This is a genomic window from Allobosea sp. 05T422_2 (assembly GCF_056396265.1).
Genome location: NZ_JBFTLD010000027.1, coordinates 1 through 42,299, shown reverse-complemented (window position 1 = coordinate 42,299; position 42,299 = coordinate 1). Strand labels below are relative to the sequence as shown.

Below are 42,299 nucleotides of genomic sequence, written 5' to 3'. Positions count from 1 at the left end.
GTCACCACCTCCAGCATCGGCAATATCGAGGGACTGTTCGAGAAGCTGACGCCCTCCGAAGTTCCGTCGCTGAACGAACTCCATCCGGAGGCCCGCGCGGCCGGAGGCGATTACGGCCCGGCCGTGACCTTCGACCATCTCGTGCTCGTCTATGACACGCAGAATCTGAAGCCGCCGATCGAGAAGCTCGCCGATCTCTGGCGGCCGGACCTCAAGGGGCAGGTCGCGCTTGCGGCGCCGCCGAACATCCAGGGGCTCGCGCTCACCGCAATGGTCGAGAAGATGGAGGGCGGCGACTACCGCAAGTCGATCGATGCGGCGATCAAGAAGCTGCGCGCTCTCGCCCCTTCGGTGAATACGTTCGAGCCCAATCCCGATGGCTATTCGCTGATCCTGAACGGAGTGGTGAAAGTCGCGACCGGCTGGAACGCCCGTGCGCAGCTCTATGGCGACCAGACCGGCGGCAAGATCGCCGCGTTGCTGCCGCCTGAAGGATCGGTCTTCCAGATCAACACCATCAACCTCACTGCCGGCTCGAAGAACAGGGCCGCCGCGGTTGCCTTCGTCAATTTTGCGCTGGCGCAAGCTGCGCAGAAGGCTTTCACCGAGCGGATGTTCTATGCGCCGACAAACGCCAAGGCAGCGATCGACGCCAAGGCGCTGGCGCGCACCGCTGCCGCCCCGGAAAGCCGGGGCCGGATGATCGGCGTCGACTGGAACGAGGTTCTGAAGATGCGCGACCAGTGGAACAATCGCTGGCGGCGCGAAGTCATCGCTGCGGCAGGTCGCTGAGCCGGGATCGCAGCCTGCCATGAGCTATCTCGAACTCGCCGGCCTGCAGAAGCGCTACCGCGATTCCGTCGCCGTCGATGACGTCGCGCTTTCGGTCGAGAAGGGCGAGGCCGTCGCTCTCCTCGGCCCCTCCGGCTGCGGCAAAACCACGACGCTGCGCATGCTTGCCGGCCTGATCGATCCCGACGCGGGCTCGATCCGCCTCGACGGTGCCGAGATCACGCGCCAGCCGGCTCATAAGCGCAACATGGGCTATGTCTTCCAGTCCTATGCGCTGTTTCCGCATCTGAGCGTTGCCCGCAATGTGGGCTTCGGTCTCGAGGAAAGGCGCGTGCCGCGCCCTGAGACGTCGCGGCGCGTCGAAGAGGCGCTCGGCATGGTGYGCCTTGCCGGCCTCGAGGGCAGGCGCCCCCGCGAATTGTCAGGCGGTCAACAGCAGCGCGTGGCGCTGGCGCGGGCGCTCGTCATTCGCCCGTCCGTGCTGCTGCTCGACGAATCCCTGTCCAATCTCGACGCCAAGCTGCGTGACGCGATGCGCCACGAGATTCGCGACATCCAGCGTTCGCTCGGCATCACCACGCTCTTCGTCACGCACGATCAGGTCGAGGCGCTGACGATGTGCGATCGGATCGCGGTGATGAAGCGCGGGCGGATCGAACAGATCGGCACGCCGGAGGATATCTACGAGCGGCCCGCGACCCGCTTCGTCGCCGACTTCGTCGGGCGCGCCAATGTGCTGCCGGCCTTGCGAAATGAGGCGGGCGCCATCAGCGTCTGGGGAGTGACCTTGCCGGCCACCGCTCCGGCCGGCGGCGAGATCGACGTCTTCGTGCGGCCGCAGCGCATCCGGCTCGCCTCAACCGGTGAACCGTCCGGCGAGGGCATGGTTCGGCTGACCGGCCGGGTTCTGCGCAGCGTCTTCGTCGGAGATCATGTCGAGGTCATCGTCGAGGGGGCAGGGGGGCAGCTCAGCGTCGAGATGCAATCCGGCACGAAGCCGCCAGCGGCCGGGACCGAGGTCGCCGTGCTCTGGCAGGCCGGAGACACGCTGCTCTTCCCGCGCGAGGCAACATGACCGCCGGCTCGCGCCTGCCTTGGCTGGTCGTCCCGGCGGCGCTCCTTCTTCTCGCCGTCTATGTCTGGCCGACCCTTGGCCTGTTTCGCACCGCCTTCAACGAGGTCGGGCCGACGGGGKCGATGATCGAGGCCTGGTCGCTCAAGACGACCAGCGAAGTCCTCGCTGATTCCTTCACGATCGAGCTGACGCTCAACTCGCTCTGGCTCTCTCTGAGCGCGACACTGATCGCGCTGTGCATGGCCTATCCGGTCTCGCTGTTCCTGTTCCGGACGCAGTCGCGCTTTCGTGGCCTGCTGGCCGTGATCGCGATCATGCCGATGCTGGTCTCCGGCGTGGTGCGTGTTTTCGGCTGGCTCGCCATCCTGGGCGATCGTGGGCTCGTCAATTCCCTTGCTCAGTGGCTTGGGCTGATCTCGACGCCGATGCGCCTCGTCTTCAACTGGACGGGCGTCACCATCGGMCTCGCCGAGAGCATCATGCCCTACATGATCCTCGCGCTGCTCGCYGGTTTCGGCCGGCTTGACCGCACGCTGGAGGAGGCGGCGCGCAGCCTGGGCTGCACGCCGCTGCGCACGTTCCTGCGGGTGACCTTGCCGCTGAGCCTGCCGGCGCTCGCGCTCGCGGCGGGCCTGGGCTTCGTGCTCTCGATGTCGGCCTATATCACGCCAAAACTGCTCGGCGGCGGTCGGGTCTTCGTGCTGGCGACGGAGATCTTCGAGCAAGCGACGACGAACACCAATTGGCCGGTCGCCGCCGTACTGGCGATCTATACGCTCGTGCTGCTGCTGGCGCTGCTGGTGCTCTCCAATGTCGCGGCGCGGAGGCTGCAACGATGAATGGCGCCGGACCCGTCCTCTCGACGCTCGCAGGTATCGTCTACGCCCTGATCCTGGCGCCCATCGTTGTCGTCGTGGCACTCGCCTTCTCGGCGGACAATTTCATCCTGTTCCCTCCGTCCGGCTATTCGCTGCGCTGGTTCCAGCAACTCGCCGGCAACACACCGCTGCTGAATGCCGTCGTCCTCAGCGCTCAGATCGCCTGCGTGGTCACGGCGCTGTCGCTGCTGCTTGGCGTGCCGGCGGCGCTGGCGCTCGACAAGGGGCGGTTTCGCGGCCAGGAGGCGCTGAAGAACTTCTTTCTCGCACCGTTGCTGCTGCCCACCTTGATTGTCGGCCTCGCGCTTCTGCTGTTCTTCACCCCGCTCAGGCTGACTGCGACCTTGCCCGGGCTTGTGCTCGGCCACATGACCGTGACCCTGCCTTTCGTGATCCGGATGATGACGACGGCGTTCTCGACGCTGCCGGATGATATCGAAGCGGCTGCCGCGACGCTGGGCGCGAAGCCCTGGCGGGTGATCTGGCGCGTGACGCTGCCGCTTGCCACGCCCGGCCTGATTGCCTGCGGTGCCCTGTCCTTCCTGCTGTCCTTCGACGAGACCGTGATCTCGCTCTTCCTCTCCGGTCCGCGCGCTTCGACGCTGCCGGTCGAGATGGTGCGCTATGTCGAAGGACGCACCGATCCGCTCGTCGCGGCCCTGTCGGTGATCCTGATCGTCGCGACCCTCATCATCGTCGTTCTGGTCGAACGTCTCGTCGGCGTCGCGCGCGCCGTCGGCCAATAGGAGAGAACCATGCCCGACTACCGCATCGAACCCATGCCGCAGCAGATCTCGCCGGCCCTTGCCGAGAAGCTCAGCCGCGTCGAAACCGCCACCATCGGCCATTCCCAGCACTGGGGATTCATGGACCGCGGCATCCAGCCCTTGCTGCGCAACAAGCGTATCGCCGGCGCAGCCGTGACGCTTGCCATTCCCGGGCAGGATTCGACGCTGCTGCACCACGCGCTCGGGCTTCTGCGCCCCGGCGACATCCTCGTGGTCGATCGACTCGGCGATGACAAGCATGCCTGCTGGGGCGGCGGCGTCACCGTGGCGGCCAAGGCGGCCGGCGCGATGGGCGGCATCGTCGATGGCCCCTGCACGGATCTGACCGAGATCGAAGACAGCGATTTCCCGATGTGGTGCCGCGGCATGTCGCCGATCACGACCCGGCTCTACAATCTCGGCGGCACGCTGAACCTGCCGATCTCCTGCGGCAATGTCGCGGTAAGGGCCGGGGACATCATCCTCGCGGACGAGTCCGGCGTGCTGGTGCTGCCGGCAGGAGAGGCCGAGGCGATTGCCGACGCGGCGCTGGCCCGGCAGGAGCGTGGCGAGCGCACTCAGGCGCGCGTCAAGGCCGGCGAGAAGCTTGGCGACATCTCCGGCGCCACCAAGATGGTGCTCGAGGCGCTGAAGCAGAACGGCTGAGGACAGACACGATGAACGCCCAGCTGCGCGGCCCGCGCGTCGCCAATTTCACCTGCGAGAAGCTGTCGGCCACCGGCTCGCGCGGCATGGTCGTCACCAATCATCCGCTCGCCTCGGCCGCGGGATCGCACATGCTGCTCGCGGGCGGCAATGCCATCGATGCGGCCATCGCCTCGCTGTTCGCGCTCACCGTCGTCGAACCGATGATGGTCGGCGTGCTCGGCGGCGGCGTTGCCCATATCCGGCTGGCTGACGGTCGTCATCTCGTGCTTGACGGTTTGTCGACCGCGCCGGGCAAGGCCAGTGCCGACATGTATGAGGCGCTGTCGCACGAGGTCGGCAAGGCGCGAGATACGCGTGACCGCGAGAACCTCGTCGGCCCCAAGGCCGTCGCGGTTCCCGGTGCGCTCGTCGGCTGGTGCGAGGCATTGGCGCGCTTCGGCACGCTGCCGCTCGCCGATGTGCTCCAACCTGCGATCCGGCTGGCCGAACGCGGGTTCGTGGTCAGCCCCTATCTCTCCGATTGCATCGCGGATTGCGCGCCGGATCTCGCACGCGATCCGGGCCTTGCAAAACTGTTCCTGCCCGGCGGAAAGGCGCTGCCGGCGGGGGAGCGGCTGGTTCAGGGCGATTATGCCGCGAGCCTGCGGCTGATCGCCGAAACCGGCCCCTCGGCGCTCTATGATGGCCCGCTCGGCGCGGCGCTAACCTCCTTCATGGCGGCCAATGGCGGGCTGATCKACCAGGCCGACCTCGCCGCCTTCAAGGTAATCGAGCGCGAGCCGGTTCGGGGTCGCTATCGCGGCTTCGAGATCCTCGGTCCGCCGCCGCCATCCTCGTCCGGCGTCCATATCGTGCAGATGCTGAACATCCTCGAGGGCTACGATATCGGTGCGCTCGGCTTCGGCTCGAGCGATGCCGTGCATCTCGTTGCCGAGGCCCTGAAGATCGCCTTCGCCGACCGGGCGGTGGCGACTGCGGACCCGGCCTTCGTCAAGGTGCCGATCGAGCGTCTGACGGCCAAGTCCTACGCCGATGAGCGCCGCGCCGATATCGACATGGCCCATACCAAGGCCTGGGCGGCCGGTCTCAGCGCCGGGGAATCCGCGAACACCACTCATGTCACCGTAGCGGATGCGGCTGGCAATGTGGTTGCGACCACCCAGACGATCAACGGCCTGTTCGGCGCCTGCACCCAGATCCCCGGCACCGGGATGCTGACCAACAACTATATGTATAATTTCGATCCACATCCCGGCCGCGCGCTCTCGATCGCGCCAGGCAAGCGGGTCTTCACTTCGATGGCGCCGATGATGGTCCTGCGCGATGGCAAGCTTGCCTTCGCGCTCGGCCTGCCCGGCGGCCTGCGCATCTTCCCCTCGGCACTGCAGGCGRTCGTCAACCTGATCGACCACGGCATGAGCCTGCAGGAGGCCGTCGAGGCGCCGCGTGTCTGGACGGAGGGTGGAGCCCTCGAACTCGAGAGCGCGATCCCGGATTCGGTCGCCAGCGAACTGACTGCGCGCGGCCATCAGATCGCACGCGTGCAGCGTGTCGCCGGCGGCATGAATGCCATCGGCTTCAATTCCGACGGAACGCTCACCGGCGCCGCCTGCTGGCGCGCCGATGGCACGCCCGTCGCGATCTCCGGCGGGCTGGCGCGCGCCGGCGTCCGCTTCACCATTGCCTGATTTCGTTCAAGCCAATCGGACCATCATCATGTCAGAAACCATCGTCGTCCTCGATCCCATGGCGCCTGAACGCGCCGACAAGCTCAGGGCGCTCCTGCCGCCGGGTTTCGTCCTCACGCATGGCACGGCGCGCGGCGACGACCACATGAAGGAAATCATCGCGGAGGCCGAATACGCGATCGCGGGACAGGTCGGCGTCAATGCCGAGGTGCTGAAGGCGGCGAAGAAGCTCAAGCTGCTCCACAAATGGGGCGTCGGGGTCGATAATCTCGACACCCAGACCGCCAAGCAGCTTGGCATCAAGGTTGCCCGCACCACGGGCAGCAATGCCGTGCCGGTCGCCGAGTTCACGCTCGGGCTGATGCTTTCGGCCCTGCGTCATATTTCCTTCGGCCATGCCGAGTTGAAGAAGGGGGACTGGCGTGGCGGGCGCTTGCCGGGCGACACCTTCACCCTGTCCGGCAAGACGGTTGGCATCGTCGGCTTTGGCGCCATCGGCCAGAATGTCGCGAAGCTGCTGAAGGGCTTTGGCTGTACGATCCTGTATTCGAAGCGCCAGCCGCTCTCCGCCGCAGAGGAAGTCGAGCTTGGCGCGAAGCACGCTTCGCTGGCAGAACTGCTGGCGAAGTCCGACGTCGTCTCGCTGCATTGCCCCCTGACGCCGGAGACGGCGAACATGATCGACAAGTCTGCCTTCGCTGCGATGAAGAAGACGGCGGTGCTTATCAACGTGGCGCGCGGCGGCGTCGTCGCCGAGAACGACCTGATCGAGGCCTTGCGCGCGAAGGAGATTGCCGGCGCCGCGATGGACGTCTTCGAGATCGAGCCGCTGCCGGCTGACAGCCCCCTGCTCGGGCTCGACAATCTGGTGGTGACGCCGCATCTGGCGGCGATCGCATCCGACAATTTCGCCCCGACGGTGAAGCGGATGTTCGACAACATCGCCCGTGTCTCGCGCGGCGAGCCCGTGCCCGAGCGCGACAGCGTCGTCTGAGCCCGCGCGGGGCTGGAACAGGGAAGGCGGACATGACGAAACGCCTCGGCATCGGCTTGATCGCCCATGACCGCAAGAAGCCCGATCTTGCGGCCTGGGTGACGCGAAACATCCAGGTTCTGAGCGCGCATCGGCTTGTGGCCACGGCGACGACGGGTTCTGTGCTGAAGCAGAGCCACCCCGATGTCAGTGTCGAGACAGTGAAGAGTGGCCCGCTCGGCGGCGATCAGCAGATCGGAGCGATGATCGCCGAGGGGAAGATCGACGTGCTGATCTTCTTCCCCGATCCGCTTGCCGCCATGCCCCATGACGTGGACGTCAAGGCGCTGCTTCGCCTCGTTCTGGTCTACGATATCCCGGCCGCGTTCAGCCCAAGCACGGCCGACGCATTGATCATGTCGGACGTGTTCTCTCCCGCACGGCGGCGGTAGTCGGCTTCGGGTTCGCCCATCTCGCGATGGTCAGCGCCTTCGACACGCGCTCCATGTAGAGAAACAGCACCGGCGTGATGAAGAGCGTCAGCACCTGCGAGATCAGCAGTCCGCCGACCACCGCGATGCCGAGAGGTTGACGCAGCTCGGCGCTGGCGCCGGCGCCGAGTGCGATCGGCAAGGTGCCCATCAGCGCCGCCAGCGTCGTCATCAGGATCGGGCGGAAGCGCATCAGACAGGCGCGGTGGATCGCATCCTGAGAGGGCACGCCCTCGCGTTGCAGCACGAGCGCGACATCGATCATCATGATCGCGTTCTTCTTGACGATGCCGATCAGCATCAGCATGCCGATGATCGCGATCACCGACAGGTCGAGGCCGAAGAGACGCAGCGCGGCCAGGGCGCCGATGGCCGCCGATGGCAGGCCGGTCAGGATCGTCAGCGGATGGATGAAGCTCTCATAGAGGATGCCGAGCACGATATAGATCGTCAGGATCGCGCCGGCGATCAGCAGGCCCTGGTTGGCGAGCGAATCCTGGAAGGTCTTGGCGGTGCCGGCAAGCGTCGTCGAGAGCGTCGTCGGTAACCCAAGCTCCGTCTTGATGGTGTTGATCCTGGTCACGCTGTCGCCGAGCGCGACGCCCGCAGGGAGGTTGTAGGAAATGGTCACCGCCGGAAGCTGGCCGAGCTGGTTCACCGTCAGCTGCCCCGCCGTGCGCTCGACGCGGGTGAAGGAGCCGAGCGGGACAAGCAGGCCATTGCTGGCGCGCACGCGGATCGCGTCGAGCTTGTCGGCCGTCCAGCCAAGAGCGGGGTCGAACTCGACAACCACCTCATAGCTGTCTCCGGTGGTGAAGATGGTCGAGACCTGACGAACGCCAAAGCCGGAATACAGCGTCGAGCGCAGGGTGTCGGCGCCGATCTGCAGTGAGTTTGCCTTGTCGCGGTCGATGACCAGGGTCGCTTGCAGGGCGTTGTTCTGGAGATCGGTGGTGACGTCGGTGAAGGTCGCGCGATCCTGGCTCATCGCATCGGCGAGCTTCAGCGCCCAATCGTTCATCTGCGTCTGGTCGAGGCCTTGCACCACGAGCTGATATTGGCTCTTGGAGGCGCGCGCGCCGATATTGAGGTTCTGAACCGGTGTCATGAAGGCGTTGATGCCGGCGACCTGTGCGAGCTGCCTGCGCAGGTCGGAGAGCACGGTCTGCAGCGCAGGACGTTCGGTTCTCGGCTTCAACTCGACGAAGAGGCGCCCGGCATTGAGCGCGCCGCTGCCGCCACCGCCGCCTCCGCCTCCGACTGAGGACGCGACATGGCTGACATAGGGCGAGTTGCGGAAGACGTCGGCAACCTCCTTCTGCAGCCTTTGCATCGCGGGGAATGAGATATCCTGCCTCGCTTCCGTCGCGACCTGGAGCTGACCTATATCCTCTTGCGGGAAGAAACCTTTGGGCGCGGTCTGGAAGAGCCAGACCGTGCCGATCACTGTTGCGAAGAAGGCAGCAAGCATCAGCGGCTGCACACGCAGACAGAGAGTCAGCGCGCGGTCATAGCCGCGGAGCACGCTCTCAAAKCCGCGTTCGAGCACATGGCCAAGGCCGTGCTCGGGAGCGTGCTGGTCGGCGTTGGTCAACAGCCGCGAGCAGAGCATCGGCGTCAGTGTCAGGGACACGAAGGCCGAGGCGAGGATCGCGACGGTGACGACCACCGCGAACTCGTTGAAGATCCGGCCAATGACACCACCCATCAACAGCACGGGGATGAAGACCGCGACAAGCGAGAGCGAGATCGAGATGATGGTGAAGCCGATTTCGCGCGAGCCCTTGAGAGCTGCGTCAAAGGCTGAGAGCCCATCCTCTTCCATGTGCCGCACGATGTTCTCGAGCATGACGATGGCGTCGTCGACGACGAGGCCGACCGAGAGCGTCAGGCCAAGCAGCGAGATGTTGTCGATGGAGAAKCCGAGCACATACATCGCCGCGAGCGTTGATATGATCGAGATCGGCACGGCAACTGCCGGGATCAGGGTCGCGGTGAGCCTTCTCAGGAAGACGAAGATCACCATGATGACCAGAACGATGGTCAGCCCCAGCGTGAACTGAACATCCTCGACCGCGGCGCGGATCGAGGTCGAGCGGTCATTGAGCTGCGCCAGTTGCGCTGCCGCCGGCAACTGCTCGCGGAACGCCGGCAGCATGGCCTTGACCCTGTCGACGACGTCGACGGTGTTGGCATCGGGCTGGCGCTGCACTGCGAGCACGACGGCCGGCATGCCGTCATAGGTGCTGGCTGTCTGCGTATTCTCGACCGAGTCGATCACCTTCGCGACATCGCCGAGGCGCACGGGCTTGCCGTTGCGCGTGGCGATGATGACATCGGCGAACTGGGCTGCATTTGCGAGCTGTGTGCTGGCCTGGATCGTCAGCTGCTGCCGGTCGTTCTGCACCGTGCCGACCGGAGAATTGTCGTTGGCGGAGGTGATCGCATTCTGCAAGGTGTCGACGCCGATGCCGCGAGCCGCCAGCGCGGTCGGGTCGATGCGGATGCGCACCGCATATTTCTGGCTGCCGAAGATCAGGACCTGCGCAACGCCGTCGACAGTCGACAGGGCAGGCGAGATCACCTGCTGTGCGAAAGCATCGAGTTGCGAGAGCGGGATGATATCGCTCTTCAGCGCGAGCAGGATGATCGGCGCGTCGGCCGGGTTCACCTTGCGATAGCTCGGCGGCGCGGTCATCTCGATCGGCAGCTGCTTCTGGGCGCGCGCAATCGCGGCCTGCACATCGGCGGCGGCGGCATCGATGTTGCGATTGAGTACGAACTGGATGGCAATCGAGGTTGCGCCCTGGGAATTTGTCGTCGCAATGCTGTCGATGCCGGCGATCGTGGCGAACTGTTTGATCAAGGGCGTCGCGACCGAGGTCGCCATGGTGTCGGGAGAGGCGCCGGGCAGTTGCGCCGAGACGTTCACCACCGGGAATTCGGCGCGGGGCAGGGCCGCGACCGGCAGGAAGCGATAGGCGAAGAGCCCTGCGAGGACCAGCGAGACCGACATCAGGATGGTCGCCACGGGGTGGCGGATGCAGAAGCCAGAGATGCTCATGACCGACCTCCGTCGGCGATGGTCTCCTTGCCTGCCGCGGGCTTGGTATCCGCTCCGGGGGGAGCGCGCTCGCGGACGCGGGTTCCGGGCTTGAGCCGCATCTGGCCGTCGACGACCACGCGCTCGCCTGCCGCAACACCGTCCGTGATCACCGTCCTGTCGCCATCGACGAKGGCGATGCYGACCTGCCTCAGGTCGGTCGTGTCGTCCGGCTTGATGACATAGACATAGGAGCCCTTCTGCCCCACCTGCACGGCGACCGTCGGAATGATCGTGGCATTGTCGAGCCTGTCGGCCTCGACTGCGACATCGACATACTGGCCTGGCCAGAGCGAGAGGTCGGCATTGGCGAAAGCAGCCTTGGCCGCGATGGTGCCGGAAGCGATGTCCACACTGGAATCGACGAAGGTGAGGGTTCCTTCTGCCGGCGGGCGCGGCGAGTCGGCGGGTTTCGCGGTGACCTTGAGAACCTTGCCGGCCGTGAGCGCCGCTTGCAGCATGGGTACCTCGCGTTCGGGCAAGGTGAAGGCGACGCGGATCGGCTTGACCTGCGTGATCGTGACGAGGCCCGGGCCCGCGCTGTTGGCGCTGACGAGATTGCCCGGCGTGACCAGCACGGCGCCCGCTCGTCCATCGATCGGTGAGGTGATCTTGCTATAGCTCAGCTTGAGCATGTCTGACTCAAGCGCTGCCTTGTCCGCCAGGATCGTCGCGGCTGCCGTCTTCTCATCGGCAATACCCTGGTCCACGGATTGCTGCGTGCCGGCGTTCTTCGCCAGCAATTGCTGGAAGCGGGCAAGGTCGGCCTGGGCACGGTCATGGGTCGCCTGGTCGCGGGCGAGAGCAGCCTGATCCCTGGCAATCTGAGTGCGCAGATCGCGGTCGTCGAGTGTGAAGAGCAGGTCGCCGGCCCTAACGAATTGCCCGTCCTTGACGTGCTGCTCCATGATCTGGCTGTCGAGCCGCGATTTGACGGTGACGATCGCAGGGGATTCGACGAAGCCGATAGCCCGCTTATGTACGGGGACGTCGTCCGTTGTCGCCTTGGCGGTCACGACCGAAACGGGTGCTTCGCTGCGCGTCGTGGTGGCGCGGGAGCCGCCGTCCTTGCCCTGGTTTGCGCTTGGGAGCTTCAGCCACAGGCCGGCGCCAACGGCGCCCATGGCCAGCATGGCGATCACCCAGAGTGATTTTGAGCCTTTCATCGAGCCTACTCCGCGCAACTCAAAGGGCGCCGCCAGCGGGCGCGCGACGCGCGGCCAGCTTCGCCTCGGCGCGCTCCGGGGCTCCGTGCCTCAGCCTGTCCCGGACAGATGCGAGTGTCGCCAGGGTCGTCGAGAGAGAAGGTTCGTCGATACTGTCGAGTACCTCGCCGGCGATCTCTGCGCGCAGCGCATCGAGATCGTCGACGAGCTTTCGACCCGCGGAGGTCAGGTGCAGGAGCCGTGCGCGCCGATCCTGGGGATCAAGGCGGCGCTCGACGAGTTCCTGGCTTTCCAGGCGGTCAAGCAGGCGTGTCAACGAGATCGGTTGCAGCTCGAGCATCTCGGCGAGCGTGGCCTGATTGAGACCTTCCGCGCGGCGCAGACGAGCCAGCACGCTCCATTGCGCGCGGGTCGTGCCATTTTCCCGTGCGCGCTGGTCGACATAGCTGCGCAGTTGCCGGGAGGTCTCGAGAAGCTGGAAAACGAGTTCGCGCTTGAGTGGGCGCCGCATGCTCAGGCCTCCATATCATAAGCTAGCTCATGGTATGGAGGCGATTGCGGCATTTCGGCGTTGCGGTGGTGGAGATTTGAAGTCGAACCCGATGTCAGGATGCAGGGGGAGGAGGTTGCGGCACCCGGGCCGGCTTCGACTGCCCGACATGACACGCCAGTTCCGAGAAGGAGAGCGGGGCGTCCCCGGTATTCCTCAAGGCGGCGCTCAGAAAGCGCACGGGGAATGTGACGGCGTCGGCATTGCTCTCCCGGAGTTGGCCCATGCGTCTGTGGTCGGAGCGGAGACTCGTTTCCGCACGGTCCAGGGCCCACTCGACCTCGGCTTCCTCGACAAGTCCCTTGCGAACCAGCAGGCGCGTGAGTTCGGCTACGGCGACAAGCAGGCCTTCTAGCTGCAGGTTGGCTGTATTCATCGCGAACTCCCATCTGGACCGTGGGCTGCGAGGCCGGCGGCGGCCGCCACCTCAAGTCTGGTCAAAACCCGCCTATGCCTGGTGGCAAGGCTCGGACAGCGCAGACGATCCTACGCTCAACTCAGGCCGGGGCGAAGCAGCAAGCAGGAAGCAGCGCGAGCCTTCGTAACGAAGGGCGCCTTTCACACCAAAGAGCAGACGAGAATTCARCTCGAGGCTTCGATGCCTGCGATGGTGATCAGCCCAGCCAAGGCTAGCCCTGACCAGACAAACTCAGCGAAAAATCCGTGGGTGGGAATACTCCCGGTGAGGACCGAAACGATGCCTCCGCAAAGGACGACTGCCGAGGCGAACACCACGCCATTCATGACCGCAACCTCCCGCATTTCGCCGCAAACGCCGCAGCGACGCAAAGGTTCCGCCTGCCGTCGGAATTTTTCTCGCGGCGGCCGGAAAAGAACCCGGGCGGAGCGTCAGAGGAGGGAAGGGCAAGTTCACGTTCGTTCGGCATGACGGATTCTTGTGCGGTGATCGTGCGGCAGATTTGGGTTTTTTGGCTGCATTCCCCGACGGCAAACGGCAATTGAGAATTGGTTGCTCGTATCTAGAGGCTGTTCGTAAAGAATCTTCCAAATCGATCGTTCGTTTAAACAGACAATTCTATTGACCGGAGCCGGTCCAAGCTCGATGCTTTCTGCACGATCTCAGGCGGTCTTCGTAAGCGGCGAAGGTTCGCTCGACCAGTCGTGAGAGCGTTATCGCGGACGTTCCCTGCCCGAACGTTCGCAATTCTGCGGCGAATCTGCCTCAGTGCTTTGGTGCCATACTTCTCAATACTGCCTCACGGACATCCGGATCATGCCGACGACTGCCAATGACCGCGCCGCTGACCATGCGATCGATCCACTCTTTCTCGAACGCTGGTCGCCTCGTGCATTCAGTGACGATGAGATCAGCGAAGCCGAGTTGCTCTCTCTGTTCGAAGCCGCGCGCTGGGCGCCATCCTCGTACAATTCCCAGCCCTGGCGTTTCATCTATGCCCGCCGTGCCTCCGCCCATTGGCATCGGCTGCTAGGCCTGCTGAATGCGTTCAATGCGTCATGGGCCAAGGACTCGGCGGCACTCGTCGTGATCGTCTCGAAGTCGACGCTTGCCGTTCCGGGCAAGGTCGAGGAAATCGCCTCCCACACTCATTCCTTCGATGCCGGTGCGGCCTGGGCCCATCTCGCATTGCAGGCGACCCGCTCGGGCTGGCAGGCGCATGGCATGGCGGGGCTCGATCTTGAGTGGGCTGCGGTGGAGTTGAATGTTCCCGGCGGCTATCGGGTCGAGGCGGCCGTCGCCATTGGCAAGGTGGGCGACAAGGCGCAATTGCCCGAGGCACTGCAGGCCCGCGAGGTTCCGAGCCAGCGCAATCCGCTTTCGACCAGTGTCTTCGAAGGCGCCTTCCCGGCTGGCTGAGGGGACGAGATGAGCGGTCTTCATTCGCCTGACCGCCTTCGCGTCGGGGTCCATGCCAACAACCTACATCTGCGCCTCGCGCGGCTGCTCGCGGAGAGGGAGGGCGATCAGCGCTGGGCGTTCGTCGACTATGCCGATGGCCGCGCGACCGGAGAACTGCTCGCCGGCGGCGAGATCGAACTCGGCGGCACCGGCTCGACGCCCCCGCTGACCGCGCAAGATCTGGGGCTCGAGGCGGTCTATCTCGCGGCAACCGCGCCCGGCCAATGGTGCCATCCTGAGGCGGAAGGACGAGGCTGAGGTCGCATTGGCAGGCCTCAAAGGCTGCCGGATCGCCCTCGTCGAGGGCTCGTTCCATACCTATCTGCTGGCGCATCTCGCCGAACGGGCTGGCCTGGGCCTTGCGGATTTCAACCGCATCGATCTTTCGCCAGTGGCTTCGGCAAGGGCTCTGCGGCAGGGCGAGGTCGCGGCCTGGATCGCGATGGATCCTCACCTGCCTGTGGAGCTGGATCGAGGCGGGCTTGTCGCCATGGCGGATACGCGAGGCGTCATCCCAAATCGCTCTCTGTTCTGGACGCATCGTCCGGTCCTCGATCGGCGGCCGAACCAGATCGCCGCCTTCCACAAGCACATCGCGCGCATCGCGCGCTTCGTTGAGGACCATGCAGAAGCGGCTGCTCGCCAGCTCTCGGCATCGGGGGATGTCGATGAAGCGCAATGGCTCGCCGTTCTGCGCTCGCGCGATTGGCGCACCTCTGCGATCGACGCCGCCGTTCTGGCCGAACAGGAGCAGGAGGCCGCCTGCCTCGTCCGCCATGGCATTCTTCGGCGAGCGCTCGGCCTCTCCCGGTTCGAAGACGCCGCCGCTTCGGCTTAGGCATCACTGCAAATCATGAGACAAAGCCTATGAATGTGCTCTGGTATCTGACCGCCCCTGACGGCCGCTATCCCTGGAAGAAGGACGGCGCCCGCAAGATGGATCATGCCTATCTGCAGCAATTGGCGCGGGCCTATGATCATCTCGGCTTCACTGGCGCGCTGCTGGCGACCGGTGCGCATGACGTCTGGGTTCTCGGCGCATCGCTGCTGCCCTTCACTGAGCGAATGCGCTTCCTGACGGCGATCCACCCCGGGCTGATCCCGCCGGTGCTGCTGGCCAAGATGGCCGCGACCTTCCAGGAATTCTCCAAGGGGCGGTTGCTGATCAACATCGTCTCGGGCGACGCCAAGATGCTCGGCGCCTATGGCATGATGCTGCCCCATGACGAGCGCTACGTGATGGCCGACGAATATCTCACTGTGTTCCGGCGCATCCTCGCCGGCGAAACGGTGACCTTCAAGGGACGCCATGTCGAGACGATCGAGGCCAAGCTCGCTCTCTCGGGTGCTGATCCGATGGTGCAGCCCGATCTCTGGTTCGGGGGCTCTTCCGAGGCTGCGATCGAGGTCGCTGCCAAGCATGTCGATACCTATCTGTCCTGGGGCGAAACCCCGGACGAGATGGCTGCAAAGGTCGGGCATGTGCGGGCGCGCGCCGCGGCCCATGGCCGCGAGTTGAACTATGGCATCCGGCTCTATGTGGTCGTCCGCGAGACCGACGAGGAGGCCTGGGCGGCGGCTCAGGATCTCCATGATCAGATGGACGACGCCGCCATCGCGGCCAATGCCCGTTTCGTGGCCGGCACGGATTCAGTCGGGCAACAGAAGATGACGGCACTGCATGGCGGGTTGAAGCCCAAATTCGCGCGTGACCTCGAGATTGCGCCAGGACTTTGGGCTGGGTTGGGGCTCGTGCGTCCCGGGCCCGGCACTGCAATCGTCGGCTCGCCCGAGACCGTGATCCGGACGTTGCGCGCCTATCAGGCGGCGGGCATCGAGACCTTCATTCTGTCCGGCATGCCGCTGCTCGAGGAAGCCTACCGCTTCGCCGAACTGGTCTTGCCGCATCTCGACGTGGCAAGAACTCCCCGGGCGGGCTCGGCCTTCACCTGGTCCAACCTGTTCGACCGCGACCTCTCAGCGAAAGCCGCAGGCTAAGTCATGATCCTCGACGAACGCACCTATGCCATCAAGCCCGCCCATGTGCGCGATTATCTCGACCTCTATGTCCGCGAAGGCATGGAACTGCAGGTCTCGCATCTCGGCCATCTGATCGGCTGGTTCACCACCGATACCGGCGTGGTCAACGAGGTCGTGCATATGTGGCGCTTCGAGGATGCCGGCGACCGCGAACGTCGGCGTGCCGCAATGGAAGCCGACCCTGCCTGGCAGGCCTTTCGCGCCAAGGCTGCGCCCTATGTTCTCGAGATGCGAAGCCGTATCCTGCGGCCGACCGCCTTTTCGCCCCTGCGCTAAGCTCCTGGCGAACGCGTGATGACAACCTTGGCTGATGTGAGGGCGGAAACGCCCGGGCTTTTGCGTCGCCCTGCCGCGCGCGCGCTGTCGCGCCTCGTCTCGGTCCTCGAGATTGCGGGCGCGGCGCTGCTCGCGATCCTGTTCAGCGTGGTCATTGCGGCTGTCATTCGTCGGTATGTCTTCGGCGGCGGCTTCGTCTGGTCGGACGAGTTGGCGATCTGGCTTCATGCCGCGCTGATCGCCATCGGAGCGCCGCTTGCCGCGACCAGCGCGCTTGCCATGCGGCTCGATGTCATCGTCAGGTTATTGCCGGCCTCGGGACAGCGAGGGGCGGCGATCCTGGCCGATGGTTTTGCCGTGCATGGCTCACTCGTGCTCGCGCTTGGCGGCGCCGGGGTCGCGGCGCAGGTCGGCGGCGTCTCGACCGTGCTGGGCTTGCCGGAGTCGCTGCGCTTCGGCGTCTTCGCGATCGGGGGCGGACTGACGCTGCTGGTCGTTCTGGCTCGCGCTGCCTTGGACCGCTCCTGGCTCTCGGCAGCGCTTTCGCTTGCGGTCKGGATCGGCTCCTACCTGCTGGCGCAGCAGGTCACCGGGCTCTTCGTCGAGCCACCGAGCCTCATCGCCGCCGGATTTGCCGGGCTTGGCCTGATCCTGGGCGCGCCTCTGCCATTCGCGCTGCTGGCCGGCGTCTCGCTGACAGGGGCCTTTGGCGGGCTGCTTCCCGAGCCAGCGATCGTGCAGAACACGGTCTCCGGGATCAGCAAGTTCCTGCTGCTCGCGGTCCCCTTTTTCCTGTTAGCGGGCGAGTTGCTGACCAAAGGCGGCCTTGCGGAACGGCTCGTGCGCTTTGCCGGGGCGCTCGTCGGGCACCTGCGGGCGGGCCTCGCCCAGACGGCGCTCGTCGCGAGCGTCCTGTTCTCAGGGGCGTCGGGTTCTTCGGTGGCGAATGCCGCCTTCGGGGCCAAGGTGATGGCGCCGACGCTGATCGCCCGTGGTTATCCGCCGGCGCAGGCTGGCGCGATCGTCGCCGGCGTCTCGATGCTGGACAATATCATCCCGCCCTCGATCGCGTTCCTGCTGCTGGCGACTGCGACAAACCTTTCGGTCGGCTCGCTTCTGGTTGGCGGTTTTATCGCTGGTGGGGTGTTGGCGCTGGCTCTCGCCATCGGCATTCATCTCAGCGTGCGCAATGTCGTCGACGCTGCGCCGAAGGCGACCGGTGTCGAGCGCGTGCGAAGCTTTGTCGGGGCGCTGCCCGCGATCGGACTCGGGATCGTCGTGGTGGTCGGCATCCGCTTCGGCGTGGTGACCGTGACGGAAGCGTCTGCGCTCGCGGTGGCCTATTCGTTGGTGACCTGCCTCGCGCTACGGAGCTTGAATGGTCGCACCGTCTTCGCCGCCTTGCGGAAATCGGCGACGGAGGCAGCGGCCGTCGGCCTGCTCATCGGAGCCTCCGCGCCGTTTGCCTTCATGCTCGCGGTCGACCGGGTCTCGGACCAGATGGCAGCCCTGGTGACCGCTCTCGGCGCCGGTCCCTATGCGGTGATCCTGCTCGCCAATCTCGTGCTGCTGGCGGCGGGGCTCTTCCTCGATATCGGCGCTGCGATCCTGCTGCTCGGTCCGCTGCTGTTGCCGGTCGCCGTCGCGGCCGGACTGGACCCGATCCAGTTCGGCGTCATCCTCGTCGTCAACCTGATGATCCACGGGCTGACGCCGCCGCTCGGCATCCTCGTCTATGTCGTCAGCGGCATCTTGCGCATTCCCGCGGGCTCGGTCTTCCGCGCTGTGCTGCCCTTGCTCGGCTCGCTGCTGGTGGCGCTCGCCGTTCTCTCGCTCGGTGCAGCCGTCTGGCCGTCGCTCCCGCTTTCCATCAAGGAGTTCTTCTGATGTCGTTGACCCGCCGCCAAGTCGCCGCAGGCCTGCTTGCCGCGCCCGCGCTCCTCTCGGCTCGTGCGGTCCATGCCGCTGGCCGGCCGGTGACCGTCGCCTCGCTCTTCGGCGAGGACAAGCCAGAGACGAAGATCTGGCGCAGGATCGCGGAGACGCTGAACAGGACCGCGCCCGGCCGCTTCGATCTGCGCATCGTCGGCAACGCGGCACTCGGCGGCGAGAAGGAGGTCGCGGAAGGGATCAGGCTCGGTTCGGTCCAGGCCTCGCTTTCGACGATCTCGGCGCTCTCCTCCTGGGTGCCGGACGGCCAGATCCTCGATCTGCCCTTCCTGTTCCGCGATCGTGGCCATCTCAAGCGCGTGCTTGATGGTGCGCTTGGCGCCGAACTCAAGGCGAAATACGAGGCGCAGGGTTTTGTCGTGCTCGGCTTCATCAATTACGGCGCGCGCCACCTGTTGGCGAAGGAGCCGTTGACGACGCCTGAATCGGTCAAGGGCAAGCGCATCCGCGTAATCCAGAGCCCGCTTCATACCGAGCTCTGGTCGGGACTCGGCGCCTATCCGACGCCGATTCCGATCCCCGAAACCTATAACGCGCTGAAAACCGGCGTCGTCGATGCCATGGACCTCACCAAATCGGCCTATGTCGGCTTCAAGCTGCACGAGGTCGTGCCMTATCTGATCGAGACCGGGCATATCTGGGCGAGCGGCGTCGTCTATGTCTCGGCGTCCTTCTGGAAGGGGCTTACGGCGGAGGATCGCAAGGCGCTGTCCGAGGCGGCAGCCGAAGGCACGTCCTATTTCGATGACCTCATCCTTGCCGACGAGGAGGCATCGATGGCCAAGGCGCAATCCGAGGGGGGCAAGCTCGTCCAACCGGAGGATCGTCCAGGCTGGGAGGCCGGTGCCCGCAAGGTCTGGATCTCATTCGCCCCGAAGCTCGGCGGCATCGAGAAGATCGAAGCGATCGCCAAGGTGGAGTGATCGCGCCCGCCTCGCTTTCTCAGGGATACTGGCGGGCCGTGCTGCTGAGGCTGCGTGAGGGATAGCGCAGCGAAACATCGAACGGATTGAGGCTCGCGCCGAGCGTCGCGGCCTCCCGCTGGAGAATCCGCGCGACATTCGGGCCCCGCTCGTCGCTGAGGCGCTCCGCCAGAGTGCCGATGCTGAGCGCCGCGACGGCGCGGCCTTCTGCATCGAAGACCGGCACGCCGAGGCCGGCCATGCCCGGGATCAGCCCGGTATTGAGGCTGACCCAGCCCAGCTCGCGTGCCTCGGCCAGCGCGATGCGCAGGCCGGCCTCGTCCAGAAAGCCGCGATCGAGCAGACGCGGGATATTGAAGCGGATCACGGCCTCGCGTTCGTCCTCGGGAAGATGCGCGAGAATGGCGAGGCTGCCCTGTCCAATGCCGAGCGGCACCTTGCCGCCGATATCGCCCGTGAAGGACCGGATCGGGAAGGGGCCTTCGACCCGATCGAGGCAGACAGCATCGTAGCCGTTGCGGACCAGCAGGAAGATGGTGTCGTGCAGCGTCGCCGAGAGGCGCAGCAGTACCGGCCGTGCAAGATCGCGCAATCCGCTGGCCTGGCCGGCGCGGGCCGCCAGCACGAAGAAGTCCAGGGCCAGCCGGTAACGCTTCCCACCGGTGACCTGCTCGGCGAAACCTTCCGCGATCAGGTCCTGCAAGGCGCGATGCGCCGTCGGCTGGCTGCAGCCTGCCGCCTCGGAGAGGTCCTTCAGGCGTATGCCGGCGGGATCTGCTGCCGCGAGGATGCGCAGGAGACCGAGCGCGCGACGCAGGCTCGATGTCGCTTCGGCTGAATCGTTCATTCGGTTGTCCGAATTTGCATTTCGATGTCCTTTAGAAAATTCCATATGTCGAAATTAAGTCAAATGAAATTATCTTCTATGAAATTATAAATTGACGAATTCGTGCCCCTGCCGCCTCCTTGCGCCGTTGCAGATCGGCGCCCCGTTCGATGCTCCCGGGGTGTCTACCAGGCGAGGTGGAGATGGGCTTCCTGACGCTGGCGTCGCTGAGCAAGGTCTATGGCGATCACGCCGCGGTGCGCGATGTCGACCTCAGCGTCGCCAAGGGCGAGTTCGTTTCGCTGCTCGGTCCGTCCGGCTGCGGCAAGACCACGACGCTTCAGATGATCGCCGGCCTCGTCGAACCGACAGGCGGAAAGATCGCTCTCGACGGGCGCGACATCACCCGTGAGAAGCCGAACACGCGCGGTCTCGGCATCGTCTTCCAGAGCTATGCACTGTTTCCGCACATGACCGTGGCGCAGAACGTCGCCTTCGGCCTGGAGATGCGCAAGGTCGCCCGCGCCGAGCGCGACGAGCGCGTCAAGACGATGCTCGGGCTGGTGCATCTGGCCCAGCTTGCCGACCGATATCCGCGCCAGCTTTCGGGCGGCCAGCGCCAGCGCGTCGCGATCGCGCGTGCACTGGTGATCGTGCCCCCGGTGCTGCTGCTCGACGAGCCGCTTTCCAATCTCGACGCCAAGCTGCGCGAGGAAATGCAGTTCGAACTGCGCCGGATCCAGCAGAGCGTCGGCACGACGACGATCATGGTCACGCATGACCAGGCGGAAGCCTTGTCGATCAGCGATCGGGTGGTCGTGATGGAGCAGGGTCGCATGACCCAGATCGATGCGCCCTACCGGCTCTATGAGCGCCCGGCTACGGCTTTCATCTCCTCCTTCGTCGGCAAGATGAACCGGCTGGACGGCATCTGGCGAGGGCACGGCCCCGCCGGAACACCGCAGATCAACGGCGTGTCCCTGCCTTGCGAGCAGGCGAGCTTCCCGGACGGCCAGACGGTCGCGCTCTCGCTGCGTCCTGAAAAGATCCTGCTGCGGTCGCAGGGCCAGGGCCGGCTCGACGGTACCATCGTCAATCGCTTCTTCCTCGGTAGCTACTGGCTCTTCACCGTCGAGACGCCGGTTGGAGCGCTCTCTGTCTCGGTTCCCAACCATGGCGAAGAGCCGGCAGGCGAGGGCGATGCCGTTGCACTGGACTGGACGCCTGCGAGCCTGCGGGTCGAGGCCGTTACCGCTACGACCGGAGCCGCGGCATGAGTCGGGCCCGCTCGGCGCTGACGCCCTGGCTGCTGGTCTCGCCCGGCGCCCTGCTGTTCCTGGCTCTGGTCATCGTCCCGCTGGTGCTGACGGTGATTTTGTCATTCCACGTCTATGACCACGGCACGGGCATCAAGAACGAATTCACGTTCGCCCACTACCTCGCGGTGGTCACGGACGATTATTATCTCGGTATCTTCTTGCGGACGCTGCGCGTGGCTGCTCTGACGACACTGCTCTGCGCGCTGATCGGTGTGCCCGAGGCCTATATCCTGGCGCGGATGCGCGATCCCTGGCGCTCCGTCTTCCTGCTGGTGATCATCGGGCCGCTGCTCGTCTCGGTGGTGGTGCGTGCCTTTGGCTGGAGCATGCTGCTTGGCTCGACCGGACTGGTGAACCAGGCACTCCAGGCGCTTGGGCTTGGCACCGTGAAGCTGCTCTACACCGAGACGGCGATCGTGATCGCGCTTGTCCACGTCATGCTGCCCTTCATGGTCATCCCGGTCTGGACTTCGCTGCAGAAGCTCGATCCTTCCGTCGAGGCTGCCGCCTGGACGCTTGGCGCCTCGCGTTTCACCGCGCTGCGCCGGGTGGTGATGCCGCAGGTCAGCATGGGCATGCTATCTGGCAGCCTGATCGTCTTCGGGCTCTCGGCCAGCGCCTTCGCGATCCCCGGCCTGCTTGGTGGCCGCCGGCTCAAGATGGCGGCGACGCTCGTCTATGACGAGTTCATGCATGAGCTGAACTGGCCGCTCGGCGCCACGATCGCGATCATCGTGCTCGTCGCGAACCTCATCATCATGCTGGCCTATAACCGCATGGTCGAAGCCCGCGCCCGCCGGACCCTGGGATAAGCGCCATGCAGAAAAATGGTCCGATCGCGCTCGCCTTCCACACGCTCGTCGTCGCCTTCGTGCTGGCGCCGCTGCTGGTCATCTGCCTCGTCGCTTTCACGCCCGAGAACACGCTCTCGATCCCGACCACCAGCTTCTCGCTGCGCTGGTTCCGCGAGATCTTCGTGCACCCGGATTTCGTCGCCTCCTTCGTCAACAGCCTGTGGCTCGCGACACTGTCGGCAACGATCGCGATCGCACTCGCCGTGCCGGCCGGGCTCGCCATCGACCGCTACGACTTTCCCGGCCGTGATGGGCTGAACGCGCTCTTCCTGTCGCCGCTGATCATCCCGCATCTCGTCCTGGGCGTGGCCTTCCTGCGGCTCTTCGCCCTGATCGGCGCGACCGGAAGCTTCACCTGGCTGGTGGTCAGCCATGTCATCATCGTCACGCCCTATGTGCTGCGGCTGGTCCTTGCGGCGCTCTCGGGCATGGATCGCAGTGCCGAGCAGGCGGCGATGACGCTCGGCGCCTCGCACTGGACGGTATTCCGCCGCGTCACCGCGCCGATGATCCTGCCGGGCATCACCGGCGGCTGGCTGCTCGCCTTCATCAACAGCTTCGACGAGCTGACGATGTCGATCTTCGTCACCTCGCCGGCGACCGTGACCTTGCCGGTCCGTATGTACATGTACGCGACCGAATCCATCGACCCGATGATGGCGGCGGTCTCGGCGCTGATGATCGCGCTGACGGCCGGCGCGATGCTGGTGCTCGACCGCGCGTTCGGGCTCGACAAGATCCTCGTCGGACAGAAGTGAGCGCGGACCGATGCCATTGCTTCACCGCATCGCACGCAAAAGCCACCCGGTCATCGCCTTCATTCTCGACGGCGAGCCTTGCGAGGGGCGGGCCGGAGACACCGTGCTGACCGCCATCCTCAATCGCAGCGAGGTGCTGCGGGTGAGCGAGTTCTCGGCTTCGCCGCGCGCCGGCTTCTGCCAGATGGGCGCCTGCCAGGATTGCTGGGTCCGTCTCGAAGGCGGGGCACGCCTGCGCGCCTGCACCACGGCGCTCGCCGCCGGCATGCGGATCGTGACAGCCAAGGGGAGGGTGGCGTGACGGCGCGTGCGCAACCGCTGATCGTTGGCGCCGGGCCCGCCGGCGTCCGGGCCGCCGAGGCACTGGTCAAGGCTGGCCTGCGACCGCTCGTCGTCGACGAGGCGCCCGCCTGCGGCGGTCAGATCTATCGCCAGAGGCTGGTTGCCGACGAACGCAGCAGCGCGGCGCTCTATGGCTCCGAAGCGTCGAAGGCCGAGCGGCTGCACAGCGATTTCGCCGCCCTTGCCGGACGGCTCGACTACTGGCCGCAGGCGCTGCTCTGGAACCTGCGGGACGGCCAGGCCGATATCGCAGTGGCAGGAACCAACCGGCAGATCGCCTATGATGGGTTGATCCTGGCAACCGGGGCGACCGATCGCATMCTGCCGATTCCGGGCTGGACCCTGCCGGGCGTCTTCACCCTCGGTGGTGCCCAGATCGCACTGAAGGCGCAAGGCTGCGCCATTGGCTCGCGCGTCGTCTTCCTCGGCTCCGGGCCGCTGCTCTATCTCGTCGCCTGGCAGTATCTGAAGGCTGGCGTCGACGTCGCCGCGGTGCTGGATACCGCTCCCTTCAACGCGAAGCTCAACCTGCTGCGCGGCCTTGCGCTCGAACCTGCGGTCATCTTGCGCGGCATGCGGATGACGGCCGAACTCAGGCTGCGCGGCGTCGCGCTGCATTATGGCGTGGAGGATGTCCGCGTCGAAGGGGACAGGCGCGTCGAGGCGATCCTGTGGCGCCAGGGCACGCGCTCGCGGAGGCTCTCCTGCGATGGCATCGGCTACGGCCTGGCGCTGCGCTCGGAAACCCAGCTCGCCGATCTCGCCGGTTGCCGCTTCGGGTTCGACGAGCGTGACCGTGCCTGGCTCCCTGAACGCGATGCGGCCGGTCGTGGCAGCGTGCCAGGCGTCTATCTCGCGGGTGACGGGGCTGCCATTGCGGGTGCCGATGCGGCGGAACTCGCGGGCGAGCGCGCCGGGCTAGCCCTGCTCGAGGATCGCGGCTTGCCGCATGACCCGGAGCGCGCCGAGGCCATTGGGCGCGCGCTTTCCCGCATCGGCCGCTTCCGCAATGTCCTCGAAGCCGCGTTCCCGTTCCCGGCGCATTGGGCGAAGGACATTGCCGACGAGACCCCCGTCTGCCGCTGCGAAGAGATCAGCGCTGGCGAGGTTCGCCGCGCGGTCGGTCATTTCGAGATCAGCGAGCTCAATCGGCTGAAGGCCGTCAGCCGGATCGGCATGGGCCGTTGCCAGGGGCGGATCTGCGGCAGCGTGGCGGCCGAGCTTCTCGCCGGAGAGACGGGCCGGGGAATCGACGCTGTCGGCCGGCTGCGGAGCCAGGCGCCGGTCAAGCCGATCCCCCTCGCGTTGACGATGGCCGAGACCGGTGCGGAGGCCGCGGAATGAGCCGGCGTCTTGATGTCGATGTCGCCATCATTGGCKGCGGCCTGGTCGGCAGTTCGGCGGCTCTTGCGCTGCGCGGCATGGGCATGTCGGTGGCGCTGCTCGACAAGGGCTTTTGTGGCGCGCAGGCGAGCGGCGTAAACTATGGCGGTGTGCGTCGCCAGGGACGGCCGCTCGAGCAGTTGCCGCTGTCTCAGCGCGCGCATGCCATCTGGCCGCGGCTGCAGGCGTTGATCGGCATCGATGGCGAGTTCCTGCGCTCCGGCCACCTCAAGCTCGCGCGCGACGAGGCCGACATGGCTGCACTTGAAGCCTATGCCGAGACAGTTGCCGGACAGGGGCTCGGTCTCGAGCTGATTGGCCATAACGGCCTGCGCGAGCGCTTCGGCTGGGTCGGCGGCGACGTGTTCGGCGCCTCCTTCTGCGCCGGYGACGGCCATGCCAATCCGCGACTGGTCTCGACCGGCTTTGCCAGCGCAGCGCGCCGTGTCGGTGTCCATGTGCTGGAGAACACGCCGGTGAAGGGCGTAACGCGCAACGGTGCGGGCTTCGCGCTGGAAGCGGGCGATGATCTCTCGCTGAGCGCGCGTTTCGTCATCAACAGCGCGGGCGCCTGGGCTGACAGCTTCGCTGCGGCATTTGGCGAGCCTGTGCCGCTTGCGCGCATCTATCCCTCGATGGTGGTGACCGAGCCGCTCGAGGCGATCATGACCGCCAATATCGGCATGGAGGGCGGCGGCATCTATGCCCGGCAGGTCGAGCGCGGCAATTGCGTCGTCGGCGGCGAACGCGCCTTGCCCCTGGACGATCCCGATTTCTCGCGCCCACGCGGCGAGGGCGCGCTTGCCATCATGAACCGCGCGGCCGAACTCTTCCCGGGCCTGCGCCACGCCCATGCCATCCGCTTCTGGAGCGGCACCGAGGGAGCGATACCCGATCGCAACCCGGTGATCGGGCCGAGCCTGACGACACCCGGCCTGATCCACGCCTTCGGCTTCACCGGGGCCGGCTTTCAGATCGCTCCCGGCGTCGGCGAGGTCCTCGCCGAACTTGTCCGCGACGGGCGCAGCACGACGCCCATCGACGCGTTCACGATCGGACGCTTCGCGCCCGTTCCGATTTCGACCCGCACAGACCGAGGCTCGGGTGCGGGAGAAGCATCAGAGCCACCACACACAAGGGAGACACGTTCATGATCAACCGCCGTACCGCTCTGGCGAGCACTGTCGCCGCATTTGCCGTCGTCGCCTCCGGCGCCGCCATGGCGCAGTCCAAGACGCTCTATGTCGGCATGAATGGCGGCAATTTCGAGCGCACCTTCACGCAGGCTGTCTTCCCCGAGTTCGAGAAGGCCAATGACGTCAAGATCGTCGTCGTGCCGGGCACTTCCTCGGACATCCTGGCCAAGGCGACTGCGGCCAAGGACAAGCCGCAGATGCATGTGATGTTCCTCGATGACGGCGTCATGGTGCGCGCGATCGGCGCCGGCCTCTGCGAAAAGCTGAAGCCCGGTCCGGAGCTGGCCGAGCTTGCTCAGGGCACCCGGATGAAGGACGACATGGCAGTCGGTATCGACCTCGGCATGACCGGGCTCGCCTATAACAAGAAGATGTTCGACGAGAAGGGCTGGGCTGCGCCGACTTCGTGGATKGATCTCGCCGACCCGAAGTTCAAGGGCAAGGTCGTGTTCCAGTCGGCCTCGGCGTCGTCCTTCGGTCTGCACGCCTTCCTGATGTTCAACCGTATCCAGGGCGGCAACGAGACCAATGTCGAGCCGGGCTTCAGCAAGTTCCGCGACCTGATCGGCAAGAACGTGCTCGAGTTCATCCCGAGCTCGGCCAAGATCTCGGAAATGGTCCAGACCGGCGAAGCAGCGATCTTCCCGCTGACGCCGACGGCGGTCGCGACCTTGAAGGAAAAGGGCATTGCGGCGGAATATGCCCAGCCGAAGGAAGGGTCCGTCGTGCTGATGGTGGCGCAATGCGTCATCGCCAATAACTCGGAGCCGGAGCTGGCACAGAAGCTGGCGGCCTATCTGCTTTCGGCCGATGCGCAGAGCAAGGCGCTGGCTGCCGGCAATGTCGTGCCTTCCAACACCAAGGCAAAGGCCACGACGCCGGAGGCCGAGGAGAAGCTCAAGGCCYTCCACGCCAACATGAAGACCGCAGTGACGCTGGACTGGGATGCGATCAACGCCAAGCGCCCGGAATGGAACAGCCGCTGGAACAAGATGATCGAACGCTGAGCCTGAGGCCCGGCTTCCACGGCGCGCGGTCGGTTCGACCGTGCGCCGTTCTCGTTTCAGGACTTGCCGATCAGGACTTGCCGCCCCGCTCGTCGACGAGCCCGCGCAGGGCTTCGATATGAAGATTGCCCGCCTTCAGTGCCTTGCTCTCGACAGCGCGGTAATGCGCCACGACCTCGCGTCCGAGCGGCGTCAGATGCGCTCCACCGCCCTTGCTGCCGCCGGGCTGGGCTTCCACAAGCGGTTGCCGGAACATCCTGTTGAGTTCGTCGACCAATAGCCAGGCTCGCCTGTAGGACATGGTCATCGCCCGTCCCGCTGCAGAAATCGAGCCCGTCTGCTCGACAGCTTCGAGCAACTCGACCTTGCCCGGGCCGAGTCGGCCGCCGGGCGAGAAGTCGAGCCTGAGGCTGAGTTCGACGGCGGGGGGCGGCGGCGTTTCGGGCATTCAGGCGTCCTTGTTGCGCAACCAGTCTAGCCGGCTTCGGTCAGGCCCGCATCGTCGTTTCCCGCCGCATAGCCATATATGCCGAACTACAGCGCAATGGCACCGCCAGTCTCCATTGCATGCGGCAGGACATCGTCAGGGCGCATCGACCGAGACGCTTTTGATGACCGCATAGATCGGGCTGCCCGGTTTCAGCCCAAGCTGAGACACCGATTTCGTGGTCAGCCGGGCAACGAGCATGGCGCCATTGCAATCGATGCGCAGGTCGACGGCGGCTCCCTCCGTTCCGCGCCCCATGCCGACCTCGGCAATGGTACCCGGCAGCACATTGAGTGCACTGATGCCTTCCAGCGGGTTGAGGCTGAGGAGAACGTCGCTGGCGAGGATGCGGACGCGCAGCCGCGCTCCCGCGCGCAGACCGGGACGCGCGACAAAGAGCCGGCCTGCCTGGGTCGACAGCGTCGCCAGGTGATGGACAGGGTCAAGACCCGTGACTTCGGCGTCGAGTACGGCGCTCGCTTCCGGCGCCCCGGGCAGCATCGCGACATCGAGCCGCGACATCACCTCGGCCGTCGGGCCCGACGCCTTGACCGCGCCCTGGTCGACGATGACCAGATTCGTCGCAAGGCGTGCGACCTCGGCCGCCGAATGCGAGACATAGACGATCGGCAGGCCCATCTCGTCGCGCAATCGCTCGATATAGGGCAGAATCTCGGCCTTGCGTGCTTCGTCAAGCGAAGCGAGCGGCTCGTCCATCAAGAGCAGGCGCGGCCTTGCCAGCAGGGCTCGGCCGATCGCCACGCGCTGCTTCTCGCCGCCGGAGAGCCCCGCGGGGCGGCGCTCCAGCAAATGGCCGATGCCGAGCAGTTCGAGTACGCTTGCAATCTCGGTGCCGTCATGGCCGTGGTGCCGGGCGAACCAGCGTCCGAAGAGCAGGTTCTGGCGGACGGTGAGATGCGGGAACAGCCGCGCTTCCTGGAAGACATAGCCGATCCGGCGGCGATGTTTGGGGACGAAGATGCCGCGGTCGGTATCGACCAGGGTTTCGCCGGCGACGACGATCCGGCCACGTGTCGGGCGGATCAGGCCGCCGATGACATTGACCAGCGAGGTCTTGCCCGAGCCGGAGCGCCCGAAGAGAGCCGTCAGACCGCCATCCGCAGTGAAGCGGGCGTCGAGCAGGAAGTTCCCGAGCCGATGCTCAACCGCGACATCGAGAGCCGGTGTCATTCGATCGCGATCCGGCGCCCGACAAACCGCGCCATCGCCTCGGAGGCAAACAGTGCGATGACGGATATGGCAATCGAGATCAGCGTCAGCCGCATGGCTCCGGCCTCGCCTCCCGGCACCTGGGTGAAGGTGTAGATCGCCGAGGGCAGAGTCTGGGTCTCGCCGGGGATGTTCGAGACGAAGGTGATGGTTGCGCCGAACTCGCCCATCGCCTTGGCGAAGCTCAGGATCATGCCAACGACGATGCCGGGCAGGCACAGCGGCAGGGTCACGGCGAGGAAGACCCAGAGCGGACTGGCGCCAAGGGTGCCGGCGGCATCCTCCAACTTGCGATCGACGGCCTCGATCGAGAGCCGGATCGCCCGCACCATAAGCGGAAAGCCCATCACCCCGGCGGCAAGCGCGGCACCGGTCCAGCGGAAGGACAGGACGATGCCGAACCAGTCATAGAGGAACTGCCCGATCGGGCCGCGCCGTCCGAAGCCGATCAGCAGCAGGTAGCCGGTCACGACAGGCGGCATGATCAGCGGCAGATGCACGAGGGCGTCCAGGAGCGACTTGCCCCAGAAACGGCCTCGCGCCAGCAGGAACGCGATCGCGATGCCGATCGGCAGGCTCGCGATCGTGGCCGTCGTTGCGACAAGCAGGCTGAGCCTGACCGCCGTCCACTCCTCAGGGGACAGCCAGTCGCTCACGAAGAGCTGGCAGCCTTGTTCAGCACCGTGAAGCCCTGCTTCTCGAAGGCGCCCTTTGCCGCGGGACCGCGCAGATAGGTCAGGAAGGCCTGGGCGTCAGCATTGGCCGAGTCCTTGGTCACCGCGACCGGATAGATGATCGGCGGGTGCGAGTCCTCGGGGAAAGTGGCGACAACCTTGACCTGCGGGTCCGCGGCGGCATCGGTGGTGTAGACGATGCCGAGCGGCGCCTCGCCGCGCGAGACCAGCAGCAGGGCGGCACGAACGTTGTCGGCCTGTGCCACCTTGTCCTTGATCTTGTCCCAGCCGCCGAGCTTCTCGAGCGCAGCCTTGCCGTATTTGCCGGCGGGCACGGAATCGACATTGCCCATGGCGAGCCGGCCGGAGCCGAGCACGGTGGCCAGATCGACGCCTGGCTTCAGTTCGACCTTGGCAGCCGAATCCTTGGCGGCGATGAGCGCGATCCGGTTGGCCAGCAGACTGACGCGGGTGTCAGACTTGATCAGGTTCTTCGAGGCCGCGTAATCCATCCAGTCGAGATCCGCCGACATGAAGATATCGGCTGGTGCGCCCTGTTCGATCTGCTTGGCCAGCGCGTTGCTCGCCGCGTAGGAGATCTTTGGCGCCGGCTTGCCGCTTTCCTTGACCCAGCTGGCCGCGGCCTCGTCGAGCGCATTCTTGAGGCTCGCAGCCGCGAAAATGACGAGCTCCTTGCTCTGTGCCTGGGCCTTGCCAGAGACAGTGGCCATTCCGAAAAGGAAGGCTGCGGCAAGGCCGAGTACGTGGCGGCGGGTTGTCATGGTCGCGTTCCCTCGAAATCGCAATCGCTGTGCATCGTGGAATATAGCGATCGTTGCGTGGCGTCGAGAGCCGTGTCAATCACCATGAGTGAGGGGATGGCCCTCCGGACATGCTGAGGAGAAAGCTCGTGAAGATCAGCGCCCGCAATCAGCTCAAGGGAAAGATCGTCGAGATCACGAAGGGCGCGACGACCGCCCATGTCCGCATCGACATCGGCGGAGCGATCGTGACCTCGGCCATCACCAACGCAGCGGTCGACGAGCTCAAGCTCACGGTCGGGCAGCAGGCCTACGCCGTGGTGAAGGCCTCCGACGTGATGGTCGCGATCGACTGACGGCGATGGTGCGCGAGAACGAGATCCGCGACCACGAGGTTGCGGTCGCGCCGCCCGTGGCGAGCGATGCCGGACTGGTCTTCATTGGCAGAATCCGGACGCCGTGGAGTTCTCGGTTGACCTGCCCGCGCCAGGGGCGGATCGATGGGCCGCTCTGTCGGATCGAGCTGTTCGAGCCCTGGGATGCGGCGCTTGCCGGGATCGAGCGCTTCGAGCGCCTGGAGGTGCTGTACTGGCTGCACCGGTCCCGACGCGACCTCGTGCTTCAGAGTCCTGCAAGTGACGGGCAGACCCACGGCACTTTCGCGCTTCGCTCCCCCGTCAGGCCCAATCCGATCGGCACCTCGATCGTCACGCTGGCCGCCCGGGAGGGGCCGGTGCTGCTGGTCCGTGGGCTCGATTGTCTCGACGGGACGCCGCTGCTCGACCTCAAGCCCGACCGCACGCTGTTCACGGCGATCGCGCCCGCTCAGCCGGGCGATTTCGAGGTCGGCGGTTAGTCTCGGGAGCCGCCGCCCGGTGGGTGCTTGTGGATCGGGTCGATCCAATAGACCTCTTCAGGCGCCTCGACCGGGTCGACATCGGTGATGTTGACCACTACGGCCTCGTTGTCGGAACGCACCAGCACGCATTCGAGAGGCTCGTCCGGATTGGCGTTGATCTCCTGGTGCGGCACGAAGGGCGGCACGTAGATGAAGTCGCCCGGCCCGGCCTCCGCGACGAATTCGAGCCTCTCGCCCCAACGCATGCGGGCCTTGCCGCGCACGACATAGATCACGCTTTCCAGCTCGCCATGATGATGCACACCGGTCTTGGCATTGGGCTGGATCGAGACCGTGCCGGCCCAGATCTTTTGCGCACCGACCCGGGCGTGGTTGATCGCAGCCTGCCGGAACATGCCAGGCGTCTGGGCGGTGTTGGGATCGAGCTTGTCGCCGGTGATGACGCGCACGCCGTCATGTTTCCAGCGTGGCTCGTCATGGTCGTGCGAATGCGGGTGATCGTGCTCGGCCATCGCAGGCTCCTTCCATCCGGGAAGGCTAGTCCGATGGGCGCTGCTGGCAAGCCTCAATACCGGATCACGCCAAAACGCCTGAAGGCGTCGTGGATGCGGTCGGCATAGGCGTTGAAGCTCGGGTAGTCGCCGAGATGGGCGGGGCGTAGCCGCGGCAGCTCGATCGCGATTTCGTCGACGATGCGCCCGGGTGTCGGCGACATCACCAGCACGCGGTCGGAAAGGCCGATCGCCTCGTCGATGCTGTGGGTGATGAACACGACCGTCTTGCCGGTCTCCAGCCAGAGCATTTCGAGATCGTGCCGGATCTGCGTGCGGGTGATGGCGTCGAGGGCGCCGAAGGGCTCGTCCATCATCAGCACCGACGGATTGTGGATCAGGGCCCGGGCGAGCGAGACGCGCTGGCGCATGCCGCCCGAGAGCTGCTTCGGATAGCGATCGACCGCATGCGAGATGCCGAGCTTGGCGAAGAGATCGAGCGCACGGGCGCGTGCCGGCGCCAAGGGCAGGCCACGGATCTCGGCCTGGAGCATGACGTTCTCCAGAGCGGTCCGGAACTCCAGCAGCAGATGGTCCTGGAAGACGATGCCGATATCGGTGAGCGGTTCGGTCAGTGTCCGGCCGTCGACCAGCAATTCGCCGGCGCTGACCGGCATCAGCCCGGCCGCCATGAGCATGAAGGTGCTCTTGCCACAGCCGGAAGGGCCGATCAGGCTGACGAATTCGCCGCTCCGGATATCGAGGGTGAGACCGTCGACGGCGGTGAAGCTGCCGAAGGTCTTGATGACGCCGCGTCCCTGGATGGAGGCGGCGCCGGAGCTCGGGGCTTGAGTCGCGAGGCTCATGGAATCCTCAGGAACAGGCTGGTGCCGAGGCGGGCAGCAGCTCGGTCGAGTAATAGTCTGTGATCGGCTTGTCCTTGGGCAGACCGAGATATTGCGTCAGCAGGTCGAAGCTGACGGTCCAGTTCTTTTCCGGAACCTTGCCGAGTGACGTCGCGCCCGGTGCGCAGAGCAGCTTGTTGACGACGTCGAACTGCGCCAGCACCTGGGCCTTCTTCACCGAAGGAAATTGCGCCACCACTGCATCGGCCGCAGCGTCGGGGTTCTTGCGGGCGGCGTCCCAGCCCTGGAGGCTCGCCTCGACGAATTTCTTGAACAGATCGGMATCGGCCTTGATCCGGTCGTCGCGGGCGATCATCGAGAGGCCGACGGTCGGCACGCCGACATCGCGATAGAAGATGTCGCGCACCTTGAAGCCGCGCTCGCGAATCTGGATCGAATGGAAATCGGCACCGCCGAGGATGGCGTCGACCTTCTTTTCCAGCAGCGCGCCGACAAAGGCGCCGGGATCGATATTGATGATGTCGAGCTTGGTCTTGTCGATCTGGTTGCTGGCCAGGATCGCATCGAGCAGCGTCGTCTGGGCCGTGCCGGGCTGGACCGCGACCTTCTTGCCGATCAGGTCCTTGGGGGAGGCGATGTTGCTCTCTTCGAGCGAGATTATGGCAAAGCCGTTGGTCTGCAGAACCGGGGCGATGATCTTCACCGGCGCGCCCTTAGTGCGCAGCTGCATCGCGGCAGGCGCGTCGGCGAAGCCGATATCGGTCTGGCCGGTCGCGACCATCTGCGCAGTGGTGCCTGAGCCCTTGCCTTCCTCGATGGTCAGGTTGATGCCGGCCTTCTCGTAGAGACCGAGTTGCTTGGCCATCATGAAGCCGGCATTGGGCGCTGCGGCGAGGAAGTTCAGCGTGATCTTCATCGGCTTGCCGGCGCCCTGAGCGAAGGCGGTCGTGGCGCTGAGCGCGATCAGTGTTGCTGCGGCGATGAGACTGCGGCGGTTCATGTTGGTTCCTCCCATGATCATTGTCCGGTGCCCCGGTTCGAGCCGGGTATTTCTTGGTCTTGGATAGGTCAGCCCTTTCGCTGCCAGGGCATCAGCAGCACTTCGAGCCCGTCGACGAGATAGCTGAAGACGATGCCGACGAGGCTGAGCGCAACGAGGCAGGCGAAGATCAGCGGCATGTCGAGGAAGCTGGTGCCGCGCAGCAGCAGATACCCGAGGCCGGCATTGGCGCCGACGAACTCGCCGACGATGGCGCCGGTGGCAGCGAAGACGGCGGAGACCTTCAGGCCGGAGAAGATATAGGTCAGCGCTGCCGGCACCCGGACATAGCGGAAGGTCTGCCAGGCTGAGGCGCCCATCGAGCGCGTCAGGTAGAGCACCCGCTCGTCCAGCGCCCTGAAGCCGGTCATGCTGGCGACCAGTGTTGGGAAGAAGCAGAGCAGGAAGGTCAGCAGCACCTTCGGGAACAGGCCGAAGCCGAACCAGACCACGAAGAGCGGGGCGATCGCGATCTTGGGCACAAGCTGGAAGAAGACGATGACCGGGTAGATCGCCTTCTCCAGGATCTTCACGGAGACGATGATGTAGCCGAGCGGGATCGAGATCACCGCCGCCATCAGGAAGCCGAGCACGATCTCATTGGCGGTCACCAGCGTGTGCTGGGCGATCAGGGCCCGGTCGATCCAGAGCCGCTCGAAGAAGGCGCTCGGCACGGGCAGGATGTATTCCGGGATGCCGGCCATCGGCACGAACCACTGCCAGGCGAGCAGCAGCACGGCAAAGCTGGCAAGAGGCCAGGCAATCGCGGAGACCCAGGCGTGGGCAGGGCCGGTGGCCGGAACAGGTGTCGCGGAGGATGCCGCGGCAGGCGCGATGGCACCATCGTTGCTCATGCCTGGATTCCTGTCTGGAGGAGAGGGCTCGGCCGGCCATTCAGCGAAGGGCTCTGCAGCGATGAACTCTGGCGACGGCGCAACGGCCAGATCTCGGCCATCTCGACTGCGGCCCTGTGCAGAGCGTCGGCAATCGAGCCATGGCGCGCGACCTGCATCCGGGCCGCAGGGCCGGCGACGCTCAATGTGCCGGCGATCGGCGCCTCGGCTCCAGGCGCGGAGCGAAAGGTCGTCGCCATCGCCACAGTGCCGATCTCGCCTTCCTCCACGGCGAGTGCAAAGCCGCGCTGCCGCGTCTCGGCGAGATGGCTGCGCAAGGCCTCGACGCCGGTGACGGCATTGGGACCCGTGCGCCCCTCCGCCTGAAAGCCGCGCGCGCAAACGATGCGAAGCGCCTGGTCTTCGGGCAGGGAGGCGAGCCAGGCCTTGCCGGTCGCCGTGGCATGCAGGACGATTTCCGAGCCCATTGGCGGCTCGTAGCGCAGGCCGGCGGTCGCGCCCTGCGACCGCGCGATCCAGACCAGATTCTCCCCCTCGACCACGGCCAGGCGACAATATTCGCCCGTCGCCTGGGCGAGCCGGTCGAGCACTATCTGACCGGCATCGGGCAGATGACGCAGGTCGAGATTGCGGAAGGCGAGGAGCGAGAGCTTCAGGGTCAGCGCATAGGCGCCGCTAGCGGGATCCTGCGCGACAAAGCCGCGCTCGGCGAAGGTGGTCAGCAGGCGGTGGGTCGCACTGGCAGGCAGGTCGAGCCGCTCGGCGAGGGCGCCGAGATCGATGCCGGCGGGTTCGCCCGACAGCATTTCCAGCATCTTCAGCGCGCGGTCCACCGCTGCGATCGTCACCGTTCCACCCTCATATCTTCTTTTTGGAATAGCATTCCATTTCGGAATTTGATTTCGTATATGAGCGAGGACAGGCCGAGTCAACGGCCCTGCGATGGCTGGAGAGGGGAGCGACCATGAGTTTGGCAGGCGAGGGGGCGGTCGCAATCTGGCACGACATCGCGCCGGAAGGACGCGAGGTCTTCTATGCCTGGCATGGTCAGGAGCACATGCCGGAACGGGTCGGCATTCCTGGATTCCTGCGCGGCCGGCGCTATGTCGCCATTGAGGCCGATCTCGAATTCTTCAATCTCTACGAGGCGCTGAGCGTCGAGGTTCTGAAGGGACAGGATTACACGGCACGCGTGAACGCGCCKACACCCTGGACCCTTGCCGCGGTCAAGCATTTCCGCTCGGTCGCCCGCTCGATCTGCCGGGTGGCGCATAGCGCCGGGCCGGCGCAGGGTGGGCTGATCGCGACGCTGCGCTATGATGTGCCGGACGTGCAGGCGGCGGAACACAAGGCTGCCTTGCTTCGGCAGCTGGTTCCCGATCTGCTGGGGCGACCGGGCGTCGCCGGCGTGCATGTGCTCACCGCCGATGCCGAGGCGAGCGGCGTCGCCACGGCCGAGCAGAAGGCGCGTGGCGTCGCCAATGCCGTCCCACGCTGGGTGTTGCTGCTCGAAGGCTGGGGAGACGAGGCGGAATTCGTGAGCCTGGCCAAGGTGGAGCTCGCGGCTGAGAAACTCACGGCGCTTGGCGGCGAGGGGCCATTCGATCTAGGGCTCTATCGTCACCAGATCACCCGAACCAAGACTGCCTGGAGTGCGGGCTAATGACTGCGACCTACGAATTCGGCGGGCGCCGCGCGATCATCACCGGTGGGGCTGGCGGGCTCGGGCGTGGCATGGCCAAGGCGCTGATGGATGCCGGCGCCGAAGTMGAGCTCTGGGACATGAGCGCGTCGGCGCTGGCGCAGGCGCGGTCGGAACTCGGCCCGGCCATCAGCGTCCGGGAGGTCGACATCACGAATGTGGCGGCGGTCGAACATGCCGCCGATACCGTCTTTACCGGTGGCCGGGTCGATATCCTCGTCAACAATGCCGGTGTGCTCGGCGAGGTCAAACCGGTCTGGGAAACCTCGCCGGAGAATTTTCAGCGCGTGCTGCAGGTGAACCTGTTCGGAGCCTATCTCGTGACGCGTGCGGTCGTCGGGCGCATGCGGGCACAAGCAGCGCGCCACACCGMACAGAACCCGCACCCGTTGCGCGGCCATGTCGTCAACATTGCTTCGATCCAGGGCAAGGAAGGCATGGCGATGGCGGCTGCCTACAGCGCCTCCAAGGCAGGATTGATCGCGCTGACTAAGAGCGTCGCCAAGGAAACCGCACGCGACGGCATTATCGTGACGGCGATCACGCCGGCCGCTGCCGAAACCGCGATGGCCAAGGAAATCTCGGCCGAGCGCCGCGCAGACATCCTTGGCCGTATCCCGATGGGCCGCTTCGTCGAGATCGAGGAGGTGGCCAGAATGGTGCTCTGGCTCTCCTCCGACGAGTGCTMCTTCTCGACCGGGGGCATTTTCGATCTGTCAGGCGGCAGAGCGACTTACTGAGTCAAACTCCAGCGCTTTCTTAGATCGTCGGATCGGATCTGGTGTCCGGTCCGACGACCCAGCCTTCTGCGTTTGGATCGGCTTTCCCGAAAGCCGCAATCCAGTTTTCGAGCCGGTGCTTTAGCTCTTCCTGGCCGGCCCCGTTGCGATCGCCCGGTCGCTCGCGCCCCATTCGGCCCAGGAGCCGTCATAGATGGCGCGCGCCGGTTTGCCGATGGTCTCGAGCGCGGTCGAGAGGATCGCGGCCGAGACGCCCGAGCCGCAACTGGTGATCATCGGCTTGTCCAGATCGACGCCAGCCTCGGTGAAGGCGGCAGCGATCGCCTCCGGCGAACGGAGCCTGCCATCGGCGATGATTGCCGGGAAGGGCAGGTTGAGCGAACCCGGCATATGGCCCGAGCGCACGCCGGCGCGCGGCTCCGGCGCCTCGCCGCGGAAGCGGTCGGCCGGACGGGCGTCGACGACCTGGATCGCAGCGCCATTCAGCGCACGCTCGACATCGCCGGCATCGGCCACGGCGGAGTGGTCGAGACGGGCGGTGAAGGTGCGGGCGGCGCGGGTACGGGGCGGGCCTTCCTCGATCGGGCGACCTTCGGCCTGCCATTTCGGGAAGCCGCCTTCGAGGATGACGACGTCCTTCGCCCCGAAGGTCTTGAAGGTCCAGCGGACGCGCGCGGCCGAGAACAGGCCGAGCCCGTCATAGACCACAATGCGCATGCCGTCGCCGATTCCCATGGCGCCGACAGCGGCCGCGAAGGCATCCGGCCGCGGCAGCATGTGCGGCAGATCGGACTTGGCGTCCTTCACCGTATCGATGTCGAAGCGCACCGCACCAGGAATGCGCCGTGCCGCGTATTCGGCGGCGGGATCGCGGGCATGCACGGGGAGATACCAGGAGCCGTCGACCACCACGATATCGGGCGCGTTCAGGCGCTCGGCGAGCCATTCGGTGGAGACGAAAACATCGTTGCTGGCCATGGTCGGCGTTTCCTGCTGATGAGGCGAAGTCTGGCGGGCTCAGGCAAGCGCGATGCGCACGCGCCTGTTCTGCTTGCCCTTCTTCTCGATATCGGTGATCGCAACAACACCGATCTCGGAGGTGTTGCGGACATGGGTTCCGCCGCAGGGCTGGAGATCGATGCCTTCGATCGAAACCAGCCGGACGCGACCGGACCCGCGCGGTGGCTTCACCGACATGGTCTTGACCAGGCCGGGATTGGCGTCGAGCTCCTCGTCGGTAATCCAGCGCTCGCTGACGGCGGCATTGCGGGCGATCAGCGCGTTCAGCTTCTCGCCGATCTCCGCCTTGTCGAGCCCGCCTTCCGGAATGTCGAAATCGAGACGGCCGTCGCCATCGCCGATCGAGCCGCCGGTGACGGGGAAGGGCAGCACGACGCTGAGCAGGTGCAGGGCCGTGTGGATTCGCATGCGCTTCAGGCGGCGCTCCCAGTCGAGCAACAGGGTGACAGTGTCGCCGGGCTGAGGTGCGGCCTGGCCCTCGAGCGGCACATGGATGACGCGGCTCTTGTCCTCGGGGTCGTATATCGTGGTGCCGATGGCGATCTCGCTGCCGTCGGCGAGGCGGATCCGCCCGGCATCGCCCGGCTGGCCGCCGCCGGTGGCGTAAAACACCGTGCGATCGAGAACGATGCCGCCGCGCTCGTTCAGCGCCTCTACCTTGGCCGGGGTCTCGGCGAGGTAGGAGTCCTGGCGGAAGAGCAATTCTGTCGGCATCGGTCGTGGTCCTGATTCATCTGCGGCTGGCGCTGCGGCCGGCAGACTGCACCGATTGCGTGGCGTGCGCCACATGCCATGACGCCGTGTGGGGATTGCGGCGATCGAGGCGCTGCAGAAGCGGGACGGGCAGGGCGGCAAGGTTGCGCCGATCACTTGTKGGGCTGTATGTCCGGGAGGCCTCTCGTCCGGAGAAACCATGTCATTGCCGCGCATGCAGCCGCAGGACGGCGTCGCCTGGGTCACCGGCGCGAGTTCCGGCATCGGCGAGGCCGTCGCACTCGAACTGGCCGCTCGCGGGTGGACGGTGGCGATCACGGCGCGACGGCTGGAACAACTCGAAGAACTCGCACGACGCGCGACCGGATTGCCCGGTCGTATCGTTGCCCATGCCGGCGACGTGACGGATGCCGCAGCCATGCGCGTGGTGGTCGATGCCATCGAGAGCGTGCATGGGCCGATCGCGCTGGCCTTCCTGAATGCCGGCGTCGCGCCAGTCACCCGACCCGGCGTGTTTGACATCGCGGCTCTCGAGGCTGCTCTGGCGGTCAACACCCTTGGAGCAGCCAAGGGGCTGGCCGCCGTGCTGGAGCGGATGAAGCCGCGGGGCCGTGGCCATATTGCGGTCAACGCCTCGATCGCCGGTTTCGGCGGCCTGCCGAGAGCCGCCGCCTATGGCGCTTCCAAGGCGGCGACGATCTACATGTGCGAGGCGCTGAAATTCGACTGCGACAGGCTCGGCATTCGTCTTCAGGTCGTCAATCCGGGCTTCGTCGATACGCCCCTGACGCGCCAGCACGATTTCTCGATGCCGCTCCTGATGACCGAGGCGGTTGCAGCAAAACGCATCGTCGACGGCTTCGCGCGCGGCGGCTTCGAGATCAGCTTTCCACGCCGGCTGTCATGGGCGGTGAAGCTGATCAACCTGTTGCCCTACCCGGTCTATTTCCGGGCGATCGGGTGGTTTACCGGCCGGGCGAAGCGAGAGCAGGCGTAAGCTGCCCGCCGAAGCGGCTCTCCAGCCAAGCGACGCCGAAATGGGTGATCGCCGCAGCGTCGACGAGGATGCTTGCTGCGGCGCCGATCTGTCCCTGCCGACCCTGTCCGGAGGCAAGGAATGCACCGACGATCTCGGCAAAGTAATCCTCATCGAGCCCGGCGACGATGGGATCGCCCGTGTCGAATTCCTCGATCATCCGCCACAGCGTGCCGGATGCGGTCGCGAACGGGACTTCCCGGCGCAGGATGCGCTTGCCCGGGATCTGCGCGAGGTGTTCGGCGTGATGCAGCAGGGTCAGCGTGTCGCGGGGGGCGCCGACCATGAGAACCTTGCCGCCGATGGAGACGAGCTTCGCCAGCGGAGAACCTTCGCCATAGCCATAGTCGAGCGGGTGATCCTGCGTGATCCAGTCCGCCCTGGCACCGAGTGCTGCAACCGAAGCGCCGGGATTGCCACTGCGTTTCGCGCCGGGGGTGGTGCGCAGGAATTCCGGCAGCACGCCATTGTCGCGAATGGCACGTGACGACGCCGGATCGAAGGGCGGGAGATGCGCGCGCCAGGTTTCGGGAACGCGGCCCTCATCGTCGAGCAGGTCGTCATAGGCGCCGTCCCAGTCGGTATAGGCCAGCAGCGTTCCCTGAGCGCCGATTGTGTCGAGCAGGGCGCCGATCAAGGCATCGGGACCGTTCAGCAAGCGTCCGACGCGGCTCATCGCGGCATGGACCATCACGGTGTCGCCGGGCTGCAGGCCGAGGCGCTGGAGGTCCGCACGCAGGGCCGCGCGGGTGAGGAAGGCGGGGAGTGTGTCCGACATGCGAAATTGATCCGGCGCTGACTCAACGTCATGGCCGTGACGGACGATTGTGGCGCGTTTCAGATTGTCCGGCAGGTTTTGACGATGAGATCGACGAACCATTGCATCGCCGGGTTCGACGTTGCGCGCAGTCCATGCACGAGGTCGATCGCGAAAGCCGGAACCTCGTAGGGTAGGGGAAGGATCGCCACGCCTGCCACGTCGGCAAAGCGCAGGGCGATTCGCTCCGCCATGGTCGCCACGAGATCAGTCCCTGCCAGTACAAAGGGCACCGCCACGACATGCGGAAGCGTGACCGCGACCCTGCGCTTGTGTCCGTGTTCCGACAGAATGGCATCGACGGCACTCGGTGAGCCATCGCCTCCCATCGACGAGAACAGGACATGGGGGAGGCGCACGAAATCAGCACGGTCGAGCGAGATGCCCGGAGCTGCGCGGGATGCATCGCGAACGCAGGTGAAGCGCTCCATCAGCAGGAACTGCCGGGTTGTGCGGGAGGAGGCGGGCAGATGGCCGCCGATCAGGGCATCGACCTCGCCGCGTTCCAGCCGCGCCAGGCTCTCGACCGCATCGGTGATGGGACGCACGGTGAGATCGACCCCGGGCGCGTCGCGCCGCAGCGCTTCGACAAGGGCCGGCACGATGACGAGGTCGCCGTAATCCGTCACTGCGATGGTGAAATGCCTCCGTGCCGAGCCTGGATCGAAGCCCGGCCCGGAATCCAGCGTTCTGCGAATCTGTTCCAGCGCCTCGCTGACCGGTCGGGCCAGGGCAAGCGCCCTGGCGGTCGGCTGCATGCCCTCGGCCGTCCTGACCAGCAGGTCGTCGTCGAACAGGGCTCGCAGGCGCGCCAGCGCGCTGCTCATCGAGGGTTGTGCCAACCCGATGCGCTGCCCTGCGCGGGTCACATGGCGCTCCTCCATCAGGGCCTCGAAGGCGACGAGGAGATTGAGATCGATCGCAGCCAAATTCATGGCGACGATTATGGTCATGCCGATAATCGATTTCCAAGATGGCGATATGCCTGCCTATCGTCTGCGCCCCAGGCAAACGGGCGTGTCTCATGCGATCCAATCTTCCGCGCCTGATCCCGCGCGGGCCGACATTGCTGGCGCTCGGCGTCATGCTCGGGCTGATTTTTCCCACGCTGGCCGAGCTGGCGCGCCCGCTGATGCCGGCGGCGATCTTCCTGATCGTGCTCGGGACGCTGCTGCGGATCGACATGATCGCGGTGGTCGCCGTGATCCGGCGTCCTTCGCTGTCGGTCTTCCTACCCTGCGTCGCGATGATCGCATGTCCGATCCTCGCAGGCATCGCCGCGCATCTGATCGGCCTTGCCCCTGAGCTCGCACTGGCGCTGGTTCTGGCCAGCTCAGTGCCACCGTCGAGTGGCACCGCGGCGGTCGCAAGAATGCTGGGGCTGGATGGTGCGGTGCCGCTGGTCGTCACGCTCCTGTCCATGGCGCTGGCGCCCCTCACCATACCGTTGCTGGCAAGCTGGTCCGGCGGGCTCTCCGTCGCGCCTCTTGACCTCGCGCTGAGGCTTGCGCTGCTGATCGGAGGGGCTGAGGGCGTCGCGCTCATCCTGAGGCGGCACGCCGCAGCCGCGCTGGCTGCCCATGGCGCCGCGGTCGATGGCATCACTGTCGCAGCATTGCTGGTCTTCGCTCTGGCGACCATGGCCGGCATGCGCAGCCAGATCGAGAATGATCCTCAGGCGGCCATCATCTGCCTGGCGCTTGCCTTCGCCTGCAATCTCGGCATGCAGCTTGGCGGGGTCCTGGTGCTGCCGGGTTCCTTGCGCGAACGCCTGGCGGTCGGCCTGATTCTCGGGAACCGCAATGTCGGTCTGGTCTGGTCGGCGCTTGGTACTGCTGCAACCCCGCGGATGGCACTTTACTTCGCAGCGACTCAGCTGCCGATCTACATCATGCCGCGCCTGCTCGAGGCGCTGCTCGCAAGGTCACGCAAGGATTGTCCGGTCACCGGAATCTCCGGTCGTGCCATGTCAATCGAAGGGAATGCCGATGACACGATCTGATCTTACGCCGGAACTGGCGGCTCGCTTCGCCGCCATTGCGCTGGGGCACGTCCGGCGCGAATACCCCAACAAGCCTGATCATGTCCTGGCCGGCCCCGAAGA

Annotated in this window: 47 protein-coding genes and 1 pseudogene; 29 read left to right on the top strand and 19 right to left on the bottom strand. The window is 65.8% G+C overall.

The window, feature by feature from the left end; all coding sequences use genetic code 11:
• From AC1DJT_RS07760 to AC1DJT_RS07725, 8 genes are all read left to right on the top strand, one after another.
• The coding region (locus tag AC1DJT_RS07760; RefSeq protein WP_476833844.1) for an extracellular solute-binding protein at nucleotides 1-792 on the top strand (792 nt) is incomplete at its 5' end.
• Nucleotides 793-811: 19 nt separating this feature from the next.
• Complete coding sequence (locus tag AC1DJT_RS07755; protein WP_476833843.1) at nucleotides 812-1,867, top strand: ABC transporter ATP-binding protein; 1,056 nt, start codon at nucleotides 812-814, stop codon at nucleotides 1,865-1,867.
• The gene (locus AC1DJT_RS07750) at nucleotides 1,864-2,706 is read left to right on the top strand and encodes an ABC transporter permease (RefSeq protein ID WP_476833842.1); all 843 of its coding nucleotides are present in this window, start codon (nucleotides 1,864-1,866) and stop codon (nucleotides 2,704-2,706) included. The genes AC1DJT_RS07755 and AC1DJT_RS07750 overlap by 4 nt, the downstream gene beginning before the upstream one ends.
• Nucleotides 2,703-3,491 (top strand): ABC transporter permease, encoded by a 789-nt coding sequence (locus AC1DJT_RS07745; protein WP_441505857.1) that lies wholly within the window; start codon nucleotides 2,703-2,705, stop codon nucleotides 3,489-3,491. Before AC1DJT_RS07750 ends, AC1DJT_RS07745 begins: the two co-directional genes overlap by 4 nt.
• 9 nt (nucleotides 3,492-3,500) lie before the next feature.
• Nucleotides 3,501-4,178 carry an RraA family protein gene (locus AC1DJT_RS07740; protein ID WP_441505856.1) on the top strand — a complete coding sequence of 226 codons (678 nt, stop codon included), beginning with the start codon at nucleotides 3,501-3,503 and terminating at the stop codon, nucleotides 4,176-4,178.
• An 11-nt stretch (nucleotides 4,179-4,189) separates the two neighbouring features.
• Complete coding sequence (gene ggt / locus AC1DJT_RS07735) at nucleotides 4,190-5,869, top strand: gamma-glutamyltransferase (protein ID WP_476833841.1); 1,680 nt, start codon at nucleotides 4,190-4,192, stop codon at nucleotides 5,867-5,869.
• A gap of 28 nt (nucleotides 5,870-5,897) precedes the next feature.
• Nucleotides 5,898-6,863, top strand: coding sequence for a 2-hydroxyacid dehydrogenase (locus tag AC1DJT_RS07730; protein WP_441505854.1), 966 nt, complete (start codon nucleotides 5,898-5,900; stop codon nucleotides 6,861-6,863).
• A 32-nt stretch (nucleotides 6,864-6,895) separates the two neighbouring features.
• Nucleotides 6,896-7,294: a methylglyoxal synthase gene (locus tag AC1DJT_RS07725; RefSeq protein ID WP_441505853.1), complete on the top strand. Its 399-nt coding sequence runs from the start codon at nucleotides 6,896-6,898 to the stop codon at nucleotides 7,292-7,294.
• Here AC1DJT_RS07725 and AC1DJT_RS07720 read toward each other — a convergent pair.
• The 5 genes from AC1DJT_RS07720 to AC1DJT_RS07700 form a co-directional block, all read right to left on the bottom strand.
• Nucleotides 7,257-10,397 carry an efflux RND transporter permease subunit gene (locus AC1DJT_RS07720; protein ID WP_441505852.1) on the bottom strand — a complete coding sequence of 1,047 codons (3,141 nt, stop codon included), beginning with the start codon at nucleotides 10,395-10,397 and terminating at the stop codon, nucleotides 7,257-7,259. The genes AC1DJT_RS07725 and AC1DJT_RS07720 overlap by 38 nt on opposite strands.
• On the bottom strand, nucleotides 10,394-11,602 hold the full coding sequence (locus tag AC1DJT_RS07715) for an efflux RND transporter periplasmic adaptor subunit (RefSeq protein ID WP_476833840.1): 1,209 nt from the start codon (nucleotides 11,600-11,602) through the stop codon (nucleotides 10,394-10,396). The genes AC1DJT_RS07720 and AC1DJT_RS07715 overlap by 4 nt, the downstream gene beginning before the upstream one ends.
• A 19-nt stretch (nucleotides 11,603-11,621) precedes the next feature.
• A complete protein-coding gene (locus AC1DJT_RS07710) occupies nucleotides 11,622-12,113 on the bottom strand; it encodes a MarR family winged helix-turn-helix transcriptional regulator (RefSeq protein WP_476768112.1) in 492 nt (163 codons plus the stop codon).
• Between the two features lie 94 nt (nucleotides 12,114-12,207).
• Nucleotides 12,208-12,528 carry a hypothetical protein gene (locus tag AC1DJT_RS07705; protein WP_476768111.1) on the bottom strand — a complete coding sequence of 107 codons (321 nt, stop codon included), beginning with the start codon at nucleotides 12,526-12,528 and terminating at the stop codon, nucleotides 12,208-12,210.
• Nucleotides 12,529-12,734: 206 nt separating this feature from the next.
• Nucleotides 12,735-12,896, bottom strand: a complete 162-nt coding sequence (locus AC1DJT_RS07700) for a hypothetical protein (protein ID WP_441479381.1) — start codon at nucleotides 12,894-12,896, stop codon at nucleotides 12,735-12,737.
• Between the two features lie 490 nt (nucleotides 12,897-13,386).
• Between AC1DJT_RS07700 and AC1DJT_RS07695 the strand changes: the two genes are divergently transcribed.
• Genes AC1DJT_RS07695 through AC1DJT_RS07665 form a run of 7 tightly spaced genes read left to right on the top strand, consistent with a single transcriptional unit; the run spans nucleotide 13,387 to nucleotide 19,220 of the window.
• A complete protein-coding gene (locus AC1DJT_RS07695; RefSeq protein WP_476768110.1) occupies nucleotides 13,387-13,989 on the top strand; it encodes a nitroreductase family protein in 603 nt (200 codons plus the stop codon).
• Nucleotides 13,990-13,998: 9 nt separating this feature from the next.
• Nucleotides 13,999-14,289, top strand: coding sequence for a hypothetical protein (locus AC1DJT_RS07690; RefSeq protein ID WP_476768109.1), 291 nt, complete (start codon nucleotides 13,999-14,001; stop codon nucleotides 14,287-14,289).
• Between the two features lie 7 nt (nucleotides 14,290-14,296).
• Complete coding sequence (locus AC1DJT_RS07685; protein ID WP_476768108.1) at nucleotides 14,297-14,869, top strand: ABC transporter substrate-binding protein; 573 nt, start codon at nucleotides 14,297-14,299, stop codon at nucleotides 14,867-14,869.
• Between the two features lie 29 nt (nucleotides 14,870-14,898).
• Nucleotides 14,899-16,029 (top strand): LLM class flavin-dependent oxidoreductase, encoded by a 1,131-nt coding sequence (locus tag AC1DJT_RS07680; RefSeq protein WP_476768107.1) that lies wholly within the window; start codon nucleotides 14,899-14,901, stop codon nucleotides 16,027-16,029.
• A gap of 3 nt (nucleotides 16,030-16,032) precedes the next feature.
• A complete protein-coding gene (locus tag AC1DJT_RS07675) occupies nucleotides 16,033-16,347 on the top strand; it encodes an NIPSNAP family protein (protein WP_043235378.1) in 315 nt (104 codons plus the stop codon).
• 18 nt (nucleotides 16,348-16,365) lie between these two features.
• A complete protein-coding gene (locus AC1DJT_RS07670; protein WP_476833839.1) occupies nucleotides 16,366-18,234 on the top strand; it encodes a TRAP transporter large permease in 1,869 nt (622 codons plus the stop codon).
• The gene (locus tag AC1DJT_RS07665; RefSeq protein WP_441489860.1) at nucleotides 18,234-19,220 is read left to right on the top strand and encodes a TRAP transporter substrate-binding protein; all 987 of its coding nucleotides are present in this window, start codon (nucleotides 18,234-18,236) and stop codon (nucleotides 19,218-19,220) included. Before AC1DJT_RS07670 ends, AC1DJT_RS07665 begins: the two co-directional genes overlap by 1 nt.
• 19 nt (nucleotides 19,221-19,239) lie before the next feature.
• On the opposite strand, the gene AC1DJT_RS07660 is transcribed toward AC1DJT_RS07665, so the two are convergent.
• The gene (locus tag AC1DJT_RS07660; RefSeq protein WP_441489861.1) at nucleotides 19,240-20,067 is read right to left on the bottom strand and encodes an IclR family transcriptional regulator; all 828 of its coding nucleotides are present in this window, start codon (nucleotides 20,065-20,067) and stop codon (nucleotides 19,240-19,242) included.
• A 182-nt stretch (nucleotides 20,068-20,249) separates the two neighbouring features.
• Between AC1DJT_RS07660 and AC1DJT_RS07655 the strand changes: the two genes are divergently transcribed.
• From AC1DJT_RS07655 to AC1DJT_RS07625, 7 genes are read left to right on the top strand one after another with little or no spacing between them, the layout of a single operon-like run.
• A complete protein-coding gene (locus AC1DJT_RS07655) occupies nucleotides 20,250-21,323 on the top strand; it encodes an ABC transporter ATP-binding protein (RefSeq protein ID WP_441489862.1) in 1,074 nt (357 codons plus the stop codon).
• Nucleotides 21,320-22,177, top strand: coding sequence for an ABC transporter permease (locus AC1DJT_RS07650; RefSeq protein ID WP_069880418.1), 858 nt, complete (start codon nucleotides 21,320-21,322; stop codon nucleotides 22,175-22,177). Before AC1DJT_RS07655 ends, AC1DJT_RS07650 begins: the two co-directional genes overlap by 4 nt.
• 5 nt (nucleotides 22,178-22,182) lie before the next feature.
• Nucleotides 22,183-22,977, top strand: coding sequence for an ABC transporter permease (locus AC1DJT_RS07645; protein WP_113519132.1), 795 nt, complete (start codon nucleotides 22,183-22,185; stop codon nucleotides 22,975-22,977).
• Nucleotides 22,978-22,987: 10 nt separating this feature from the next.
• Complete coding sequence (locus tag AC1DJT_RS07640; protein WP_441505847.1) at nucleotides 22,988-23,278, top strand: (2Fe-2S)-binding protein; 291 nt, start codon at nucleotides 22,988-22,990, stop codon at nucleotides 23,276-23,278.
• Nucleotides 23,275-24,663: an FAD/NAD(P)-dependent oxidoreductase gene (locus tag AC1DJT_RS07635; protein ID WP_441505846.1), complete on the top strand. Its 1,389-nt coding sequence runs from the start codon at nucleotides 23,275-23,277 to the stop codon at nucleotides 24,661-24,663. Before AC1DJT_RS07640 ends, AC1DJT_RS07635 begins: the two co-directional genes overlap by 4 nt.
• Nucleotides 24,660-25,856: an NAD(P)/FAD-dependent oxidoreductase gene (locus AC1DJT_RS07630; protein ID WP_476833838.1), complete on the top strand. Its 1,197-nt coding sequence runs from the start codon at nucleotides 24,660-24,662 to the stop codon at nucleotides 25,854-25,856. Before AC1DJT_RS07635 ends, AC1DJT_RS07630 begins: the two co-directional genes overlap by 4 nt.
• Entirely contained in the window at nucleotides 25,853-26,905 is a 1,053-nt protein-coding gene (locus tag AC1DJT_RS07625) for an ABC transporter substrate-binding protein (protein ID WP_476833837.1), read from the top strand. Before AC1DJT_RS07630 ends, AC1DJT_RS07625 begins: the two co-directional genes overlap by 4 nt.
• Before the next feature lie 70 nt (nucleotides 26,906-26,975).
• Here AC1DJT_RS07625 and AC1DJT_RS07620 read toward each other — a convergent pair whose 3' ends face one another.
• From AC1DJT_RS07620 to modA, 4 genes are all read right to left on the bottom strand, one after another.
• Nucleotides 26,976-27,353, bottom strand: coding sequence for a winged helix-turn-helix domain-containing protein (locus AC1DJT_RS07620; protein WP_441489866.1), 378 nt, complete (start codon nucleotides 27,351-27,353; stop codon nucleotides 26,976-26,978).
• 135 nt (nucleotides 27,354-27,488) lie between these two features.
• Nucleotides 27,489-28,583, bottom strand: coding sequence for a molybdenum ABC transporter ATP-binding protein (modC, locus tag AC1DJT_RS07615; RefSeq protein WP_441489867.1), 1,095 nt, complete (start codon nucleotides 28,581-28,583; stop codon nucleotides 27,489-27,491).
• Nucleotides 28,580-29,278 (bottom strand): molybdate ABC transporter permease subunit, encoded by a 699-nt coding sequence (modB, locus tag AC1DJT_RS07610; RefSeq protein WP_441489868.1) that lies wholly within the window; start codon nucleotides 29,276-29,278, stop codon nucleotides 28,580-28,582. The genes modC and modB overlap by 4 nt, the downstream gene beginning before the upstream one ends.
• Nucleotides 29,275-30,078: a molybdate ABC transporter substrate-binding protein gene (gene modA / locus AC1DJT_RS07605; RefSeq protein WP_441489869.1), complete on the bottom strand. Its 804-nt coding sequence runs from the start codon at nucleotides 30,076-30,078 to the stop codon at nucleotides 29,275-29,277. Before modA ends, modB begins: the two co-directional genes overlap by 4 nt.
• Nucleotides 30,079-30,206: 128 nt before the next feature.
• Between modA and AC1DJT_RS07600 the strand changes: the two genes are divergently transcribed.
• A complete protein-coding gene (locus AC1DJT_RS07600; protein ID WP_441479394.1) occupies nucleotides 30,207-30,413 on the top strand; it encodes a TOBE domain-containing protein in 207 nt (68 codons plus the stop codon).
• Nucleotides 30,414-30,418: 5 nt separating this feature from the next.
• Nucleotides 30,419-30,913, top strand: a complete 495-nt coding sequence (tsaA, locus tag AC1DJT_RS07595) for a tRNA (N6-threonylcarbamoyladenosine(37)-N6)-methyltransferase TrmO (RefSeq protein ID WP_441489870.1) — start codon at nucleotides 30,419-30,421, stop codon at nucleotides 30,911-30,913.
• On the opposite strand, the gene AC1DJT_RS07590 is transcribed toward tsaA, so the two are convergent.
• From AC1DJT_RS07590 to AC1DJT_RS07570, 5 genes are all read right to left on the bottom strand, one after another.
• The gene (locus tag AC1DJT_RS07590; protein WP_441489871.1) at nucleotides 30,910-31,428 is read right to left on the bottom strand and encodes a cupin domain-containing protein; all 519 of its coding nucleotides are present in this window, start codon (nucleotides 31,426-31,428) and stop codon (nucleotides 30,910-30,912) included. The two genes, tsaA and AC1DJT_RS07590, sit on opposite strands and share 4 nt — an antisense overlap.
• Nucleotides 31,429-31,481: 53 nt before the next feature.
• Nucleotides 31,482-32,273, bottom strand: coding sequence for an ABC transporter ATP-binding protein (locus AC1DJT_RS07585; protein ID WP_441505844.1), 792 nt, complete (start codon nucleotides 32,271-32,273; stop codon nucleotides 31,482-31,484).
• A 7-nt stretch (nucleotides 32,274-32,280) separates the two neighbouring features.
• Nucleotides 32,281-33,273 carry an ABC transporter substrate-binding protein gene (locus AC1DJT_RS07580; RefSeq protein WP_476833836.1) on the bottom strand — a complete coding sequence of 331 codons (993 nt, stop codon included), beginning with the start codon at nucleotides 33,271-33,273 and terminating at the stop codon, nucleotides 32,281-32,283.
• A gap of 68 nt (nucleotides 33,274-33,341) precedes the next feature.
• Nucleotides 33,342-34,166, bottom strand: coding sequence for an ABC transporter permease (locus tag AC1DJT_RS07575; protein ID WP_441505842.1), 825 nt, complete (start codon nucleotides 34,164-34,166; stop codon nucleotides 33,342-33,344).
• A complete protein-coding gene (locus AC1DJT_RS07570) occupies nucleotides 34,163-35,014 on the bottom strand; it encodes an IclR family transcriptional regulator (RefSeq protein ID WP_441505841.1) in 852 nt (283 codons plus the stop codon). Before AC1DJT_RS07570 ends, AC1DJT_RS07575 begins: the two co-directional genes overlap by 4 nt.
• 116 nt (nucleotides 35,015-35,130) lie before the next feature.
• Between AC1DJT_RS07570 and AC1DJT_RS07565 the strand changes: the two genes are divergently transcribed.
• Together AC1DJT_RS07565 and AC1DJT_RS07560 are read left to right on the top strand one after the other, a co-directional pair.
• The gene (locus tag AC1DJT_RS07565; protein WP_441505840.1) at nucleotides 35,131-35,829 is read left to right on the top strand and encodes a hypothetical protein; all 699 of its coding nucleotides are present in this window, start codon (nucleotides 35,131-35,133) and stop codon (nucleotides 35,827-35,829) included.
• Entirely contained in the window at nucleotides 35,829-36,608 is a 780-nt protein-coding gene (locus AC1DJT_RS07560; protein WP_476833835.1) for an SDR family NAD(P)-dependent oxidoreductase, read from the top strand. The genes AC1DJT_RS07565 and AC1DJT_RS07560 overlap by 1 nt, the downstream gene beginning before the upstream one ends.
• A gap of 120 nt (nucleotides 36,609-36,728) precedes the next feature.
• Here AC1DJT_RS07560 and sseA read toward each other — a convergent pair whose 3' ends face one another.
• Complete coding sequence (sseA, locus tag AC1DJT_RS07555; RefSeq protein WP_441505838.1) at nucleotides 36,729-37,586, bottom strand: 3-mercaptopyruvate sulfurtransferase; 858 nt, start codon at nucleotides 37,584-37,586, stop codon at nucleotides 36,729-36,731.
• Between the two features lie 39 nt (nucleotides 37,587-37,625).
• The gene (locus AC1DJT_RS07550) at nucleotides 37,626-38,342 is read right to left on the bottom strand and encodes an alanyl-tRNA editing protein (RefSeq protein WP_441505837.1); all 717 of its coding nucleotides are present in this window, start codon (nucleotides 38,340-38,342) and stop codon (nucleotides 37,626-37,628) included.
• Nucleotides 38,343-38,541: 199 nt separating this feature from the next.
• Here AC1DJT_RS07550 and AC1DJT_RS07545 point away from each other — a divergent pair, with 199 nt between their 5' ends.
• Nucleotides 38,542-39,339, top strand: coding sequence for an SDR family NAD(P)-dependent oxidoreductase (locus tag AC1DJT_RS07545; RefSeq protein WP_441505836.1), 798 nt, complete (start codon nucleotides 38,542-38,544; stop codon nucleotides 39,337-39,339).
• Here AC1DJT_RS07545 and aac(3) read toward each other — a convergent pair.
• On the bottom strand, nucleotides 39,308-40,156 hold the full coding sequence (gene aac(3) / locus AC1DJT_RS07540) for an aminoglycoside 3-N-acetyltransferase (protein WP_476770036.1): 849 nt from the start codon (nucleotides 40,154-40,156) through the stop codon (nucleotides 39,308-39,310). The two genes, AC1DJT_RS07545 and aac(3), sit on opposite strands and share 32 nt — an antisense overlap.
• Nucleotides 40,157-40,215: 59 nt before the next feature.
• Nucleotides 40,216-41,148 (bottom strand): LysR family transcriptional regulator, encoded by a 933-nt coding sequence (locus tag AC1DJT_RS07535; protein ID WP_441505834.1) that lies wholly within the window; start codon nucleotides 41,146-41,148, stop codon nucleotides 40,216-40,218.
• Between the two features lie 71 nt (nucleotides 41,149-41,219).
• On the opposite strand from AC1DJT_RS07535, the gene AC1DJT_RS07530 reads away from it, so the two are divergent.
• Together AC1DJT_RS07530 and AC1DJT_RS07525 are read left to right on the top strand one after the other, a co-directional pair.
• Nucleotides 41,220-42,197, top strand: coding sequence for a hypothetical protein (locus AC1DJT_RS07530; RefSeq protein ID WP_441505833.1), 978 nt, complete (start codon nucleotides 41,220-41,222; stop codon nucleotides 42,195-42,197).
• Nucleotides 42,184-42,299 (top strand): annotated as a pseudogene (locus AC1DJT_RS07525) (DUF2891 domain-containing protein); the annotation flags it as partial. The gene AC1DJT_RS07530 and the pseudogene AC1DJT_RS07525, both read left to right, overlap by 14 nt.

What these genes read in the sequence shown, in the direction of transcription:
- AC1DJT_RS07690 (WP_476768109.1), top strand. Translation starts at nt 13,999, where the DNA reads ATGAGCGGTCTTCATTCGCCTGACCGCCTTCGCGTCGGGGTCCATGCC.
- AC1DJT_RS07675 (WP_043235378.1), top strand. Translation starts at nt 16,033, where the DNA reads ATGATCCTCGACGAACGCACCTATGCCATCAAGCCCGCCCATGTGCGC.
- AC1DJT_RS07725 (WP_441505853.1), top strand. Translation starts at nt 6,896, where the DNA reads ATGACGAAACGCCTCGGCATCGGCTTGATCGCCCATGACCGCAAGAAG.
- AC1DJT_RS07650 (WP_069880418.1), top strand. Translation starts at nt 21,320, where the DNA reads ATGAGTCGGGCCCGCTCGGCGCTGACGCCCTGGCTGCTGGTCTCGCCC.
- AC1DJT_RS07730 (WP_441505854.1), top strand. Translation starts at nt 5,898, where the DNA reads ATGTCAGAAACCATCGTCGTCCTCGATCCCATGGCGCCTGAACGCGCC.
- AC1DJT_RS07590 (WP_441489871.1), bottom strand. Translation starts at nt 31,428, where the DNA reads ATGGCCGAGCACGATCACCCGCATTCGCACGACCATGACGAGCCACGC.
- modA (WP_441489869.1), bottom strand. Translation starts at nt 30,078, where the DNA reads ATGACAACCCGCCGCCACGTACTCGGCCTTGCCGCAGCCTTCCTTTTC.
- AC1DJT_RS07695 (WP_476768110.1), top strand. Translation starts at nt 13,387, where the DNA reads ATGCCGACGACTGCCAATGACCGCGCCGCTGACCATGCGATCGATCCA.
- tsaA (WP_441489870.1), top strand. Translation starts at nt 30,419, where the DNA reads ATGGTGCGCGAGAACGAGATCCGCGACCACGAGGTTGCGGTCGCGCCG.
- AC1DJT_RS07705 (WP_476768111.1), bottom strand. Translation starts at nt 12,528, where the DNA reads ATGAATACAGCCAACCTGCAGCTAGAAGGCCTGCTTGTCGCCGTAGCC.
- modC (WP_441489867.1), bottom strand. Translation starts at nt 28,583, where the DNA reads ATGACACCGGCTCTCGATGTCGCGGTTGAGCATCGGCTCGGGAACTTC.
- AC1DJT_RS07660 (WP_441489861.1), bottom strand. Translation starts at nt 20,067, where the DNA reads ATGAACGATTCAGCCGAAGCGACATCGAGCCTGCGTCGCGCGCTCGGT.
- AC1DJT_RS07550 (WP_441505837.1), bottom strand. Translation starts at nt 38,342, where the DNA reads ATGCCGACAGAATTGCTCTTCCGCCAGGACTCCTACCTCGCCGAGACC.
- AC1DJT_RS07710 (WP_476768112.1), bottom strand. Translation starts at nt 12,113, where the DNA reads ATGCGGCGCCCACTCAAGCGCGAACTCGTTTTCCAGCTTCTCGAGACC.
- AC1DJT_RS07585 (WP_441505844.1), bottom strand. Translation starts at nt 32,273, where the DNA reads ATGAGCCTCGCGACTCAAGCCCCGAGCTCCGGCGCCGCCTCCATCCAG.
- AC1DJT_RS07680 (WP_476768107.1), top strand. Translation starts at nt 14,899, where the DNA reads ATGAATGTGCTCTGGTATCTGACCGCCCCTGACGGCCGCTATCCCTGG.
- sseA (WP_441505838.1), bottom strand. Translation starts at nt 37,586, where the DNA reads ATGGCCAGCAACGATGTTTTCGTCTCCACCGAATGGCTCGCCGAGCGC.
- AC1DJT_RS07645 (WP_113519132.1), top strand. Translation starts at nt 22,183, where the DNA reads ATGCAGAAAAATGGTCCGATCGCGCTCGCCTTCCACACGCTCGTCGTC.
- AC1DJT_RS07740 (WP_441505856.1), top strand. Translation starts at nt 3,501, where the DNA reads ATGCCCGACTACCGCATCGAACCCATGCCGCAGCAGATCTCGCCGGCC.
- AC1DJT_RS07530 (WP_441505833.1), top strand. Translation starts at nt 41,220, where the DNA reads ATGCGATCCAATCTTCCGCGCCTGATCCCGCGCGGGCCGACATTGCTG.
- AC1DJT_RS07620 (WP_441489866.1), bottom strand. Translation starts at nt 27,353, where the DNA reads ATGCCCGAAACGCCGCCGCCCCCCGCCGTCGAACTCAGCCTCAGGCTC.
- AC1DJT_RS07655 (WP_441489862.1), top strand. Translation starts at nt 20,250, where the DNA reads ATGGGCTTCCTGACGCTGGCGTCGCTGAGCAAGGTCTATGGCGATCAC.
- AC1DJT_RS07535 (WP_441505834.1), bottom strand. Translation starts at nt 41,148, where the DNA reads ATGACCATAATCGTCGCCATGAATTTGGCTGCGATCGATCTCAATCTC.
- AC1DJT_RS07575 (WP_441505842.1), bottom strand. Translation starts at nt 34,166, where the DNA reads ATGAGCAACGATGGTGCCATCGCGCCTGCCGCGGCATCCTCCGCGACA.
- AC1DJT_RS07545 (WP_441505836.1), top strand. Translation starts at nt 38,542, where the DNA reads ATGTCATTGCCGCGCATGCAGCCGCAGGACGGCGTCGCCTGGGTCACC.
- AC1DJT_RS07745 (WP_441505857.1), top strand. Translation starts at nt 2,703, where the DNA reads ATGAATGGCGCCGGACCCGTCCTCTCGACGCTCGCAGGTATCGTCTAC.
- AC1DJT_RS07640 (WP_441505847.1), top strand. Translation starts at nt 22,988, where the DNA reads ATGCCATTGCTTCACCGCATCGCACGCAAAAGCCACCCGGTCATCGCC.